Source organism: Terrisporobacter mayombei (assembly GCF_020748465.1).
GTDB lineage: Bacteria > Bacillota > Clostridia > Peptostreptococcales > Peptostreptococcaceae > Terrisporobacter > Terrisporobacter mayombei.
The window spans coordinates 115,344-173,014 of sequence record NZ_JAHZMP010000006.1 but is presented as its reverse complement, the minus strand read 5'-3'; the positions used below and the strand labels follow the sequence as shown (position 1 = coordinate 173,014).

The following is a 57,671-nucleotide window of genomic DNA, read 5'->3' as shown; positions in this document are numbered from 1 at the left end:
TATCAATAATAGTAATACTTTTGATAATTCCTTTTGTAGTTGATGATATTAATTATTTTGATGTAATGAGCTTAGGAAAAGATCAAGCCATAAACTTAGGGGTGGATTATGATAAGCTAATGAGAAAATCATTAATAATTATATCAGTATTAATAGCAGTATCAACAGCTTTAGTTGGACCAGTAACATTTTTGGGATTATTAGTAGCAAATGTTGCTCGTGAAATGATGCAAACATATAAACATATCTATTTAATAATTGTATCAGTGCTTGTTAGTATATTTGCTTTAGTATTTGGCCAATTAGTGATAGAAAGAGTATTACATTTAACTACACCAGTTAGTGTAATAATAGATATGATAGGTGGAATTTACTTTATGTATCTACTTTATAAGGAGAGCAAAATATGATCGAAGTAAGAAATTTAAGCAAACAATATAATGATAAAAATGTGATACATAATGTATCTCTTAAAATAGAAAAAGGAAAGATAACTTCTTTTATAGGTCCCAATGGAGCTGGTAAAAGTACTGCTCTTTCTATGATAACAAGACTTATGAAAAGAGATAGTGGACAAGTTTTTATAGAGGGAAAAGAGCTCGAAAGTTGGGATAAAAAAGAATTATCTAAAAAGATAGCTATATTAAAACAGTCTAACAATATAAATATTAGACTTACGATAAGAGAACTAGTAAGCTTTGGTAGATTTCCATACTGTGATGGAAAGCTTAAAGAAGAGGACTTAAAGTATGTTGAAGAAGCAATAGAATATATGAGGCTTGCTGATATACAAGATAAATATTTAGATGAGCTAAGTGGTGGACAAAGGCAAAGAGCTTATATAGCAATGGTTATAGCCCAAGGAACGGAATACATATTCTTAGATGAGCCACTTAACAATTTAGACATGAACAACTCTGTTCAAATGATGAAAGTTCTTAGAAAACTTTGTGATGATTTAGGTAAAACAATAGTACTTGTTATGCATGATATCAACTTTACATCTTGTTACTCAGACTATATTATCTGTTTAAAAAATGGAGTTATAGCTAAAGAGGGAACTGTAGGTGAAATAATTAATAAAGAAACTTTAGAGAATATTTATGAAATGGACTTTAAAGTAGAAGAAATAGATGGTAATAAAATAAGTATCTATTTTTAATAAGGTTTAAAATATACTGGTTTATGCCAGTAAAAAAATATAAAATAAATGATAATGATTATCTATATCGAAAAGGAGAGATGGCAAAATGAACAAAAAAATAGCAATAATAATCAGTATAGTTATAATAGCAACAATAGGTATATTCTCAATAGGAATGAAAAAAGAAAAAAATACTGAGTCAGATAGTAAAGCAACAACTACAGTATCAGTGACTGATGCTAATGGTGAAAAAGTTGAATTAAATAAAAATCCAGAAAGAATAGTAGTATTTGATTATGGTGTTGCAGATATATTAAAGAATTTAGGTGTTGATATAGTTGGATTACCTAAAAATGGAACTTTACCAGAGATATTATCAGTTTATGCAGATGATAAATACACAAATGTTGGTGATTTAAAAGAGCCTGATTTTGAAGCAATAGAAGCATTAAATCCAGATTTAATAATAATAGGAGGAAGACAGGCAGAGCAAATAGATTCATTTAAAGAAATAGCCCCAACAGTATATTTAGCAGTAAATGGTGAAAACTACATGGATTCATTCTCAACGGTAGCAACAGATATTGGGAACTTATTTGATAAACAAGATGAAGTAAAAAAAGCATTAAATGAAATAGAAAAGAAAGTAGCAGATTTAAAGAAAGTAGTAAGTAAAAAAGGAATATCAGCTTCAGTAGTTATGTCAAATGAAGGTAGTGTAAGTTTATTCTCACAAGCTTCAAGATATGGACTAATATATAGTGACTTAGGATTTAAACAATTAGATAAAAATATAGAAGAATCTACTCATGGACAACAAATAACATTTGAATATTTCTTAGAAAATAATTCAGATTATGTATTTGTTGTGGATAGAGGATCAGTAACAGGTAAAGGGGAGAGTGCACAAACTTTATTTGATAATGAAATAATGAACAAAACAGATGTTGCTAAAAATGATAAGATAGTATACTTAGATTCTGTAGTATGGTATACAATGACTGGTGGTATAGAATCAACAAATATAATGATAGATGAAATAGCAAAGGCAATAAAATAATATACTCATCTGATTAAAAATTAAGATTATAATGCAAATAAACTTTAAAAGCTATGAAATTTAATTAAATTTCATAGCTTTTTATTTATGAATACTAAAAAACTCAAGACTTATTATAGAAAAAAGAGGGTATCTTAACACAATTCTAAAACATCTATAATAAGGATTTTTTTGTTTGAAAAATATTACTTAAAAAAATAGGCAAAATAATAAGAGGATATATTTTAAATATAAAGCGAGGTGTATATTATGGAAAACATATTAAGATATTATTTAATGCCCCACCCACCTTTGATAATCCCATCTGTGGGTAAGGGACAAGAAAGAGAGATACAAAGCACTATTGATGCTTGTAATCAAGTAGGAGAAGAAATAGGTAACTTAGAGCCAGAAACTGTAGTAATTATAACTCCTCATGGAACTATGTTTTCAGATGTTTTTGCAATTTCCAATGAAGAACATATAAAGGGAGATTTTAGTCAGTTTAGAGAATTTGACACTTACATAGAAGGAAAAATTGATAAAGAATTTAATGAAGAGTTAATTAATACTTGTGATACAGAAGATATACCAGTAGCAGGAATAGATTCAAATATTTTGAAAAAATTTAATAGAAAATATGAGCTAGACCATGGAGCTATGATACCTATGTATTTTATAAACAAATATTATAAAGAATATAAAATAGTTCATGTTACATATGCAGCCCTTAGCGATATTGAACTATATAAGTTCGGGATGGCAATAAGGAGAAGTGCAAAGAATCTAAATAAAAAGATTGTGTTAGTTGCAAGTGGAGATTTGTCTCACCAATTAAGTGAGGATGGACCTTATGAATATTCGCCAGAAGGTTCAAGATTTGATGAGTTATTATTAGATAATCTACAAAAAGGTGATGTGTTAAGCATATTTAATATGGATAAATACATGGTAGAATGTGCAGGAGAATGTGGATTAAGATCTGTATTTACAATGCTTGGAGCTATGGAAGGAGAAGAAGTTAAGGGAAAATTATTATCATACGAAGGCCCTTTTGGAGTAGGATATGGAGTCATGGCTTTTAATAATGAGTTAAAAAACCATAGCAATTTTGAAGAATTAATTAATATGAAAAAGGAGCTTTATAACAAAAAAGTAAAGAGCAGTAACTTATATGTAAAATTAGCTAGGGAAAGTTTAAATCATTATTACACTTATGGTCATCTTATAACAAAACCAAGTGAACTACCAAAGGAACTTTGCAAAGAAAAAGGTGGAGTATTTGTATCTTTAAAAAAATTTGGAAATTTAAGAGGTTGTATTGGAACTTTCTTGCCAACAACAGATTCCATAGCAGAAGAGATAATAAAAAATTCGGTGGAAGCCGCCATTCATGATCCAAGATTTCCAATGGTTACAGAAAATGAATTATTAGATATTGACATATCAGTGGATGTACTTAGTAGACCACATAAATGTACAAAAGAAGAATTAGACCCTAAAAAATATGGAGTTATAGTTATACAGGGATATAAAAAAGGCTTACTACTTCCTGATTTAGAAGGGGTAGACACTGTGGATTATCAACTTCAAATAGCTTGTGAAAAAGCTGGTATAAACCCACATGAAGAATATGAAATAGAAAGATTCCAGGTGACAAGATACAAAGAAGGTGAATAGATGGAAGAAAAACTAAGATTTTATAATGATGAGGGATGTTATATAAAATGTTATCTTTGTCCTCATAACTGTTCTTTAAATGAAGGAAAATTTGGAGTATGCAAACTCAGAACTGTAAAAAATAATATACCTATTGTTATAAATTATGGAGAAGTAACTTCTGCAAATATGGATCCAATAGAAAAAAAGCCATTGTATCATTTTAAGCCAGGAAGGGATATTTTATCTGTGGGAACTTTCGGATGTAATATGAGTTGTAGTTTTTGTCAAAATCATGAGATATCACAGAATAAACCTTCATCAGAATTTATTGATATAGATAAACTTATAAATTTAATAATAAATATACCAAACAATGTGGGTATAGCATTTACTTATAATGAACCTTTTATGTGGTATGAATATGTTTATGATGTAGCTAAAAAAATAAAAGAATACGATAAAAGTATTAGTGTAGTTTTAGTGACTAATGGATTTGTAAATAAAGAGCCTTTAGAAGAGATTTTACCATATGTTGACGCAATGAATATAGATCTAAAAGGATTTACAAAGAAATATTACAATGAAATTTGTGGAGCTACAATGGAACCAGTTTTAGAAACTATAAAAATAGCTAGTAAATATACTCATGTAGAAATAACAACTTTAATGGTTAGTGATGCAAATGATTCAGTAGAAGAAATAGTTGGAATTGCAAAGCTTTTATCAGCTATAGATAAAAACATTCCTCTCCACCTAAGCAGATATTTCCCACAATATAAAATGAAAAATCAGCCTACATTAGTGGAAAATATTATGAAAGCAAAAGAAGAAGCTAAAAAATATTTAAATTATGTGTATGTGGGAAATGTAGCAGGCGTAGATAATAACACTTATTGTCAAAACTGTGGATATAATCTTGTAACTAGGGATATTTACACAACAAATGTTCATATTAAAGGTGATAAGTGTCCTAATTGTAAAGAATATATAAATATAATATCTTAAAACAAGGTCCTCTTTTTAAGTAATTAAGAAATAGAAAAGAGGGCTTTTTTAGTACAAAAATGGTAAAGATTTTTATATTAGAATGAAACTTCCTAAGGAGAAGTATTTGATTATAACTTAAAATATAATATAATTAAGAAGAATATAGTTACAATGAATTAAAAATGTTATAAATTGGGGAGACGAGGATGAAAGTTACAATCAAAGATGTAGCCAAAGAAGCTAATGTTGCTGCTTCCACAGTATCTAGAGTACTTTCGGATAGTAGCAAGATTAGTGAAAAGACAAAAAAAAGGTTTGGGATGCAGTAAAAAAACTAAATTATGTCCCAAATGAAATGGCGAGAGGTCTGGCAAACAAAAGAACGAAGATATTAGCAGTAATTATACCACAATGGATTTGTGATTCCTTTTACCATCCTTTCTTTCTTCAAGTTTTTAGAGGTATAAGCAATTGCGCAAAAGATAGAGATTATTTTATCATGTATGCTTTTAAAGAAGATGATGATACCTGGATTAATAGGTTTATACAAAGCAACTTTGTTGAAGGAATTTTATTATTTCACGAGGAAGAAGATAAAATCACTACTGAGTTTTTAAAGGATACAGAATTTCCTTTTGTTTCAGTAAGTATAAATCAAGATTTAGAAAATGCACTATTCTTTGAAGATGAAGATGAGAAGTCCATACATGAGGCAAATGGAAAATATTTAGGTCAATATGTAGCTAAAATAATGATGGATAAATTGGAAAGCAAAGATCCAGGTGAAAAGTATTATATAATAAACACTAAGTTAATTGAAAAAGAATCTTTAGTAGATAAAATGAAAAGTAAAGTTTTATATAATAGAAAAATTTAAAAGTAAATCAATAAATATATACAGCAAATTGGAGGATTATTATGAAGAAATATTCGCTAGGAATTGATATAGGTGGGACTACAGTAAAACTTGGTTTATTTAATATTGAAGGTGAATTATTGCATAAGTGGGAAATTGAAACTAGAAAAATTGACAATGGAAAATACATTTTTTCTGATATTACAGAGTCAATAAATAGCTTATTAGAAGAAAGAAATATATCTAAAGATGAAGTATTAGGAGCTGGAGTTGGAGTGCCAGGACCTGTAAGAGATGATGGAATTATATTAGGAAGTGTAAATTTAGGATGGCCAGTATTTAACGTGTCAACAACTTTAGAAGAATTGCTAAATATTCCTATAAAAGTGGCAAATGATGCAAATATTGCGGCACTCGGTGAAATGTATAAGGGTGGAGGAAAAGGTTACAAAAATATGATAATGGTTACTTTGGGAACTGGAGTAGGTGGCGGAGTTATTATAAATAATAACGTAATAGCTGGTGATACTGGTTCTGGTGGAGAAATTGGTCATATGAATGTAAATCCTCATGAAAAAATAAGCTGCAACTGTGGTAGAAAAGGTTGTTTAGAACAATATGCTTCAGCAACTGGAATAGCACGATTAGGAAGAGAAATTTTAGAAAAGGAAAGTTGCGGGTCTAAATTAAGAAATATTGAAAATATTACAGCTAAATATGTATTTGATTTTGCTAAAGAAAATGATGAATTGTCTGTAAAAGTTGTAGAAAAGTTTAGCTCTATCTTAGGTCGTGCTTTATCAAATATAGCTTGTATTTGTAATCCAGAAGTCTTTGTAATAGGTGGTGGAGTTTCAAAAGCAGGAGATATGTTATTGAATAACATAAAAAAATATTACTCACAAAATGCCTTTCATGCAACTGCTGATACAGAATTTAAATTAGCAACATTAGGAAATGATGCAGGTATATTTGGAGGAGCAAAACTAGCGAGTGAAATTTAATATTTAGAAATTTAATTAGTATGCGAAAAAATGCATACTAATTTTTTGTGAATATTTAGTATAAAGACAAAATGTTAAATATGTGTTAAATGAGCTATATACAGAATTGTAAATATAAGGAGGTGAATAATAATGAAAGTTAACTTTGATAAATTAACGGATAAATACAAAGAAGAAGTAATGTAAATTTATAATTATTATATTGAAAACACCTATGCAGCTTATCCAGGAAGTCGATTACCATCTAGATTTTTTGATAAATTAACAGAAGAAATAAATGGATATCCGGCCTATGTAGTAAAAGACAGTGATAAATTAGTAGGGTTTTGCTTCTTAAATTTTTATAAGAATTATAGTACATTTAAAGAAACAGCTGTAATTAATTGTTTTTTAACTTATGAAGTGAAGGGATTAGGCATAGGAGATTATTGTTTGAAAAAGCTAGAAGAAGATGCAAGACAGTTAGATATAAAAAATATTAATGTAATGAAAATTATAAAAGAAGGAAATGCTATATTTGAAGCCTAGTTTAATGACTTAACCACATTTTAGAAAGGAATATCACATGGAAATGTAATATTCCTTTTTTATTGTTATAAAAAAGTTAGAAAATTTATTGAAAATCATAGAAAATATTTATATAATATAAGTAATATAAAAATAATTTATACAATAAGTGAAAATAATTTTTATATCGTATTTTTCTAGTAAACAAATATGTTAATAAAAATGCATATTATGAAGGTTGATTACTGCGGGAGAGACTTATTAAATTAAGAGCCGAAGGAATAATTTAGTACTAAGCGAGTGCTAAAGATGATCTCAGGCAAAAGGACCGTAGTAGGACTTAACTCTGGAAAGCAAATAATACAACATGATAAAGCATATTGCACCGAAGGGGCAACTCTTTTAGAGGAAACTCTCAGGTTAAATACAGAGCAGAAAGCTATCTTACTTTCTGCTTTTTTTGTTGCAAAATTTTATTATTTTAGCACATCTATCACCATGTCGTATATAAGGTATTTCAAAAGATTTAAATAAAAAAGATTTATAAGTCTTAAATGGGCTTTTAAATAATTATGTTAAACCTAGTTAGAAATTAAAATATTTGGAGGTGATTTTTTTGAAATTAGAATTAGGATATGTAAAGATAAATGACATATGCTTTTCAGATGTTTCAAAAGTAGAAAATGGTGTTATCTATGTTAATAAGCAAGAATTAATAGACTTATTAATGGAAGATGAAAATATTAAATCTGTAGATTTAGATATTGCTAGACCGGGAGATAGTACGCGTATAATGCCAGTTAAAGATGTTATAGAACCAAGAGTTAAGGTTGAAGGACCGGGAGGAATATTCCCAGGCATGATTAGTAGAGTTATTACAGTAGGTAGTGGAAAAACTAATGTACTTAAAGGTTCAGCAGTAGTTACAACAGGGAAGATAGTTGGATTCCAAGAAGGTATTATTGATATGAGCGGTGAAGGTGCAAAATACACTCCATTTTCAAAACTTTGTAACTTAGTAGTAGTTTGTGAGCCTATTGATGGTTTAAAACAACACAACCATGAAGCAGCTTTAAGATTTGCTGGATACAAAGCAGCCACATATTTAGGTAATTTGGCAAAAGATATTACTCCAGATGAAACAGAGGTTTATGAAACAGATTCAATAATTGAAGGATATAAGAAATACCCAGAACTACCAAGAGTAGCTTATGTATATATGCTTCAAACTCAAGGATTATTACATGATACTTATGTATATGGTGTAGATGCTAAGAAAACTATATCTACTTTAATTTATCCAACAGAAGTAATGGACGGAGCAATAATAAGTGGTAACTGTGTTTCTGCGTGTGATAAAAATACAACTTATCACCATTTAAATAATCCAGTTATTCATGATTTATTTGAAAAGCATGGTAAAGAGTTAAACTTTGTTGGTGTAATAATAACAAACGAAAATGTTTACCTTGCTGATAAAGAAAGATCTTCAAACTGGAGTGCAAAATTAACTGAATTCTTAGGCGTAGATGGTGTAATAATTAACGAAGAAGGATTTGGTAACCCAGATACTGACTTAATTATGAACTGCAAGAAGATAGAAGAAAAAGGAATAAAAACAGTAATAATAACTGATGAATACGCAGGTAGAGATGGGAAATCCCAATCATTAGCTGATGCTGATTCTTTAGCAAATGCAGTTGTAACAGGGGGAAATGCAAATGAATTAATTACTCTTTCGCCAATGGATAAAGTAATAGGATATGCAGCAGTTGCTGATGTTATAGCTGGTGGATTTGATGGAAGCTTACAAAGCGATGGATCAATAGTTGCAGAACTTCAAGTTATTACAGGTTCTACAAATGAAATAGGTTTCAATAAATTAAGTGCAAGATAGGTAGAGAGGGGGTTTGAAGATGATAAAAGTTGTTCAATATATAAATCAATTTTTCGCACAAATAGGTGGGGAAGAAATGGCTCATGTTAAACCTGAAGTTAGAGAAGGTATAGTAGGGCCAGGTACTGCTTTTAATGCAGCATTTAAAGGAAAAGCTGAAATAGTAGCTACAGTAATATGTGGTGACTCTTATTTTAATGAAAATTTAGAAGAAGCTAAAAAAGTAGTTTTAGATATGGTTAAAGGCTATAACCCAGATGTATTTATAGCAGGACCAGCATTTAATGCAGGTAGATATGGTGTTGCTTGTGGAACTATAGCTACTGCTGTTAAAGAAGAATTAGGAATACCTTCATTAACTGGCATGTACGTAGAAAACCCAGGTGCCGACATGTTCAAAGACAAAGTTTACATGGTAGCAACTAAAAATTCTGCAGTAGGTATGAGAGATGCTGTAAAAGTTATGGCTCCTCTTGCTCTTAAACTTGCAAAAGGCGAAGAAATAGGTGCATCTATTGAAGAAGGATATATACCAAATGGTATAAGAAAGAACTTCTTTGACACTGAAAGAGGATCTAAGAGAGCTGTAGATATGTTAATCAAAAAATTAAAAGGCGAAGAATTTACAACTGAATATCCAATGCCTGATTTTGATAGAATAGCTCCAAATCCAGCAATTAAAGATTTATCAAAAGCTAAAATAGCCCTTGTTACTTCTGGTGGTATAGTTCCAAAAGGAAATCCAGACCATATAGAATCTTCAAGTGCATCTAAATATGGTAAATATGATTTGAACAGATTTAAATTATTATCTAGTGCAGATCATCAAACAGCTCATGGTGGATATGACCCAGTTTATGCAAATGATGATCCAAACAGAGTTTTACCAGTAGATATAATGAGAGAATTTGAAGAACAAGGTGTAATAAGAGAACTTCATAGATATTATTATTCAACAGTAGGAAACGGAACTTCAGTTGCAAATGCAAAAGGATTTGCTGCAAAATATGCAGAAGAATTGAAGGCTGATGGTGTGGACGCTGTAATCCTAACTTCTACGTGAGGTACTTGTACTCGTTGCGGTGCAACGATGGTAAAAGAAATAGAAAGAGCTGGAATACCTGTAGTACACATTTGTACAGTAGTTCCTATTTCATTAACAGTTGGTGCTAATAGAATAGTTCCAGCTATAGCTATACCTCATCCACTTGGAAATCCAGCACTACCATTGGAGGAAGAAAAGAAAATAAGAAGAAATCTTATAACAAAAGCTTTTAAAGCATTACAAACTGAAATAGAAGATCAAACTGTATTCGAATAAAATTTAAATCATGTTTACATTGAGCAACATCTTAACTACATATCTTGCTCAATGTAAACATATAAAAATAAAATTTAGATCAGGAGGTATTTCTAATGAGTATATTAGAAAAAAAGAAAGTTATCATAATTGGTGACAGAGATGGTATACCTGGTCCAGCAATAGAAGAATGCGTTAAAACTGCAGGTGGAGAAGTTGTATTTTCTTCAACTGAATGTTTTGTCTGAACTGCTGCTGGAGCAATGGACTTAGAAAACCAAAAAAGAGTAAAGGAATTTGCTGAAGAATTTGGTGCAGAAAATGTTGTGGTTTTATTAGGAGCAGCTGAAGGTGAAGCAGCAGGTCTTGCTGCAGAAACAGTTACGGCTGGTGACCCAACATACGCAGGTCCATTGACAGGAGTCCAGTTAGGACTTCAAGTATATCATACTTGTGAACCACAAGTAAAAGAAGAATTTGATTCTAGCATTTATGATGAACAAATAGGAATGATGGAAACGGTACTTGATGTTGACGATATAGTTAATGAAATGACAGCTATAAGAGACCAATTTTGTAAGTACTAAAAGTTGAAAATAAAAGGTTATAAATAGTCATCCTTAACATATAAATTAATAAATATAGAAAAAAATAAAAATATTGAAAAATATAAAAAAAATTGTTGCTTATTATAGATATAATTAATTATAATCTAATTAAAATAGAAAAAAATTATAAATGAATAGAAACTTTAAATGAATGAGTAATAAGACGATTATTATATTGCAGAATAATTAGAATAATACAATTATTATATTAAGGATGACTATTACGGGAGAGACTTGTAAAAAAGCGCCGAAGGAATAAGCCAATATTAAGCGAATGTTGGTGATGATCTCAGGCAAAAGGACCGTATTACGACTTAACTCTGGAAAGCAAGACATCATTAAGTTTAATCAATAAATATATGCACCGAAGGGGCAACTCTATGCGAATAGAGGAAAACTCTCAGGTTAAATACAGAGCAGAAAGCTAGGGGCTTTCTGCTATTTTATTGCAAAAAAATAGAACTGTTCTGGGGGATATAAAATGATAATAACTAACAACAATAAAGTATATGAAAAATACAAAAGTGATTATAAGATTTATTATAAGGAATGTTCTTTTAAAGAAATCTTACTTTATGTAAGAGATAGAGTTCATGAAGGACATATACTTTTAACTCACCCTTTGTCTAGTAGCATAAAACCAAATGAAACTCCATATAAATCAGTCCTAATATCTGATTATAAAGAATCCCTAGATTACAAATCTTTAACGATTATTGAAAATGCAATTTTAACATATGACAAATTTAAAAAAGATAAAGATTATACTGTTGAATTAACAGATCGAATAATGAATGATTTTAAAATTGTAGATTTATCAATAATTGAAAATGCTCTTAAGTAAATAGAGTATATTTAGCAGAATTTATTATTCCATAGAAATAGTAATATGTTTTAATAGCGCTTATTGTGCTTTTAAATAAATACCTAGTTCAAGTAAATAAAATTTTTGTAAAGTAAATAAAATTTTTGGAGGTGATTTTTTTGAAATTAGAATTAGGATATGTAAAAGTTAAAGACATATGTTTTTCTGATGTTTCAAAAGTGGAAGATGGAGTAATTTATGTTAATAAGCAAGAGTTAATTGACTTATTAATGGAAGATGAGAATATTAAGTCAGTGGATTTAGAAATAGCAAAACCAGGGGATAGTATTCGTATTATGCCAGTTAAAGACGTTATAGAGCCAAGAGTTAAAGTTGAAGGACCAGGAGGAATATTCCCAGGCATGATAAATAAGGTAACAACAGTGGGCTCGGGGAAAACGAATGTGCTTAAAGGTTCTGCTGTAGTAACAACAGGAAAAATAGTAGGTTTCCAAGAAGGAATAATAGATATGAGCGGTGAAGGTTCTAAATATACACCTTTCTCAGGGTTAAATAACTTAGTAGTAGTTTGTGAACCAGTAGATGGTTTAAAACAACATAATCACGAAGAAGCTGTAAGATATGCAGGATATAAAGCAGCTATATACTTAGGAGAGTTAGCTAAAGATATAACTCCAGACGAAGTAGAAGTTTATGAAACAGATTCAATAATAGAAGGATACAAAAAATACCCAGAACTACCAAGAGTAGCTTATGTGTATATGCTTCAAACTCAAGGATTATTACATGACACTTATGTTTATGGAGTAGATGGTAAGAAAACTATATCTACTTTAATAAATCCAACAGAAATAATGGATGGTGCAGTAGTAAGTGGTAACTGTGTTTCTGCATGTGACAAAAATACAACTTATCATCACTTAAATAACCCAGTTATACATGATTTATTTGAAAAGCATGGTAAAGAATTAAACTTTGTAGGGGTAATCCTTACTAATGAAAACGTTTATCTTGCTGATAAAGAGAGATCTTCTAACTGGAGTGCTAAATTAGCAGAGTTCTTAGGAGTTGATGGTGTAGTTATAACTCAAGAAGGATTTGGTAATCCAGATACAGACTTAATAATGAACTGTAAGAAGATAGAAGAAAAAGGAATAAAAACAGTTATAGTTACTGATGAATATGCTGGTAGAGACGGAAAATCTCAATCATTAGCTGATGCGGATCCTTTAGCAAATGCAGTTGTTACTGGAGGAAATGCAAATGAGGTTGTCACTCTTCCTCCAATGGATAAAGTAATAGGATATCCAGAAGTTGCAGATGTTATAGCTGGTGGATTTGATGGAAGTTTACAACCAGATGGATCAATAGTTGCAGAGCTTCAAGTAATAACTGGAGCTACTAATGAACTTGGATTTAATAAATTAAGTGCAAGATAGTGAGAGGGGGGTTTGAAGATGATAAAAGTTGTTCAATATATAAATCAATTTTTCGCACAAATAGGTGGAGAAGAAATGGCTCATGTTAAGCCTGAAGTAAGAGAAGGTATAGTAGGGCCAGGTGCTGCTTTCAATGCAGCATTTAAAGGAGAAGCTGAAATAGTAGCTACAGTAATATGTGGAGACTCTTATTTCAATGAAAACTTAGAAGAAGCTAAAAAAGAAGTTTTAGAAATGGTTAAACAATATAACCCAGATATATTTATAGCTGGACCAGCATTTAATGCAGGTAGATATGGTGTTGCTTGTGGTACTATAGCTACAGCTGTACAAGATGAGTTAGGAATACCATCCTTAACAGGTATGTATATAGAAAACCCAGGGGCTGACATGTTCAAACAAAAAGTTTACATGGTACCAACTAGAAACTCTGCAGTAGGTATGAGAGACGCTGTTAAAGTTATGGCACCTCTTGCACTTAAATTAGGTAAAAAAGAACCTATAGGAGCATCAAAAGAAGAAGGATATATGCCAAATGGTGTAAGAAAGAACTTCTTTGATAGTGAAAGAGGATCTAAGAGAGCTGTAGATATGTTAATCAAGAAATTAAAAGGCGAAGAATTTACTACTGAGTATCCAATGCCTAATTTCGATAGAGTAGCTCCAAATAAAGCTGTTGTTGATTTAAGTAGTGCTAAAATAGCTTTAGTTACTTCTGGAGGTATAGTTCCAAAAGGAAATCCAGATCATATAGAATCTTCAAGTGCTTCTAAATATGGTAAATATGATATAGGTTCATTCAAGCATTTAAGCAGCGCTGATCATGAAACTGCTCATGGTGGATATGACCCAGTTTATGCAAATGAAGAACCAGACAGAGTTTTACCAGTAGATGTACTTAGAGAATTTGAAGAGCAAGGTGTAATAGGAAGTTTACATCAATACTTCTACACAACTGTTGGTAATGGAACTGCAGTTGCAAATGCTAAGAAGTATGCTGCTGAAATAGCTAAAGAATTAGTTGCAGATGGTGTTAATGCTGTAATCTTGACTTCTACATGAGGTACTTGTACTCGTTGCGGTGCAACGATGGTAAAAGAAATAGAAAGAGCTGGAATACCAGTAGTACACATGTGTACAGTAGTTCCTATTTCTTTAACAGTTGGAGCTAATAGAATAGTACCAACTATAGCTATACCTCATCCTCTTGGAAATCCAGCATTATCATTAGAGGAAGAAAAGAAAATAAGAAGAGAATTAGTTACAAAAGCATTAAAAGCTTTACAAACTGAAGTTGAAGACCAAACTGTATTTGAATAAGAATTAAGATATATTTACTAGCCTTTTGGAGGGAATATAATGAGTAAAATATATGATGTTATAGTCATAGGAGGAGGTCCTGCAGGACTTTCAGCTGCATTATATGCAGGAAGAGCAAGACTAAGCACTCTAGTATTAGAAAAGAAAAAAGAAGGTGGCCAAATAGCCCTAACTTCTGAAGTAGAAAACTACCCAGGATGCTTAGAAGGCGAATCAGGACCATCATTAATAGAAAGAATGCATAAGCAAGTATTACAATTTGGCGCTGAATTCGCTATTGATGATATAGAATCAGTTAATTTAGAAGGTTCTGTAAAAGAGCTAAAAGGTAAAAAAGGTACTTACCAAGCCAAAGCTGTAATAATAGCTACAGGTGCTTCATCAAGACCAATAGGTTGTGCAAATGAAAGAGAATATATAGGTAAGGGTGTATCATACTGTGCTACATGTGACGGATCTTTCTTCGAAGATTTCGATATATATGTAGTTGGTGGTGGAGACACAGCAGTTGAGGAAGCAATGTTTTTAACTAAGTTCGGAAGAAGTGTAACATTAATACACAGAAGAGATGAACTTAGAGCTGCTAAATCTATACAAGATAAAGCATTTAAAAATCCTAAGATGAAGTTCATGTGGGATACAGTAGTTAAAGAGGTATCAGGAGATGGAATATTAAGTACTATGGTTGTTGAAAATGTAAAAACAGGTGAATTAACCACTATAGAAGCTGACGAAGAAGATATGACGTTTGGATTATTCGGATTCGTTGGATATGTTCCAAAAACAGATATGTTTAAAGATATACTAACTATGGAAAAAGGTTATATAGTAACTGATGAAGATATGAAGACTAATATAGATGGAGTATTTGCTGCAGGAGATGTTAGAGTTAAGTCTCTAAGACAAGTAGTAACTGCAGCATCAGATGGTGCTATAGCAGCTGTTCAAGTTGAAAAATATATAGAATCTTTAGACTAATGGGGAGGTAAAAAATGTTAGTAGTAGATAAGAATACTTTTAAAACAGAAGTTCTTGAAAGTGAAGGATATGTATTGGTAGATTTCTTTGGTGATGGATGCGAGCCATGCGCGGCATTAATGCCTACAGTTGAGTCTTTAAGTGAAAAATATGGAGAACAATTAAAGTTCACTAAATTGAATACAACTAAAGCAAGAAGACTTGCTATAAGTGAAAAAATATTAGGTTTACCTGTTATTGCTATATATAAAGATGGAGCTAAGGTTGAAGAAGTAGTTAAAGACGATGCAACTGAAGAAAACATCGAAGCAATGATCAAAAAATATTTATAATCAAAAATTGTTTTAAAGGGTTAAATATGAACCCCTTGAAAATAAAAAAATAAGGACAGGAGGTATTTCTAATGAGTATATTAGAAAAAAAGAAAGTCATCATAATCGGTGACAGAGATGGTATTCCTGGTCCAGCAATAGAAGAATGTGTTAAGACAGCTGGTGGAGAGGTTGTTTTCTCTTCAACTGAATGCTTTGTCTGAACTGCTGCTGGAGCAATGGACCTAGAAAACCAAAAAAGAGTAAAAGAATTTGCTGAAGAATTTGGTTGTGAGAATATTGTTGTTATGTTAGGTGCTGCAGAAGGTGAAGCTGCAGGACTTGCTGCAGAAACTGTAACTGCAGGAGACCCAACATATGCAGGTCCATTGACAGGAGTCCAGTTAGGACTTCAAGTATACCATGCTTGTGAGCCACAAGTAAAAGAAGAATTTGATGCTGGTATTTATGACGAGCAAATAGGTATGATGGAAATGGTATTAGATGTTGATGATATAGTAGGTGAAATGTCATCTATAAGAGAACAATTCTGTAAATATTAAGAAAATCTATAAGGATTAAAATAATTTAGCTAATCGATGAAGAGTATTTTAAACTTTTATCGATTAGCTAATTTCAAAATAGGGGGAACAATATGAATAGTGTATTAAAAGCAGCAGGATACATACTTGCTCATACTCCTGATATGGTAATTCATAACGGGACTACTCAAACTACTGAGAGAGTAGTTAATCCAGATTCTGAGTATTTAAAAGTATTAAAAGATCATATAAGAACTTATGATGAAGTGGTAAAATACCCACCAAATCAAGCCTATATAGGAAATATAACTCCAGATGAATTATCAAAATATGCAATGCCTTGGCATGATAAAGAAACTCCAGATGCTAGTAAATATGGTAAGTTTGGAGAAATAATGCCACAAGAAGAGTTTATAGGGTTAATGCAAATATGTGATGTATTTGATTTAGTTAAATTAGAAAAAAACTTTGCATCTTTAAGCAAGAATTTATTAAACGAGAACAAGTTAATTTCATCTGATTTAGTTGGTAAAATTAAAGAAGGTGAAGAATTAGATACTATAATGAAATTTATAGAAGAAGAACATGCAGAACCTTTATATAATAATGGAGAAGTAGTAGGTTGTGTAAAAAATGCTCATGATGTAGACACTAACTTATCTGCTCATGTTTTATTTGAAAATTTAGTATCAAAAGCTTCTTGTGCTTTCTCTATAATGAATATGCTTGATAAAAACAATGTAAATAAAGATGATATAGATTATGTTATAGATTGTTGTGAAGAAGCGTGTGGTGATATGAACCAAAGAGGTGGAGGAAACTTTGCCAAAGCTGCTGCTGAAATAGCAGGACTTAACAATGCTACAGGATCGGACGTTAGAGGATTCTGCGCAGGACCTGCTCATGCTATGGTTCACGCTGCTGCTCTTGTGAAAAGTGGTACATTCAAAAATGTAATAGTTTGTGCTGGTGGTTCTACTGCAAAACTTGGCATGAATGGAAAAGATCATGTTAAAAAAGGTATGCCAATACTTGAAGATATGGTTGCTGGATTTGCAGTATTAGTAAGTGAAAATGACGGCGAAAGCCCAGAGATAAGAAATGATATTGTAGGACGTCACACTGTAGGAACTGGTTCTTCTCCTCAAGCAGTAATTAGTTCCTTAGTTAGTGTGCCGCTTGAAAAAGCTGGATTAAAAATAACTGATGTACAAAAATATTCAGCAGAAATGCAAAACCCAGATATAACTAAGCCAGCAGGAGCTGGAGATGTACCTAATGCTAACTACAAAATGATAGGTGCGCTAGCTGTTAAGATGGGTAACTTAGATAGAAAAGAATTACCTTCATTTATAGAAAATCATGGTATGGTAGGTTGGGCTCCTACTCAAGGACATATACCATCAGGAGTACCTTATCTAGGATTTGCTAGAGAAGATATAATGGATGGTAAAGTTAAAAATGCCATGATAGTTGGTAAAGGAAGTTTATTCCTTGGAAGAATGACAAATTTATTTGATGGTATATCATTTGTAATAGAAGAAAATCAAGCTAAGAAATTCCAAGATTTAGAAGAAGATGAAGCGGCAGTAGATGTAAAAATACCTAAAATAGCAATAACTACTATAGGAAGCGAACATGGTGAAAAAAATGTAATTGAAGGAGCTTTAAAAGCTATTAAATCAAACATTTCTGTTACTACGATAGGTAGTGAAAGTGCTGAAGGTTTAAAACATGTTAAAACTGATTGTGAAAAAGAAGCACATGAATTAATGGAAAATCTTTTAGACAGCAAAAAAGTTGACGGGGCAGTAACTATGCACTATCCATTCCCAATAGGAGTATCTACAGTAGGTAGAGTAGTGACGCCTGAAAAAGGAAGAGAAATGTTCATAGCAACTACTACAGGAACTTCTTCTGCTGATAGAGTAGAAGGAATGGTTAAAAATGCTATCTACGGAATAATAACTGCTAAAGCTTGTGGAATCAAAAATCCAACAGTTGGAATAGCTAACGTAGATGGTGCTAGACAAGTAGAAATAGCTCTTAAAACATTAAAAGAAAAAGGTTATGACATAAATTTTGCACAGTCTGATAGAGCAGATGGTGGAGTCGTTATGAGAGGTAATGACTTAATGATAGCGTCAGCTGACGTAATGGTTACTGATTCATTAACAGGAAACTTATTAATAAAAATGTTCTCTGCTTATAATTCAGGTGGAAAATATGAATCTGTAGGATATGGATATGGACCAGGAATAGGCAAAGATTTCAATAAATTAATAATGATCATATCAAGAGCATCAGGTGCACCAGTTATAGAAGGAGCAATCAAGTTTGCAGCTGAACTTGTGAATAACGATGTTCACAATATATCAAAAGAAGAATTTGCAAAAGTTGAAAAAGCTGGGTTTAACGAGGTTCTACAAGGACTAAAAAAATCTAAACCTCAAGCATCTTCAGAAACTGAAGAAAAGATAGAAGCACCAGAAAAAGAAGTTGTAACAGAGCAAATATCTGGAGTAGATGTAATGGATTTAGAATATGCAGTAGAGGTTTTATGGAAAAATAAAATTTATGCTGAAAGCGGGATGGGTTGTACTGGACCAATAGTATTAGTTAGTCTTGCTAATGTGGAAAAATCTAGAGCATTATTAATAGAAGCAAAATTCATAAGTGAATAATACTAATTAAGGAGTTATATTTTAGATGTAGTAAAATCTCATCTTAAATGCAACTCCTTTTTTATTTCTGATCTAATTAAATTTAACAAATTGAGCTGTTTGAATAAAAAAAGGAAAACGATTCTTCTAATTCGGTTATATTAAATGCTATAAAAGTACTGACTAATTTAGTATAATTAAAAAATCAGTTAAAATTAGGAGGTATAATATGGGAGAATATTTAAAGAAAATAGTAGTAATTACATTTACTATATTAATAGGAATGAACTTATTTCCATATGAAATTTATGCAAGTGAAAAAAGAAACGTATTGTTTATAACTACTTATAGCTCCTGTACTTCAGATTTTGAAAAAAGAATATCAGGCATAAAAGAGGGTTTAGAACAAGGTATAGATTTACATACTAAATATTTTAGTGAAAGTATTATTGAGAATAAAGAAGAACAAAAATATTTTGTTGATGAGTTAAAGAATACATTACAAGAAGAACGTTATGATGCGATAATAGTAGGGGATTATTACACATTGAAATTTGCAATAAAAAATAGAGATGAAATTTTAAAAGATCTACCTATTATTTTTTTTGGTGTATCAAATAATGAGATAATTGAAGAAGCTATTAGTAAAGATAAAATTACAGGAGTAAAGCAAGCTCTCTCTATTGAATCTACAATAAATTTAATTAGAAAGTATCATCCTTTTACAAACAATATAGTGGTAATAAATAATTATGAAGATAGTAAAGAAATAGAAGCATTAAAAAATGAAATAATACCCAAATTTAAAGATATAAATTTTAAGTTTATATATACAAGTAAATTATCAGAAAATGAATTCAAAAAGAAAATAAAACATTTAGATGAAAATAATGCAATCTTAACCATATATCCAAATGATTTTAAAAACTCTAATTGGATAAGTGATAATGATATAAATGAACTAATTAATGAAACTACTAATAACATTCCTATATATAACTTAGTAGAAGAAGGAATCGGAAGTGGGAGTATAGGTGGGAAAGTAGTAAGTATATATAGCCAATGTAAAAAGGTAGGAGAGATAGCTAGAGATTTTATTGAAGGGAAAAAAGTAAAGCCGTTGTATATAAGTGACAATGATGCAAATAAATATATGTTTGATTATATTAATATGAGCAAGTCTCAGATTAAACCGAATATGCTTCCAGAAGATAGTAAGTTAATTAACTCACCAAAGGATTTTATAACTTTATATAAGGGAGTATTTATATTTATAATATTATTTGTTGTTGCATTAATAATAGTTATAATTACTCTTATACGATATTTAGCATATAAGAAAAAACATGAAGAAATTCTTAAAAAAGCGATGAAAGAAATTGAAGAAATAAATAAGCTTAAAAATCATTTTATAATTAATATGAATCATGAATTAAAAACACCTATAACTGTAATAAACTCTGTAATGCAATTAACTAAATATGTGAAAAAGCAAGATGAAAAATATTTTATAAGCGAGAAGAACATCGTTTTGGTTGAAGATAACTGTCAAAGGCTTTTGAAATTAGTTAATAATATAATAGACCTAGAAAAAATAGACTCACAAGAGATTAATTTAAATATGGAAAATGTAAATATAGTTGAAGTAATAGAAGACACAGTGCTGTCAGTTGTTCCATATGCACAAGCTAGAAATATAGATATAACTTTTGATACAAAAGAAGAAGAGATAATTATGTCTGTAGATAAAAATAAAATAGAAAGAGTAGTGCTAAATTTATTATCTAATGGTATTAAATATTCAAAAGAAGCAGGATTTGTAGATGTAAGGGTATATGTATGTGAAAATAATTTACATATTGTAATAGAAGATGATGGTATAGGAATTGATGATGAAAACTTAAATAAAATATTTGATAGATTTGTAAGAGTGGATAATTCTTTAGCTAGAACAAATGAAGGTAGTGGAATAGGGCTATCTATCGTTAAAGCCTTTGTAGATTGCCACAACGGAAATATAAGCGCTAAATCCATAAAAAATGTAGGCACAAGTTTTATAATAAATATTCCTATAGTGATAAAGAATTACAATGATGGAAATGATGTTAAACAAATAAGTACAGATAATTATATTAAACAAGAATTGGCTGACATATATTTATAAAATTTTATAGATAGTAAGGAAATAAATTATTATATTGAAAAATTTTCCAGTTTAAAACTTTATTTTTTGTTTTAAAAAAGTATATCTATGTGCTAAAATAAAAAAAGGTTGTATACAAGATACAAAATGTAATAAATGACGAATAGGAGACATAGGTAATGAATGAAGAAACAATTCAATTATTAGCTCATAAAGCTGAAGATAAAATTAATACGCTTAATGAGAGTAAATTAAAGTACTTAGTACTATCAATATTTGCAGGAATGTTTATAGGACTTGGATGCATATTAATATTTACTATAGGTGGACAATTACATGCAGGAGAATCACCAGCAACGAAAATAGTTTCAGGGATGTCATTCTCATTTGCACTAAGCGCAATTATAACACTAGGATATGAGCTATTTACAAGTAATACAATGATTATGACTATGGGAAGTTTAGCAAAAGTTACTAGTGTAAAAGATGGAATAAGAATAATGGGATATAGCTACTTTGGTAACTTCTTAGGAGCAATACTTGTATCACTTTTATTTGTAGGAACTGGTTTTGCATCTAGTGGACATACGATGGATTATTTTGCATACTGTGGCGCTTATAAAGTCGCAGCACCAGCTCTACAACTATTCTGCAGAGGGGTTTTAGCTAACATATTAGTTTGTGCAGCTGTACTTGCAGCTTACAAAACAAAAGATGAAATGGCTAAGATAGCTATAGTATTTTTATTGATATTTGCTTTCGTAACAAGTGGATTCGAACACTGTATTGCTAATATGACTACTTTATTAGTATGTTTATTCTCACCAGTGGCTAATGATGTTACAGTAGCAAATGCTTTATACAGTATGTTATTTGTTACATTAGGTAATATAGTTGGTGGAGCAGGGTTCTACGGATTCTTAACTTACTTTATGTCAAAGAAAAAAGAAAATAAAACTATTGAAACAGTTAGCAAAGCTTGCTAATTATATATAAAGACCTTCTTTGTTTAAACTGCAAAGAAGGTCTTTTTTATTGCAACAGATTCAAGTGTAGTAATCAATTATATATGTATTATGTATATTGCCAGATAGATAGTCTAATAACATTTTATTTAGAATAAATATATAGTGAGCATACTATATATTAATACAAGCTAGTTATAAATCTCAGTGAGTGGGATTTAACTATATAAATTTTAAGGAGGAAGTAACATGTTAAACTTTGTAAGGTTTGTTTGGGCAGTATTGATGGCATTTTATTACTATGTATTTATTAAAGACTATAAGCAGGTAAAGGCATCGGGTGGGCTTGATGAGGTTAGTATAGCAAAAGTGGGTGTTGTGGGATTTATAACTAATTTCTTTGATACTTTAGGAATAGGTTCCTTTGCACCAACAGTAGCATTTAATAAGTTCTTGAAAATGGGCGTAAGAGATAAGGATTTACCAGGGTTATTAAATGTTGGAGATACTTTACCAGTTATGTGTGAAGCGGTAATATTTACTACAGTTATAGATGTTGAGCCAGTAACATTAGTAACAATGTTAGCAGCATCTGCAGTAGGTTCTTGGCTAGGAGCTGGTATAATATCTAAACTAGATGAAATTAAAATACAAAAAATCATGGGAATTGCTTTATTAGTAACAGGTGTTTTAATGACTTTAAGTGCATTGAATTTAATGCCTGGTGGTGGCGAAGCTATAGGTCTTACGGGAATAAAATTAGTTATAGGTATTGTAGGTAACTTTATACTTGGAGCATTAATGACGGCAGGTATAGGGCTTTATGCACCTTGTATGGCTTTGGTTTACTTCCTAGGTATGTCTCCAGCAGTTGCTTTCCCAATAATGATGGGGTCATGTGCTACATTAATGCCAGTATGTTCAGTTAAGTTTATTAAAGAAGGAGCACATCCTAGAAAAGCAGCTTTATTACTTGGATTATTTGGAGCTATAGGAGTATTTATTGCTGCATATATAGTTAAATCATTGCCACTTAATATACTAAGATGGTTAGTAATTGCAGTTATATTCTATACTTCCATATCTATGTTAAATTCATCATATAAGAGAAAAAACTCTGAAGATAATAATAGTATAGAAAATAATAAAAATGATAAATAAAATAATAACGATTGTATAGAGAAAAATAAGAAAAATTGCAAAATGTATATAAGAATGAACAAAAAAATTGCAAAATGAGATAAAACTAATGTTAAATATATACCATACTTTCTACGTATGGTATATATTTTTTGTAATAAAAAAGCATTATAGAAAAATGTGAAAATTTTGTTGAATAGTTGAGATTAATTAACTATAATGAAAATAGGTAAGTAGATAAGTTGTAAAAAGTAGTCGATAAATGACTGAAAATTTACATTTTTACGGTGATGGTATTCACACTCTATATATACATTTTATTGTCAATTAATTAACGTTAAGAAGTAAATATAGATGCTGAAACCGTTTTTTTATCTGTTTATCATAGATTAATTCAATAAATATATTATAAATATTTATTTTAATAATGATTTTAGGGGGACAGGCAAATGAAATTTTCAAGAAGTATTCAAGCAATTGATTCTCATACTATGGGAGAACCAACAAGAATAGTTACAGGAGGAATTCCTAATATAAAAGGAAACACTATGGCTGAGAAAAAAGCGTACTTAGAAGAAAACTTAGATCATTTAAGAACAGCTATAATGTTAGAACCAAGAGGACATAATGATATGTTTGGATCAATAATAACTCAACCTTGTGATCCAACTGCTGATTTCGGTATCATATTCATGGACGGTGGAGGATACCTAAACATGTGTGGACATGGTTCAATAGGTGCTATAACTGTTGCTATAGAAACAGGAATGGTAGATATGGTAGAGCCAGTTACTCATGTTAAAATGGAAGCTCCAGCAGGAATGATAGAAGCAGAAGCTAAAATAGTTGATGGAAAAGTTAGAGAAGTATCTTTTGTAAATGTACCTGCATTTTTATATAAAAGAGACTGTGAAATAGAAATGGCTCCATATGGAAAGATAAAATTTGATATATCATTTGGAGGAAGTTTCTTTGCAATAGTTCATGCAAAACAATTTGGTGTTAAAGTTGAGGCTAAAAATACTCAATTATTAAATAACATAGGTATGGAAATGATGGAAATAGTTAACAGAGAAATACAAGTACAACATCCAACTCTAGACCACATAAAAACAGTTGATTTAGTTGAAATATATGATGATCCTACTCATCCAGAAGCAACTTACAAAAACGTTGTTATATTTGGTCAAGGTCAAGTAGATAGATCTCCATGTGGAACTGGTACAAGTGCTAAACTTGCTACTTTATATGCAAAAGGAGAAATAAAAGAAGGAGAAAACTTTGTATACGAAAGTATATTAGGAACTCTATTCAAAGGTAAGATAGTAGGTCTTGATAAAGTTGGTGAATTTGATGCAGTAAGACCTGAAATAACTGCGGCAGCTTATATAACAGGGTTCAATCATTTTGTTATAGATGATGAAGATCCAGTTAAATATGGTTTTATATTAAAATAGCATCTAATCCAATAACTTAATATTAAGATTTCAACTATAAATATAATAATCACAAAAGAGAAATAGGGGGAATCATATTATGGTTAATATTATTAGGGTGGTTTGGGCAGTTTTAATGTCTGTATATGGATACTTCTTCATAAAAGATTACAGACAAGTATCTGCAGCAGGTGAATTAGATGATGTAAGTATAGGAAAAGCAGGTTTTATAGGTTTTCTTACAAATTTCCTTGATACATTAGGTATAGGTTCATTTGCACCAACAGTTGCATTAAACAAGTTTATGAAAATGGGAGTTAGAGATAAAGAACTTCCAGGATTATTAAATGTTGCTGATACTCTTCCAGTTATGGTTGAAGCAGTAATAATGACTACAGTTATAGAAGTTGAACCAGTAACATTAATATCTATGCTTGCAGCAGCAGCTTTAGGTTCATATCTTGGAGCTGGTGTAATAGCTAAAATGGATGAATTAAAAGTCCAAAAGGTTATGGGTCTTGCATTATTAATAACTGCTGTAGTTATGGTATTTAAACAATTAGGCTTAATTCAAGGTGGTGGAGACGCTATAGGATTAACAGGAATAAGATTAGTTATAGGTGTAGTAGGTAACTTTATACTTGGGGCTTTAATGTCTGCTGGTATAGGTTTATATGCACCATGTATGGCGTTAGTTTATTTCCTAGGAATGTCTCCACAAGTTGCATTCCCAATAATGATGGGATCTTGTGCAACATTAATGCCAGTAGGATCAGTTAAATTCATAAAAGAAGGTGCTTATCCAAGAAAAGCAGCCTTAATAATAGGTTTAACTGGAGCAGTAGGTGTATATATCGCTGCAACATTTGTTAGTAATTTACCAATGAATATATTAACTTGGTTGGTTATAGGTGTTATATTCTATACTTCTGCATCTATGTTAATTGCTGCTAACAAAGCTAGTAAAAAAATGGAAGCATAATAATAATTAAGTAATTACAATGTATTTAAATAAGGATATGCCACGATTTATCGTGGCATATTTTTTTTATTTTTTAAAAAAAATATACTAATATAAACTTTATGGAATTAAGCTGTATCAATGTATACAAAGTTGTTTAAAAAATTTTTATATTTTAAAATATATTTATGTAAATATTAATAAATTGATTGAATATTTTTTAACAAATTAATATAATAAAAAGGTAAACGTTTGACAGTTGAAAAAGCATTGTTGAACTGTATATTTTACTAAAAATAAAATATAAATTTTAGGGGGAATTAACCAATGTTATTAGCATTAAGAGGAATTCTATTATCTTTAATGGGTGTTTATTATTACACATTTTTTAAAGATTATAGACAAGTAAAGGAAGCAGGAGAATTAGATAATCCTTCTGTGGTAAAAATTGGAGCCTTAGGATTGATAACTAACTTCTTTGATGCATTAGGTATCGGCTCATTTGCAATTATAGTAGCAGCAAACAAATTCTTTAAAATAGGCATAAGAGATAAAGAACTTCCAGGGTTCTTAAATGTTGGATGTTGTTTACCAGTTATGTGTGAAGCATTTATATTTACTACAGTTATTCAGGTAGATCCTGTAACATTGTTCTCTATGTTGATAGCTGCAGCTGTAGGTTCATATATAGGAGCAGGTGTAATAGCTAAGATGGATGAAGCAAAAATCCAATTAGTAATGGGATTAGCTCTTTTAGCTACTGCAGTATTAATGTTTTGTAGTAAAATGGGATACATGCCAGGAGGTGGAGATGCAATAGGACTTTCTGGAGCAAAACTTGTTATAGGTGTTGTGGGTAACGCAGTTCTTGGAGCATTAATGACAGCTGGTGTTGGACTGTTTGCACCATGTATGGCATTAACTTATTTCCTAGGATTATCTCCACAAGTTACATTTCCAATAATGATGGGATCTTGTGCAATGTTACAACCAGTATCTTCTGTTAAGTTTATAAAAGAAGGAGCTTATCCAAGAAAAGCTTCATTAATAGTAGGCTTATGTGGGGCAGTTGGTGTATTTGTAGCAGCATTTATAGTTAAATCATTACCAATAGAAACTTTAAAATGGATTGTAATGGCAGTTTTAGTTTATACTGGAGCTAGTATGATAGCTGGTGCAATGAAAAATCTAAAGAAAGAATCTAAAGTTGTTACAGAATAATTTATAAATAAATTTATTATTTATTATATTAAGAGGTTGAATCAATGATTCAACCTCATTTTAATTTTCAAGGTATTAACTGAACAAAAGTAGTGTTTAAAGTAAATTATTTGTTAAGATAAACTATCGTTTTGAATAGTATATAAGCTATAGAAATAGCCTTTTTGATTTAATAAATCATTGAAATTACCCTTCTCGAGAATCTTTCCATTTTTCATAACAATAATTTCATCGTAATTAATTAAAATACTTTTGATTAACTTATGAGTGACTGTTATTAAAGTTAAATCATTTAAGTCTAAAAGAGATTTCTCCAAGTTATAAGCTGTTTCATTATCTAGGGCAGAAGTAGATTCATCTAAAATCAGTATTTGTGTATTATTTATTAAAGCTCTTGCAATAGCAATTCTTTGCTTCTCGCCACCTGATAATTTATTACCATTTTCACCAACTAAAGAATTAATTCCTTTAGGTAATCTATCAATCAATTTACTTAATCCAGATCTTTCGCATGAACTTAAAATTTCATCATCAGTATGATTAGAATAAAGTCTTATATTTTCTTTTATACTATCATCAAACATGAATACATTTTGTTGAATCATAGATATATTTTTATACAAGTCAGAGCTATAAATATTTTTTAAATCATTATCATCAATAATGATTTTTCCTTCATAATCACTATAATATCTCATAAGAAGTTTTATTAAAGTACTTTTGCCAGAGCCACTTTCACCTACAATAGCATATTTCTTATTCTTATTTATATTTAAACTAATATTATCTAAGGCTTTTATATCTTTACTATAAGAAAAATCAAGATTTCTAATTTCTATTGAGTTTGTAAAATTATCTAACTTAGTATTTTCAAAGCTATCTTTAGTATCTTCTAAAATATTTTCTATTTTATCTGCTATAAGTGATACAGATCTAATTTGATTTATTAATGAAATACTTAATTTTACAGGTCCAACAATATGAGTGCTTAACTGAATAATTATTATAGCAGTACCAACAGTGATACTTTTTTTATACATAAGATACCCTCCAATAAGAAGAACACCTAGATAAATTGTAACACTAAAGGATAAAGAAAATCCCCTAATTATTGCTTCTAAAACAGAGTACTTTCTTTTAGAAGTTTCCACATTATTTGATGCAGTACTAAAAATCTCATTTATCTTATTACTTATATTAAACCCCTTAATTACTTCAAATCCAGAAAATAAATCTTTTGTAATAGAAGTGATCTGTTCTAAATTTTCGGAGTAATCATTTTTTTGAACAACTAATTTTCTTGATAAAGCATTTGGTATAATAAATCCTAAAACTCCAAAGATAGAAATAAAAATTACTATACTTGGGCTAATTGAAAATAAGACAACTAAAGAAATTGCGAAAGATATGATGCATGATATAACTTGAAATAAATTATTAAAGAAGCTGTCTTCAATAATTTTTATATCATTATATAAGATTGAAATATATTTTCCACTGTTATCTAAAGAGAAGTCCTTTATATCTTTATTTATTACTTTAGAAAAAATGTCTGTTCTTAAATAATTTACAGTATTTTTAATATAAGATGACATAACAAGACCGTCTATATATTCTGTTAAAAACATAATTATTATTAGAAATATACTGGCTATAGTAATAGTTGCAAACTTACTACTGTCACCACTTGCAAATATATCTACTATAAATCCCATTAGAAAATCAAAGCAAATACTTGCTAGAGCAACTAAAGAGATGGTTATTATTCTATATAAAAATTGATATTTATATTTTAATGTATATTGCCATAGAGTTTTCATATTACCTCCTTGAAATGTTAATATGATTAATTTAAATGCTTCAAGATTTATTATACATGTATTTTGTTGAATTAAGTGAGAAAGATTTATTGAAGTGTTTAAATATATTAACTATAATGGATTTAGATATTTAAATTTACAAATAATAGAATTGTAATAATTACTGTAAATATTGAAAAGGGGATAAAAAGTATGAACTTAAATAATAGATTAGATATAATTCAATCACAAAAGCTTGTTATGACAACTCAATTAAAACAATCCCTAGATATTTTAAACATGAGTAATTTAGAATTAGAAGATGAAATAAAAAGAGAATCAGAAGAAAATCCAGTCTTAGAAATTGAAAATAAGGGAGATGTAGATTGGGAGGAGTTTGCTAAAAATATTGATAACAAAAGTTACAATATAAAAAGCTATGACCTAGATAATGATTTTACTTTAGAAAATCTAGCAAGATATGAAAGTAATTTATATGATTATGTTAAAGAACAGTTATCATTTTTAAAACTAAGTAATAAAGAAAAGGAAGTTTGTGAGTACATTGTTGATTGCTTAGATAAAGATGGATACTTGGGAGCAGATGAAGAATTCATACTTGAAGAGTTACATATAGATAATAATTATTTTGAGGCGTGTTTAAAAAATATCCAGCAACTAGAACCTAGTGGAATAGGAGCTAGAAGTCTTAGTGAGTGCTTGTTAATTCAAATGAAAAACAAAAATATAAACGATGATATTTTAAAGTCTATTATAATTGAAGATTTAAATTTAATAGGAAAAAATAAAATAAAATTTATTAGCAAAAAATATGATATATGCATTGAAGAGTGTGTAGAGTATATTGAACAAATTAAAGAATTTGATCCTAAGCCAGGAAGATTATGTAGCAGTGAAAAAACAGTTTATATTCAACCAGATGTCACTGTAAGAAAAATTGATGGAGAATTTATTGTTTATATGAATGATAATGCTAATTTTCATTTATGCATAAATAATTATTATAAAAGTGTACTAAGTAGTCCTGCATCTGATGAAAATGCTAAAGAGTTTATAAAAAATAAACTTAACCATGCTCTTAATCTTTTGAAAAATATTGAAACCAGAAAAAGCACCATTTTAAAAATAGCAGAAGTAATAGTAAGAGAGCAAAAAGAGTTTTTTATTAAGGGAGCTAAGAACATTAAGCCAATGAGATTGAAAGATATAGCCTTAGATCTCGGATATCATGAGTCTACTATTAGTAGAGGCATTAATGGTAAATACATGTTAACTCCTTTTGGTTTATTTGAGTTTAAATACTTCTTTAGTACAGCAATTCAAAGTGAAGAAGAAGAAGGCACATCAAGTACTAAAATTAAAAATATGATAAAAGAATTTATAAATAAAGAAAACAAATTAAAGCCTTTAAGTGATGATAAAATATGTAAATTATTGAAAGGTGAAGGAATAACAGTAGCCAGAAGAACAGTGGCAAAATATAGAGAAGAAATGAATATCTTATCTTCATCTAAAAGAAAACAATTTGTTAAATAGACGAATAGGAGGCAATATATGAAGGAATTAATGGACTTATTTATTGCATTTGCAAGGGTTGGTGTACTAACATTTGGAGGTGGATATGCCATGCTTCCAATTTTACAAAGAGAAATTGTAGAAAAAAATGATTGGGCAACTGATGAAGAGCTTATGGATTACTATGCCATAGGACAGTGTACTCCAGGCGTAATAGCTGTAAATACAGCAACATTTATAGGACAGAAGAAAAAAGGTATAGTAGGAGGTATTGTGGCAACGTTAGGTGTTGTAATGCCATCTTTTATCATAATAACAGCGATTGCAGCCTTTATAAGTAATTTTTCTGACTTAGCAATAGTAAAAAATGCATTTGCGGGAGTTAGAGTATGCGTTTGTGTACTTATATTTAATGCTGTAGTTAAACTGTGGAAAAGTTCCGTAGTTGATAAGGCTACTCTGATTATTTTTACTGGTGTATTTTTAGGTTCTGTATTTACAGACTTATCACCAATATTATTTGTGGTTATTACTGCTATAGCAGGTATAATAGTGAAAAATATGGAGGTGAAGCATCAATGATTTATCTTCAGTTATTTTTTGAATTTTTTAAAACTGGGCTATTTGCAGTAGGTGGAGGAATGGCGACTCTTCCTTTTCTTTATGATATGGCAGACAAAACAGGTTGGTTTACATCAGGACAACTTGCAGATATGATAGCAGTTTCTGAATCAACACCAGGACCAATAGGTGTAAATATGGCTACATATGTAGGATTTACAACAGCGGGAGTATGGGGAGCTATAATAGCAACTTTAGGACTTGTAACACCATCGATTATAATTATTATAATAATATCTTATTTCTTAAAGTCCTTTAGAGAAAACAAATATGTTGATGCAGCGTTTTATGGTCTTCGCCCAGCATCTACAGGGCTTATTGCAGCTGCAGGTATGACTGTAGTTACAATAACATTATTTCAAATGGACTTATTTAAAAGTAGTGGAAAAATATTAGATTTATTTAATTGGAAATCTTTAATTTTAGCAGTAATAATTTATGTGTTATCAAATAATGTAAAACAAACTAAAAAACTTCACCCAGTATTCTTTATAGCAGGATCTGCTATAGTAGGGATAATATTTGGATTTGCAGGTGTATAAAATTATTATAAAGGAGCAATAAAAAATTATTGCTCCTTTATAATACCTTAAATATTCAAAAATAATTTTAATCTCTAAGGAATGGGTATAATATTTTTAAGCATAAGAGAATGAGTAAATAGGAGAATAAAATGAAATATAATAAAATGATAAAAGCTAAATTTATAGAGAGACCTAATAGATTTGTAGCTTATTGCGATATAAATGGGGAAGTTGAAAAAATTCATGTGAAAAATACAGGTAAATGTAAAGAGTTGTTAGTTCCTGGATATGAAGTGTATTTAGAAGAAAGTAATAATCCTGATAGAGCAACAAAATATTCCTTAATAGCTGTTAAAAAAGGTGATAGACTAATTAATATGGACTCGCAAGTAACAAATAAAATGGTTTATGAAGCTTTAAAAGACAAATCATTAATATTACCAGGATTTGATGAAGAAATAACTTTAATAAAACCAGAAAAAACATACGGCAATTCTAGATTTGATGTTTATGTAGAAGGAAAAACTAAAAAAGCATTTATAGAAGTTAAGGGGTGTACACTAGAAATAGATGGAGTAGTAAAGTTTCCAGATGCAAAAACAGAAAGAGGAGTAAAGCATGTTAAAGAGCTAATAAGAGCTAAGGAGGAAGGGTATTTAGCGTACATAATTCTTGTTATTCAAATGGAAGATGTACTTTATTTCACTCCTAATGTGGATATGCACAAAGAATTTGGAGATGCATTGAAAGAAGCAGACGAAAAAGGAGTTAAAGTTTTAGCTTATGATTCAAAAGTAGAAATCGATAATATAATACTTAATAACCCTGTAAAAGTAATATTATAAAAAAGAAGGTAATTCTACTGAAATAGATGGATATTACAACAATATAATTGATAAATTTACTAAATAAAGTTAAGATGCTATTGTAGAGCAAAATATTTTGAAAATAATTAAAAAATACTGATAAAATATTGTATAAATCTGTAAGTATTTGAAATTTTAATGGTATAATATAAAAAAGTAAGATTATTAGGTGAAAGGATGTAGAACAATGACTAAAGAATTATCTATGCAAGAGCTGCTAGACCAACAAGACCAACTACTTAGTTCAATAAAAGTTGGAGAGACTATAGCAGGAACTATTACTAAAATAAATAATGATGAAGTAACTGTAGGACTTAATATAGGTTTTGACGGAGTAATTCCAGTAAGTGAATTAAACTTACAAAAAAATCAAGAAGTTTCTGATGTATATAAAGTTGGAGATGAAATATCTGCTGTTATAACTAAAGTATCAGAAAAAGACTGTACATTAAAATTATCTAAATTAAGATTAGATATGGTAACTGATAAAAAAGAATTAGAGCAAGCACATTCTGAACATAAAATATTAACTGTAAATGTAGTAAAAACTATACAAAGAGGGGTATTTGCTGCATACAAATCAGTTGAAATATTTATACCAATATCTCAATTAAATACTAAATTTGTAAATGATACAAAAGAATACCAAGATGCTAATTTAGAAGTTTATCTAATAGAATTCAACGAAAAAGCTAATAAGATAGTAGGTTCACATAGAGAAGTATTACAAGAGCGTTTAGATCAAGAAAGAAAAGCTAGAAAAGAAAGAATTCAAGCTGAAAGAGAAGAACAAAGACAAAAAGCAAGAGAAGAAAGAGCAGCCGAAAAAGCTAGAGTTAAAGCAGAGAAAGAAGCTTTAGTGGATTCTTTAGAAGTTGGACAAAAAAGACACGGTAAAGTAACTAATATAGTAAGTTACGGAGCTTTCATCGATTTAGGTGGAGTTGAAGGTTTAGCTCACATAAACAACTTATCTTGGAAGAGAGTAGAATCTGTAGAAGATATGTTACAATCTGGACAAGAAGTTGATGTTTATGTATTAGATGTAAACAAAGAAACGGGGAGAATAGGATTAGCATTAAAAGACATAAATAACGATCCATGGGATTTAATAGCTAAAGAAGTAAATGTTGACGATATAATAACTGGTAAAGTTGTTAGAATAATAGACAAGGGCGCTTTTGTTGAAATAAAAGAAGGTGTTGAAGCATACTTACCAATATCTCACTTAAAAGAGGAAAGAGTTGCAAATGTAAGTAGTGTTGTAAATCCTGGAGATGAAATAACAGTTAGAGTATTAACTTTTGATCCATATCACAAGAGAATGTCTGTATCTATAAAAGACGTTAATAAAGAGCCAGAAGAAGATTACAGTGAATTCTTAAATAAAGAAGAAGATTTAGGATCAACTATAGGTGATTTATTAAAAGGAAAGTTAGATAATCAATAATGATAAACACACTTAAGCCATATTGCAAAAGCTATATGGCTTTTAACATATGATAAATTTTGCAATAAAGGAGAAGACGTAAATGAAGGGTATAATTGATTTACACACCCATGCTCTATCTAGTGGGCATGCATATAGTACAGTAAAAGAAAACATAGAATATGCTAAGATTAATGGATTAAAATACTATGGTTTATCTGATCATGGTATAAATATGCCAGGTGGGCCGCATTTATTTTATTTTCAAAATTTAAAAGTATTACCTAAGGAAATAGACGGTATTAGAATTCTTAAAGGAATGGAAGCTAATGTTATAGATTATGATGGAAATATTGATGTGGAAATTGATAAATATATAAAAGGACTAGATTATATAATAGCAAGTCTTCATACAGTATGTCTGGAGCCTGGGACAAAAGAAGAAAATACTAGAGCAACATTAAATGCAATGGATCATGAATTAGTAAAGATTATAGGGCATCCAGATGATGGAAGATATTCATTGAACTATGAAGCTATTGTTAAAAAAGCAAAGGAAAAGAATATATTATTAGAAGTGAATAATTCATCCTTAAATCCAGGTTCATTTAGACCGAATGCTCGTGAAAATTATATAGAGCTACTTAATTTGTGCAAAGAACATCAGGTAAGAATTATTTTAGGAAGCGATGCTCATATTTGTTATCAAGTTGGTATTTTTGATAATGCAAAAAAACTACTTGAAGATGTTGATTTCCCAAAAGAATTAGTTATTAATTATCATGAAGAAGAGATATTAGAATTTTTTCAATTATAAAATTAAAATTTAGATTTTAACGAAAACCATGCTATAAATTAGTATGGTTTTTATTTTGAAACTTTACATGTAAATAAAAGTAAAAAGATACAAAACAATACAAAAAATAGTCGAAAAATGTTATAATATAAAGTGATTTTGATAATTAATATTATGAGGGAGTTATGGGAATGAATCAAAAGAAAGTATATAGTACGATTGGGATTATACTTTAATACACAATGGAAAAGAATATACACAACAGTATTTATCAAAAGCTAATCATAGTGAGCATCAAACTGGTTTAGCAGTAGATATTTCTTCAAAATCAATAGCATATCAATTAATACCGGAATTTGAAACAACGAAGGAAGGTAAATGGTTAGAAGAAAATTCACATAACTATGGATTTATATTAAGGTATAAAAAAGATAGAGTAGAAGATATGGGCTATGGTTTTGAACCATGGCACTTTAGATATGTAGGATATGATGTAGCAAAATATATTTATGAGAATGATTTAATACTTGAAGATTTATATAAATAATTTTAGACATTTAATTAAAAAGCATCTAAATAAAAAGATGCTTTTTAATTTAAATTGAATTTTTATATTTTAATTTTTACTTTCTACTATAAATCTTGTACTGGATCTAGGAGCAAATCCTCCATGTAGGTATTTTTTATTTTTAAGTATAAACTTAATAAAAAAGAACATTCCTATTATAAATAATACTGAGCCAAATGATAAAGAAACAAAGGCATCTGTATTAGTGATTGGAGCAGTATTAGTAGGTGCATGAATATCTAGTTGAGGTAAAAATGCAACTAAATTGTTAAAAAAATGAACAGTCATTGGAATTAGTATATTTTTATATTTTATGTATAAAATACAGCAAGCAATGCCAAAAATAAAAGCACCAATGACAGCTAATTCAATATGTAAAAGTCCAAATACCAAAGAAGAAATGACCATTCCTATGTATATATTAAACTTTCTGCTAACCCTTTTGAATATAATGGCTCTAAAAAATAATTCTTCCATAATAGGAGCACCAACAACAGTAATTAGCATGGATATAAATAAACCGCTATAAGTAGAAACTTCTGATACAGAAGACTCAGATAGAAGTTCATTTAACATATTTGGAAAAGCAAAATAAACAATGCCAATTGATAATAAACTAATACCCATGGAAAGACATAGTTGAGTAGCAACAACGCTACATAGTTCTTTTATATTTACTTTTTTAAAATAATCTTTAATCATTAATAGTAACTTATTCTTATTAACCCTAAATTTGTATAAAAGTACAAGGATAAATAAAGTTGTAGATATTAAAGACAATAAATTATCATTGTCGATTAAATTAATATCATTAGTAAAGTAAATAATAAAAGCTCCTAAAATTACAATGATCATAGTGAAAATATACCAAAATACGGCTGGTATAATCTTAACTTCGTTAAATTCTTTTGTAAAATCTAACATATTATTCCTCCTAATATTTATATAATAATAATTCATAATAAATTCATACTAACACTATATAATTATTTATTATAAAAAATGTGAAAAATACACAAAATCAATATAAACATAAAAATATAGTATCAGAAACATTGACAAAATACCTTATTAATTTTACTATTCTATATAAGTCATTTTATAGCTTTATAACATTATATTTAATGTTTAAGACATATATGATGGGTATATATAGTAATAAATACAGAATAATTATTTAGGAGATATCTTATGAAAGAGAAAAAACCTCAAAAAAAATCATGGTTATATTATTATGGGATAATACTTCTTTTACTAGTAGCGCTTAATTCTTTTATATTTCCATCGCTATATAATATGAGCGGTCAAGTAGAAGAAGTGGACTATGGAACATTCCTTACAATGGTGGATGAAGGAAAAGTAAACCAAGTAGATATTGAAGGTTCAAAGCAAATAACTTTTAAAACAAAAGCAGATAAGGATAAGATTTATATAACTGGGCAAGTAAATGACTCTGATTTAGTGGAGCGTTTATATAAAGCAAATGTTAAATTTGGTAAAAGTATACCAAAAGAAGACTCACCAATTGTAGAGTTTATTCTTTACTGGGTGTTACCAACGATCTTAATGATTGCCTTATTAAACTTCATGATGAGAAAAATGACTAATAGGATGGGTGGAAGAGGCGGCCCTATGCAGTTTGGTAAAAGTAATGCCAAAATATACGTAGAAGCACAAACAGGCAAAACTTTTGCAGATGTGGCAGGGCAAGATGAAGCAAAAGAGTCATTAACTGAGATAGTTGACTTCCTTCACAACCCTAAAAAGTACGAAGAAATAGGTGCATCAATGCCAAAAGGAGCACTACTTGTAGGACCTCCAGGTACAGGTAAAACTTTACTTGCAAAAGCAGTTGCAGGAGAAGCAAAAGTACCATTCTTCTCAATCTCAGGATCTGAGTTTGTTGAGATGTTTGTTGGTATGGGTGCTGCAAAAGTTAGAGATTTATTTAAGCAAGCTCAAGAAAAAGCTCCATGTATAGTGTTTATAGATGAGATAGACACTATAGGTAAAAAACGTGATGGTGGAGGAATGGGTGGTAATGATGAGAGAGAACAAACTCTTAACCAATTACTTGCTGAGATGGATGGATTTGATGGTAAAAAAGGTGTTGTAATACTTGCAGCAACTAATAGACCAGAATCTCTAGATAAAGCTCTACTTAGACCAGGTCGTTTTGACAGAAGAGTACCAGTGGAACTTCCAGACTTAAAAGGTCGTGAAGATATACTAAAAGTTCATGCTAAAAGCGTTAAGATGGACGAAGATGTTGACTTTAATGGAATAGCAAGAGCAACTGCTGGAGCTAGTGGTGCAGAACTTGCAAACATAGTAAATGAAGCAGCGCTTAGAGCTGTTAGACTTGGAAGACACAAAGCTACTCAAGCGGATTTAGAAGAATCTGTAGAAGTAATAATAGCAGGATACCAAAGAAAAGCAGCTGTAATTTCTCCAAGAGAAAAGAAAATAGTAGCTTATCACGAAATAGGTCATGCATTAGTTGCAGCTAAGCAAACAGAATCTGCACCAGTGCATAAGATTACGATTATCCCTCGTACATCTGGGGCTCTAGGATACACTATGCAAGTTGAAGAAGGCGAAAGAGTACTTATGTCTAAGGAAGAAGCTTTCAACAAAGTAGCAACATTTACAGGCGGTCGTGCTGCGGAAGAAATAATATTCAATTCTTTCACAACAGGTGCGTCTAATGATATAGAACAAGCAACAAAAATAGCAAGAGCTATGGTTACTCGTTACGGTATGAGTGAAGAGTTTGATATGATGGCTCTTGAAACAATAAACAATCAATATTTAGGTGGAGATGCATCACTTATGTGTTCACCAGAAGCATCTGCTAAGATTGATAAAGAAGTATTAAGTATAATAAAATCTGCTCATGAAAAAGCTAGAAAAATACTAGAAGAGAACATGGATAAATTACACGAGCTTTCAGACTTCTTATTAGAAAAAGAAACTATTACAGGTGCAGAATTTATGGAAATATTAAATGGAAAATCTGCAGACGAAGTTAAAGAAGAACATGATGCTAAGGAAGTAGCTAAGAAAGAAGCAGAAAGACTTGAACTTGAAGCAATAAAAGAACAAGAAAAAAGAGTACAGGATCAACAAAAACGTATAGAAGAAGAACTTGAAAGAGTAGATGGAAATATTGAAGTAGATGATATTAAGACTACTGAAGATGAAGATAAGTAGATTTAATATTAGGAAAGATTTTTAGCACCAATGTAAAAGTTGGTGCTTTTTTATGTTTAAATACCTTCCATGAAAGGGGGGAACAAAAATGTTACTACCTTTATACAATGTTCTCTAAATGTGTTCCAAGTCAAAAAAATTCCTTACATGCGTGTATACACGTGCATATATCGTATTTTATTCATATAAAAATAGATAAAATTATACAAAATATGGTTATTTTTCTTCAATAGAGGTACAATCTATTTATAGGAAATAATAGATAATTAAATTAAAATTTGAAAAAATATAAATTAGAAATATAATATAGATTTTTATGGAGGACATAATGAATAAATTAAAAGATTTAAAATTGAAAAATCAACTTATAATATCAACATACATAATGATTTTTCTTTTATTTATACTAAAACCAACACTAATACCTAACTTATTTAGCAAGTTTATAATAGCATTTAAGCCATTTATAATGGGTGGAGTAATTGCCTTTTTAATAAATTTACCAATGAAGCTTATAGAAGAAAAAATTGTTAAGCATTTATGCAAAAAAAATAAAAAGTTATCAAAGATGTCAAGGGTTATATCGCTAGCATGTACACTTGTAATAGTAGTAATTTTAATGTGGGTATTTATTAGCTATATAGTTCCTCACCTAGCAGATAGCTTAAGATCTTTAACTAATGATATACCTAACTATATAAGCAGCTTGCAAAATGAGATAATGAGTAAAGTAAATGATTTAGATATGTTAAAAAATACATCTTTTGATATACAATCTATGATACAAAAATTCTTAGCTTTTGTTCAGAATATTATTAATATGTTTATTTCTAATGTATTTAATTTCACTATAGGAATAACAAACTTCTTTATGAATTTATTCTTGGGAATCATAATATCTATGTATATTTTACTTAGTAAAGAAAAATTAATTTTACAATTTAAAAAGTTTATATATGCCTTTTTGAATGGGAAAAAATGTGAAAGAATAATGTACATTTTAAAACTAACAAATAATAAGTTCTCTAAATTCATATTAGGCCAATCAATGGATGGATTAATACTTGGAACAGCATTCTTTATAGTCTTTTCCTTAGTTAAAATACCTTTTGCACTATTAATAAGCATAATGATACCTATTTTAAACTTCATTCCTATATTTGGTACTTATGTAGGGATTGCTATCTCAGCGTTTATAATTTTGATGGTAAAACCAACATCAGTGTTATTGTTTTTAGTCTTAGTATTTACAATTCAACAATTAGATGGAAAATTTGTTTATCCTTTTGTAGTAGGAAATTCTTTAGGTCTTTCTCCTTTATGGGTATTACTAGCTATTGTTGTAGGAGGAAATTTATTTGGAGTAATTGGTATGGTACTTGGGATGCCCATTACTAGCGTAGTTTATGAGTTATCATCAAAAGCAATAAATGAAAGAATTAAGAATAAAGATATTACATTTAAAAAGATTGAATAAATATAAATTTATATACAAAATGAATTTTTTTGTTGACAAATATTATCAAAATGCATAGTATAAATATTAATTAAAATAATCATAAAATTAAAAAAAGGAAATATAATAATTTATAATATTATTTTTTAAAATATGGTTATAATAATAATTAATTTATTTTAATAATTAAGAAAGGAGGCAAAATTATGAGCAAAAAACTATTCATACCAGGACCAATAGATGTAAATGAAGATGTTTTAGCACAAATGGCAAAACAAGTTATAAGCCATAGAGGAAGTGAAGCATCAGCTTTACAAGAAGCTATAACTGAAAAACTTCAAGATTTATTCTATACAAAAAATAATATCTTATTATCAACATCCTCCGGTAGCGGCCTAATGGAAGGCTCCATTCGCTCCTGTACTTTAAAGAGAGCAGCAGTACTATCTTGTGGTTCCTTTGGTGACAGATGGTATAAAATGGGCGTATTAAATGGTGTTCCAGCGGATTTATTTAAAGTCGAATTAGGAAAAGCTATTGAGCCAGAAATGGTTGATAAGGTATTATCTACGAATAAATATGATACGGTCATGGTAACTCATAATGAGACCTCAACCGGAATAGCTAATCCAATAAAAGAAATTGGAGAGGTAATTAAAAAATACGATAATATTATTTATTGTGTAGATGCTGTTAGTTCAGCAGGTGGTATGAAAATTGAAGTAGATGAATCAAACATAGATATTTGTTTAACTTCAGTGCAAAAAGCTTTGGGCTTACCACCAGGAATGTCTCTTTGCACCTTCTCAGAAAAGGCAAAGAAGAGAGCAGAAAAAGTACCTAATCGGGGTTATTATTTTGATTTACTCGCCATCTATGAGTACATCCAGAATAAAAATTATCAATACCCTTCAACACCTTCCCTTTCACATATGTTCGCTTTAAATTTCCAACTGAAAAAAATCTTAAATGAAGGCCTAGATAATAGATTTAATCGTCATGAAGAAATGGCAAATCTAGTTAGAGACTGGGCACAGGAACACTTCCAAATTTTTACCGATGTAAATTATTTGTCTAATACCCTTACCGTTATCAAGAATACACAAGGAATCAGTGTATCAAATCTCAATAAAAAATTACAGGAAAGAGGCTTTTTAATAGCCAATGGATATGGAGACCTTAAAGAGAAAACATTTAGAATTTCTCACATGGGCGATTATACAGTAAAAGATGTAAATGAATTATTAATTAATATTAATGAAATTTTAGGATTTTAATATTAGAAAATTTAATTTGCGTCATTTGTTGTACAAAGTTTTAATTTAAAAATTTTAGTTTGAATATTAAGAAAGTTCTTGATATTTATATGAGATAGAAATTATAAGGGTAAAAACTGGAGGTAAATACTATGTGTAAGATATTAGTAACAGATGGAATGAACAGAAATGCTGTTAATAACTTGAGAAAGTTTAATATAGATGTTGAACATAAATTTTACGATGAGATGGAACTTGGGGAAAAATTAAAAGATAAAGATGTGCTAGTTATTCGTTCAAAAAATGTAATAACAAAAGAAATTATAGATAAAGCATGTGAAGGAAACACTCTAAAATTAATAATTAGAAGTGGTGTTGGCCTTGATAACATAAATGTTGAATATGCAAATAAAAAGGGAATCAAAGTTTTCAATACGCCTAATGCTAGCACAAGATCTGTTGCAGAACTTACAATAGGTCAAATAATAACTTTATCAAGATTTATAAATATTTCAAATATAACTATGAGAGATGGGCAGTGGAACAAAACAAAATATGTTGGTACAGAGATATTTGGTAAAACTCTTGGAATTATAGGTCTTGGAAGAATAGGAAAAACTGTTGCTAAAATGGCTCATGATTTAGGAATGAATATAATTTATTACGATATACTTGGGGAGATGAACTCTTGTAAAGATTATACTTTCTGCAATTTTGAAGAAGTATTAAAAAATGCAGACTTTTTAACTATTCATATTCCTTTAGAAAGAAATCAGGGATATTTAATAGGGAGAAAAGAGTTCAATATGATGAAAGATAGAGTTTACTTTATAAATCATGCTAGAGGTGGACTAGTTTGTGAAAAAGCTTTAATAGAAGCATTAGAAAATGGAAAAGTTGAAGCTACTGCTCTGGATGTTTATGAAGAAGAACCAAAAGTTAACTTAGAACTAGTTAATCATCCAATGGTTTCTCCAACGCCACACCTTGGGGCTTCAACAGTGGAAGCACAAGAAAGAATAGGCAAGGAAATAGTAAAAATAATATATAACTTTTTAGTAGAAGAAGAAATAATTGATGATATGAAAATAGCACTATAAGAATAAATATAAATTAACAAATAAATTTTAGCGAAGCAAATTTTGAACAACGGAATTATCTGAAGTGGTAGCGAAGATAATTCGTTGGCGATATGAGCGAAGCGAATTTGGGGGAGGAAGAACAATGGCAAATATAAAGCCTTTTAAAGCAGTAAGACCTGCAAATGAATATGTAAATATGGTGGCAGAACTACCTTATGACGTGATGAATAGGGAAGAAGCAAAGAAAATAGCAAAGGATAATAAGTATTCTTATTTACACATAGATAGAGCAGAAATAGACTTAGATGATAATGTAAATGAGAACGATGAACAAGTATATATAAAAGCTAAAGAAAATTTAGATACGTTTATGAAGAAAAATGTATTTGTAAGAGATAATAAAGATGCAATTTACATTTATAGAGAAATAGTAAATGATAGAGCACAAACTGGTATAGTAGCTTGCGTGGCAATTGATGACAATATAAATGGAATAGTAAAAAAACATGAATATACCAAGCCGGACAAAGAGTTAGATAGAACTAATCATATAAAATACTGTAATGCAAATACAGGAACTGTACTTTTAACTTATAAAAACCAGGAAGAAATAGAAAAAATAATAGATTATTATGTTTATTTTATGACACCAATATATGATTTTAAAACAGATGATGATGTTATTCATACTATTTGGAAAGTGGAAAAGGAAAGAGATATTAATGATCTAGTAAATGAATTTGCAAAGGTAGAAAATCTTTATATAGCTGACGGTCATCATAGGTGTGCAGCAGCAGAAAATATAGCATTAGAAGAAAGAATAAAAAATCCAAATTATACTGGAGAAGAAGAATTTAACTACTATACAGCAATGATAGCTCCACATACTGATTTAAAACTAATGGATTATAATAGAGTTGTAAAAGACTTAAATGGCTTTACTGAAGATGAATTTTTAAATAAAATAAAAGAAAAATTTATTGTTAAGGAAGCAAAAAAAAACTATAAGCCAACGCGTAAGGGACAAGTTGGAATGTATTTAAATAATAAATGGTATGAAATAGAATTTGGCAAAGAATATTTACAAGATAGAGACATAGTTGAAACTTTAGATATTTCTATTTTACAAAATCATATATTAGATGAAATTTTAGGTATTAAAAATCCTAGAGCTGATGAAAGAATAGATTTTATTGGTGGAATAAGAGGACCAAAAGAAATAGAAAGAAGAGTAGACGATGATATGAAAGTTGGTTTTTTAATGTATCCAACTAATATAGATGAATTAATTTCAGTGGCAGATGAGAATAAAATTATGCCAGCTAAATCTACTTGGTTTGAACCAAAGGTAAGATGTGGACTTTTCTTACATGAATTAAATTAATATAAAATTTAATAAAAAAAGCCAGAAGTATAGTTACTTCTGGTTTTTTTGTTATAGAAAGGTCTATTATATACCTTTTAAAATGGTTTAGAAGATAAAAAATATTTAATAATAAAATAAAATTTTTATTGCTAAAGTCAAAAAGCTAAGCTACTATTAAATTATAAAGTACTTTATATAATGAGGTAGTACATAAAGGGAGGTTAATAAGTTTGTGAATTTAAATAAAGAATTATTAAAAGGTCATATTGACACTTTGATTTTATCAATACTAAACCAAGAAGATTCTTATGGATATGAAATTGCTAAAATAGTCAAGGATGAGACCACATTTGAATTGAAAGAAAGTACCATGTATGTTTCATTAAAAAGGTTAGAATCGAAAGGATTAATAAAGTCTTATTGGGGTGATAATCAAGATTCAGGAGGAAGAAGAAAGTATTACAATATAACAGAAGATGGAAAAGAAGACTTGGATATAAAAGTTGAAGAATGGAATTTTATACAAGAAGTTATGAATAAATTTTTAAATAAGGGGAAATAAATTATGAAAATCATAGAGGGATATTTAGATAGATTGTATAAAAATGATGATAGTAAAGATGCAAAAGAGATAAAGGAAGAGATAAAAGAACATTTGATAACTTCTGCCAAAGAATATATTAATCAAGGGTATTCAGAAAATGAAGCACAAAATAAAGCAATTGAACAATTTGATGGGGGTAATGATGAAGAAGCATCTGTTGAATTACGCTCCATATATACGAAGAAAATAGATGTAAAAAAAGAAAGATTAAAGAAATTAGCAAGTTTAAGATTAAAGATACTTAATGCTTTTGGTTGGTTTTTTGGTGCAGCATGTTTGGTTGCTTATAACAGTTTTTATAACAAAGTACCTACTTGGTTAATGGCAGTATTAACAATATTAATAAGTATAGTAATTATTTTAAGTATTATAATTGTAACTTTAAAGAGAACGATGGAAGACTAATTAATAGTTGGGTGTTAGATAAAATTTCATGGGGGGATATATATGAACGACAAATCATCATTAAAAGAAAGTATAAATAGTACAGAAGAATTAAATTTAAATAAAAAAATGAAGTTATTTAAAGATACTAAATGGATATCATTTGGAACTTATATAATGACTGTTGAGTGTTATGTTTCTCATAAAGGTGTGGTAAGCTATGTGCCTATGATAAATATAATGAGTTATGAAGAGACTAGTACAGTCAAAGCATCATATAATGGGGAAAGTTACTATATAGAAAATAAAGAATTATGTAAGAACGTATCTATAGGTGATAAGATAATAGTTACTATTAAATACTCTTATGATAAAGATGACAATCTAATATATATGAATGTTCACCATAGTCATCCTTATCCACTAACTGATATTTAAATATATAGAAAATTTAACAGATTATGAATATAAATAAGCACTTAATTTTAAAAATATTGTATAAAAAGGCCTCCTATAAAATAAGTTAATATTTTCATAGAAGGCTTTTATAATTTTTATTTTATTAAATCATTTTTATCAGTGGAAGTAGCACATTCCACTGAAGACAGTTTTTTATTTCTAAATGGTTCTAAAAAGCTTTCTTTATTAAACATAAATAATCCAGCTAAAATAATCATACCACCTAAAAGAGTAGCCTTATCAGGAACTTCTCCCATCATTACAAATCCTAAGATTGTAGTCAAAAATGGTGTAACAAACATATAATTGCTTACATAAGTAGTTTTTTCTGCTATGGAAATGGCCTTTGCCCAGGCAATATAAGCAAGAGCAGAAGAAAATATTCCAAGAATTAAAACATATATTATATGTTCAATTGGAGCATGTAAAGTAGGTCCTACAGATGAAGGTAAGAACACACATAAAAATAAAGTTCCAATAAAAATGCTATAAGTACTAGCCTCTAAAGCTGTATATTTCTTTGTTAATTTTCTTTGTAGTAAATTATAAGTAGCAAGACAAAGTGCAGCTAGTAATAGCCACAAGATACCTTCATTAATAGATAAGGTACCGTTCATTAAGGTTAATACTAAGATTCCTATAAACTCAATTCCGATGGCAAACCATTGATACATTTTTAGTTTTTCCTTATAAAAGAATGATGCCAAAAAGGCTGTAAAGACAGGAACCATGGCGATTACAATACTAGCAGTAGCTGAAGTTACAAGTCCTGTACCTTTTGTAAATAGAATTACATAGATAAAAAATCCAATACATCCAGAAAGTATATAGGTAAGAAAGTCTTCTTTCTTAGGCTTATTAATTTTCATAAAATAAATAATTACAATTAAAGTTAATGATGCTGATAAATATCTTAGAAAACTTAAAGTATACACATCAAAGTATTGAAGAGCTAGCCTAGTAAAAACAAAAGCCATTGCCCAAAATATTATTGTTATAAGTGCATAAAAATGATAGTTTTTCTTCATAATATTTTCCCTCCTATAGTTTTATTTTCAATTAGTAAAATATATCAATAAGTGAATTATAACAGTTGTAAGTCTCTTATAGCAACGTAAAATAAATGATAATTAAGAAGAATTAGTGTATAATTTAATTAGAAGATAAAACTGTAAAAGAGAAATATAATTGGGGGGATAATATGGTTCAAACTATAATAAGAGTGGGAAGTCTTATATTATTATTTATAATAGTAACTAATATTTGGGCACAAAAAAGAGCAAGAGATGAAGAACAAAATAAAAATAGCAAAAAGAAATAGTAATCAGACATTATAGCATCTTTGAAAAAAGGTGCTTTTTTAGATGTACAGTTAATTAGGTGTAAGAAATCTTAATAGGAAAAGGTGAATTCTATGAAAAATTTAATTAAGAAATATATAGTAGATTATGTGAGAGAATATGAAAAAAGATATGATATAAGCACAACGTGGAGAGAACCTTTAGTTGGCTTTGCTGATGCTAATCATAAAGATATCTCTCGCATAAGAGAGTATACTTTTGAAGAACATTTAATGCCTAGTGATATATTAGATGATCCAACTATTATTATTGCTTATTTTGTTCCTTTTACTAAAGATATAGCTCATTCTAATATTGATGGAGAGTTAGCATCAGAAAAATGGACTTTAACTTATCAAGAAACTAATGAAATGTTTATTAAATTAAATGATTACCTTATTAAAAAAATAGAAGAAATGGGATGCTGTGCAGCCGTATGTAATGTAGCTAGTGATTTTAAAACAGATATATTAAAAAGTAAATGGTCTCATAGACATATGGCAAAGATAGCTGGCCTTGGAACTTTTGGAATTAATAATATGTTAATTACTAAAGAAGGATGTTGTGGAAGATATTTTACCATAGTTACAAACTTACAGGTAAGTCCAGATAAACCATTAGAAGAAGAAAATTGTTTGTACAAAAGAAATAAAAGTTGTTTAGTATGTGTAAAGCGTTGCTTCAGTGGAGCATTAAATGCGAATAATTATGATAGATTTAAATGTTATGAAACTTGTATGAAAAGTTTTGATAAGTATGAAAAATTATATGGAAATAGAGAAGTGGAAAAAGGTAAGCCAAGAGGAGGAAGCCAGGTTTGTGGTAAATGTGTAGTAAATTTACCATGTTCATTTAAACAACCTTAAATATATTTTTTTACACGAAAAAGAGCTAAGCCGCCTTAGCTCTTTTTCTGGTACATTTTTTAGGGTTTTATTTTATCATCAAATTGTGAGTTGATTACAAATTAAGATTGAGGGTTATTTTCACCACTCGCAACTCTTTCTTCCCAGAAAGTAGCTCCTTTTATTCCAAGAGGTGTAGGGTCAAAGTTTATATCATCTCTAGGAATTCCAAGTTTCATTTGTCTTTCATAATCTTTAAAGCATTTAATAACTGTATTAGATAGAAGAACTATAGCGACTAAGTTTAACCATGCCATAAGTCCTACGCCAATATCACCCATTGCCCATGCAAGACCTGCACTCTTCATACATCCAAATGCAGTCATAGCTAATAATACAAATCTCAATACATTAATTGCAACTTTACTACCTTCACCTTTTTTAACTTTTTTAACCAAATAAGTTAAGTTAACTTCTGCTATATAATAATAAGCCATTAAAGTAGTAAATGCAAAGAAGAATAATGCTATGGCAACGAAAGCAGAACCAAATCCAGGAACTAAGGTATCTACAGCATTTTGAGTATAAGCTGGGCCTATTTCTGGAATACCCAATTGAGGCATATTTTTAACAATTGCTTTGCCTGTAGCTTCATAATAAGTGTTGTAGCAACCAGTCATCATAATCATAAATCCTGTTGCTGAACAAACAAATAATGTGTCAACGTAAACAGAGAAAGCTTGAACGAAACCTTGTTTTGCAGGATGCGATACTTCAGCGGCTGAAGATGCTTGTGGTCCAGTACCTTGACCAGCTTCGTTTGAGTAAACGCTACGTTTTACACCCCAAGCTATTGTAGAACCGATTATACCACCAAACGTTGCCTCTGCACCAAATGCAGACTTGAATATTAAAACTAATATACCTGGTAAATCAGCTATATTAACTGCAATAATAATAAGTGCCATTAAGATATATGCTCCACCCATAAAAGGAACGATAAATTCTGCAGCAGAACCTATTCTTTTTATTCCACCAAAGATTATAAGAGCAAGAAATACAACTAATATAACAGCTGTAATATTAACATTAAGACCAAAAGCATTGTTTACAGATATTGCAATTGAGTTAGCTTGAACACCAGGAAGTAATATTCCTATAGCGATAAGTGTAACAACTGCAAACGTTATCCCGTAGATTTTAGAAAATGTAGTGCTTCCAAATCCCTTTTCGATATAGTAAGCAGGTCCTCCACGATATTCACCCTCGTGCTCCTCTTTATATAACTGACCTAAAGTTGATTCGGCAAAAGCTGATCCTGCACCAAGGAATGCTGCAAGCCACATCCAAAATAGTGCTCCAGGACCTCCCCAAGCTATAGCTGTAGCGACGCCGGCAATATTACCAGTTCCTATACGACCAGCAAGAGCTGTACAAAATCCTTGGAATGAGGATATACCTTGTTCTGATTTTTTACCTCCAAATAATAAAGCAACCATTTCTTTAATATTTCTAATCTGCGAGAATCTAGTTCTAATGCTAAAATAAATACCAACACCAAGACAAGTCCATACAAGTGCTACACTCCAAACTACAGAGTTAATACTATTGACTATGTTTTCCATAAAATTCCCTCCTTATAAAATAATAAATTATATAAAAAGAATAATATATAAATATTTCTTTAGTAAATTATAGTCTGTAAATACTATTTAATAGTGTTAAGAATGCGTTACTTTATGTTAAAGTAAATTAACATAAATATGCAAAATTAACATAAATAATTGTAACTAATTATGCTATAAAACTTAATTACTTTAAAAATATTACTATGTTTGTGATATAATAGTTAATCAGAGTTAATAATTAAAGATAAGTAAATAAAAATTTTGAGCGAAGTAAATTTTAAGCAACAGATATGTCTGAAGTGAAGCGAAGGCACATTGTTGGCGATATGAACGAAGTGAATTTTAAATATAGATTGAGCAGGTGATAAAATGGAAAATAAATTTTTACCAATATGTAAAGAAGATATGATTGAAAGAGGATGGGATGAGTGTGACTTCGTACTTGTTACAGGAGACGCTTATGTTGACCATCACAGTTTTGGGACAGCCATTATATCAAGGGTGCTAGAGCATGCTGGATATAAAGTAGGAATAATTGCTCAACCTAACTGGAAAACAACAGAAGACTTTATGAAACTTGGAAGACCAAGATTGGGTTTTCTTGTTAATGGAGGAAACATGGATCCTATGGTAAACCATTATTCTGTTAGTAAAAGACAAAGAGATAAAGATCTTTATTCACCAGGTGGGGAAATGGGTCATAGACCAGATAAAGCTACAATAGTTTATTGTAATAGAATAAGGGAAGCATACGGAGATATTCCACTTGTAATAGGAGGAATAGAAGCATCACTAAGAAGATTTGCTCATTATGACTACTGGAGTGATCAAGTAAGAAAATCCATATTAGTAGATAGTGGGGCCGACTTATTAGTATACGGAATGAGCGAAAGACAGATAGTTAAAGTTGCAGATGCTATAAATGATGGATTTGATCCTAAATATATAAGCTTTATAGACGGAACTTGCTATATGGCAGATAGTTTAGATGAAGTATATGTTGACTATGTATTAACACCTTCGTTTGAAGAAATAAAAAAAGACAAAGTTAAATTTGCACAGGCTTTTAAAATACAAGAAGCAGAGCAAGATCCATTTAGAGGAAAAGCAGTAGTTCAACCTCATGGAAATAAATTTATGGTTCAAAATAAACCTGAACCACCACTAAGTAGAGAAGAATTAGACCAAGTATATGCACTACCATATATTAAAAACTATCATCCATCATATGAAGCTAAGGGTGGAATACCAGCTTTAAATGAAGTTAAATTCTCAATAGTAAGTTCTAGAGGATGTTTTGGAAGTTGTTCATTCTGTGCAATAACTTTCCACCAAGGTAGAGCTGTACAAAGTAGAAGTCATGAATCTATACTAGAAGAAGCAAAGGAAATTACACATTTACCAGACTTCAAAGGATATATACATGACGTAGGTGGACCTACTGCAAACTTCAGACAAGAAGCTTGTAAAAAACAAATAACAGAAGGAAAAGGTGGATGTAAACATAGACAATGTCTAGATCCATCACCATGTAAAAACTTAAATGTAGATCACAATGACTATATAAGTCTTCTTAGAAAAGTTAGACAAGTACCAGGTGTTAAAAAGGCATTCGTACGTTCAGGTATTAGATATGATTATGTAATGGCTGACAAAGATAATACATTTATGAGAGAATTAATAAAACATCATGTAAGTGGGCAATTAAAAGTTGCGCCAGAGCATGTTGCAGAAGAAGTACTTTATTATATGCAAAAACCAGCAGGAGAAACTTACGATAGATTTAGACAAAAATTCTTTGCAATGAATGAACAAATTGGATTAAAACAATACTTAATACCATATTTAATGTCTTCACATCCAGGTTCTACATTAAGTAGTGCAATAGAGTTAGCTGAATATTTAAGAGATATTAAATATCAACCAGAACAAGTTCAAGATTTCTATCCAACACCAGGAACATTATCAACAACAATGTTCTACACAGGATTAGATCCAAGAACTATGAAAGAAGTTTATGTACCAAGATCTAAAACTGAAAAAGCAATGCAAAGAGCCTTACTTCAATATTCTGCACCTAGAAACTATGAGTTAGTTCATAGAGCTTTAGTTGAAGCAGGTAGAGAAGACTTAATAGGATTTGGGCCAAGATGTTTAATTAAACCTAAAGAGGCTAGAGGCGCATTAAATAGACAATTTGATAAAAATAAAAAAACTAATAAATCTAATGATAGAAATTCTAAAGGTGGAAGAAATAACAATAACACTGATAGAAGAAGTAGCAAAAGTAATTCAAGAGATAATAAATCAAAAGGTAAAAAGAGAACTAAGAGATAATGTTTATATAAGGTTAAAAGGTATATTTATCAATATACCTTTTATAAATTACATAATTATTTAGTAAGTATTGTCGCAATAGATATTCAAAAAACTATGCAGAAAAATTTAATAGTTAAGTTATAAAAAACCTTGATATATTCATATAGACATATATCAAGGTTTAATTTTTAACATATAAAGTTTATAAATAGTGTTATTATGGCTGAATTGACAAAGTCAATAAATAAACAACCAATAATAGGAACTACAAAATATGGTGTATGAACAAATCCATATCTGTTAGTTAGCTCGTCCATATTTGCAATAGCATTTGGAGTTGCACCCATTCCAAATCCACAAGTTGCAGATGCAAAGACCACAGCCTCATAGCTTTTACCCATAATTCTATAAGTAATAAAATAAGCAAAGCATCCTACTAGTATAACTTGAGCAAATAACATAATCATAAGAGGTAAAGCTAAATCAAATAATTGCCAAAGTTTTAGCCCCATTAAAGCCATTGTTAAAAAGAATGATAAACTAAGTGATCCTAAAGTCTCAATTTCTTTTTCCACCATTTCTTTTCCAAGAAAATCATATAGATTTCTTATTATGGCAGCTGCAAGCATTGCTCCTATATATGATGGAAATGTTAATCCTGAGTTTTGAATTAAATCAGATATTATTGATCCAAGCCCCATAGCAATGAATAAGAAAGATGCACCAGTCATTAATTTTTTTAAACATAAAATATTTTGGTTTTCTTCATTAAAATCGCCAACTTCATCTGGTGGAACTTTAGAGTTTTCATCATGAACTGTTTTTATTTTATGATTGTGTATCAGATTTCTAGCAACTAATCCACCGATAATACTTCCCATTATTAAGCCAAATGTAGCTGAGGCAATAGATACTGTTGTAGCACCAGAGACACCCATACTTTCTAATAAAGGCCCAAAAGATCCTGCAGTACCGTGACCTCCTATCATAGGTATAGATGCTGTACAAAGTCCAAGTAGTGGTTGTAAATTAAATAGTGATGCTAATGTTACACCAACTGTATTTTGTAATACAACAAGTAAAATTGCAAGGCCGAGGAAAGTAACAACCTTCATACCACCTTGTTTTAATATTTTAAAACTAGCAGTAAATCCTATACTAGTGAAAAATGCCGTCATAAAAATTTCTTGTAAAGTTGTATCTAAGTTTATAGTTGCTATGCTTGTAGTTCTTAATATAAGAACAAATATTGCGAATATAAACCCACCTACTACTGATGGAGGAATGCAATATTTTGATAGTATAGAAAATTTATTTCTTAAATATTTACCAATATAAAATACAATGGAAACTAAAGCCATGGTCTCATAAATGTTTAAATTAAATTCCATTTCTTGATTAGTCCTTTCTATATAATGATTTTAAAAAATGTATAATATATATATGATATATTATAAAAATTTTAATGTAAAGACAAAATATAGTATAAATATATTAATAAATTTATTTATATGTCTAAGTATGTAGACAAAGTATTAAAATAAATGTATAATAATTGATTACTAACTACGAAGGTTGAAAGGAGAATATTATGTTAAAAAGTATCTATAATCCAATGTCACAAGTTTTTAAATACTTATCGATATCGATAGTATTTATGTTTATAGGATATTTATTTGGACTAATGTTTTTACCAGACAGTTTTATTTATATGGCAAATACAATAATAGCAGTATTAATGGTAGCATTAATACTTATGGCTTTATTCTCTAGAAAAAGCATAATTCCAAGAAGATTTTCCATGAATTTTGTTTACCTATTTACATTTATCGATGGAATATTAATGTCACCAATTATAAGCTATTATGTGGGAAGTATGGGAACAGGAATGGTAATAAACGTATTATTAGCTACAGCTGTTATATTTGGAGGACTTGCATTTGTAGCTAATAGAAGTGAAAGTGGAAGATTCCTTAGATTTGGGCCTACATTATTTATTTCATTAATAGCACTATTAGTAATGTCTATAGTAAATATATTTATTGGCGGGAGTGTATTTAATATAATAATAAGTATAGTCGGAATTGTAATTTTTTCTGGATATATATTATATGATGTAAGTTTATTAAAATCAGAAATAGAATATGGTGGAATAAATGATAGAGATGACTTATCAATCCATGTTTTAAATTTATATCTTGATTTTATTAATATATTCCTAGATTTACTTAGACTTGTAAGTGAATTGACTGATTAATAAATTAAAAAATCCTATGATACAAACCTTGTATTATAGGATTTTTATTATATAATAGATTGTAGCCTTTATAGTTTTTATAAAAATAAGTATAATATAGATAAGCTAAAATTAGCTATATAGTATAAATCATAAATAAACAATGATAAAAAGGGGACAAAAATGGAGGATGTTATTTTATCTAAATTAATAGATGAGCAATCGAATGGGATAATAGTATTAAACAAGGATTTAGTAGTATTATACGCTAATAAAAAGGTAAGAGAATTTTTTTCATCAAACATAAATCAACTATTAGGAAATTTCGTAAAATGTAATAATACTATTGTTGAAAGTTGTTATTGTCAACAAACATCTAAGTGTAGTGAATGTATTTTAAACAATGCAATAAGACAATTAAAAGAAACAAACATTAAACAAATTATAGATAATCTTAAGTTTAATTCTGATGGTGAATACATTAATATATCTTTAAAAATTTCACATGAAGGTGATTATATAATTTTAGAGTTTACTGATTTATGTAACTTATACGAAGAAATAAACTTTTTATCTAGAATGATGGATAAATCAAAGGATATAATGTTTTTTAAAGATAGTAATTTGAAATATAAATATGCCAATCAAAGTTGTGCAGATTTATTCAATTGTGACAAAGATGAAATGTTAGATAAAGATGATAATGAGCTATTAAGACTAAATTGTATTGATGAATTATTATATAGAAAACTAAAAATAGGTGATATAAATACACTTAAAAAAGGAAACTATAATCATACTATATACTATAAAGAAAGACATTTAAATATATCAAAGGAATGTATTGATGGTGGAATTTTATGTATAGCTGCAGATATAACAGAAGAGAAAAAGGCAAATAAAAGAGCTGAAACTGATGTTTTAACTGGTTTAAATAATAGAAGAAAATTTATAAATGATATGGATGAAATATTGAAATATGATGGAAATAATTTTTATTTGGCCCTTATAGATATAGATAATTTAAAATACCTAAATAATAATTATGGACATTTAAAAGGAGATGAGTATTTATCAAAATTAGGTAAAATACTTGAAGATACTAGTAAAGGTAGGTTTTATAGAATAGGTGGAGATGAGTTTGCTGGCCTTATTAGATTAAAAAAGAATGCATTAGAGTCCATGTTTGATGATATTTTTGACACATTAAAAAGTTTAAATTGCAACCCACCATTAACAATAAGTGTAGGTATTGTGCTCGTTGATATTAATAAAACATATATAGAAAATTATAAGGAAGCGGATAATTTATTGTATGAAGCAAAGAAAAAAGGAAAAAATAGATTTATATTAAGCTAAAAAAGCATGTTGAAAAATCAACATGCTTTTTTAATTATACGGATCTACAGCAATGTTATTTAAAGCAATTCTATCTAGAATTAATAAAGCTCTTTTTTCTTTTTTTATAATATTTTTTGAACAAAGTTTATCTACTACTCTCAAAAAATGCCTAGAATCTGATTCAAGAAGCTTTGCTAATTGAGTGAAGTTATCTGTGACGATCTTATCTTCAGGTTTCCTTTTAGAAAAAAGTAAAAATAATCTAAGGTATCACACTTAAGGCAAATGTGAGGACCTTTTTTGAAATAATGAAGTTCAATATACTTTTCTATTCATTCAGTAAAAATTTCATTAATTTGAAATTTATTAATATAATAATTTAATTTACTTTTATAATTTAATATTATCATGTTTATATCCTGAAAAAAATCAAAAAGTATGTCATATACCATAATATCTAGTAATAATTTTTTGATATTATAGTTAAGCTAATAAAAAAGGATTATATCACATAGGAGGATAGAATGACATTGAAAAAAATTGTATGTTTAATGACCTTACTTATAGTGACTATATCTTTATTAGTAGGATGTGGAGGCAATAAAGATAATGGAGCTAAGAAAGAAGAATTAAAAGTAGCAATGGTTACTAGTGTTGGTGGAGTAACTGACGGAAGTTTCAACCAAAGTGCTTGGGAAGGTCTTCAAAAAGCAGAAAAAGATTTGGGAATAAAAGCAAGTTATATAGAATCAAAGCAAGAGGCAGATTATGTAACAAATTTAGAGCAAGCAGTAGATAATCATAATGATTTGATTCTTGCAACAGGATTTCCAATGCAAAAAGCATTATTAGAAGCAGCTAAAAATTATCCAAATCAAAAATTTGCTATAGTTGACGTAGATTATGGAGATGAAACACCTGATAATGTTACTTGTATATCATTTAATGAAGAGCAATCAGGATATGTAGTAGGTTTAGTTGCAGGAAAAATGACAAAGACTAATAAAGTCGGATTTGTTGGTGGGATGAATAATGTAGTTATCAAAAAATTCCAAGCTGGATATGAAGCAGGTGTAAAAGAAGCTAATCCAAATACAAAAGTTTTAGTACAATATGTTAACTCATTTGCAGACCAAGCAAAAGGTAAATCTATAGCAAATCAAATGTACAATAATAAAGCAGATATATTATTTGCATGTGCAGGCGATAGTGGTTTAGGAGTACTTGAATGTGCGAAAGAAACAGGAGAATATGCTATAGGTGTTGATAGAGATCAAAATAATATAGCACCAGACAATATACTTACATCAGCAATGAAAAAAGTAAATGAGGGTGTTTATACAGTAGTTAAAAACTTAAAAGATGGAAAATTTGATGGTGGGAAAACTTTAGTATTTGGTTTAAAAGAAGAAGGTATAGGCCTTGCACCATCAACAGATAAAAATGTTCCAAAAGATGTAATAGATTACGTTAATGGAAAAATAGAAAAAATAATAAACGGAGAAATAGTAGTTCCGAATAAATAAATAGAAAAAGTGGCTAAATTTAAGCCACTTTTTTATATATTAACTGATATAAATTTATATTAGTATTATATTAATAAAAATAGACAGTAATAACGTAGTGAATATTAAATTTAATTAATGAAACTTTTTATACTATTTATACGTCTAATATATAGGAGATAGTCTTTCTCATATGACGAATTTGTAAGTTGAAATGTAAAGGTTTTAGTGTGATAATAAAATAAGGAAGTTATGTTTTTAACGAGCATAAATATGAAGGGAGCTAATAACAATCGAAAAATTTTTAAAGAAACTTTTAATATTGATATTAGTTGTATTTGTAGGAATATGGGTGTATAACTTTTTAAAAGAAAAATACATACAGCAAATAAATGAGAAATATGAACAAGAAACTAAAAATATGAGTGAAGATGATTTGAAAATAATAAATGAAGTTATTTATTTAGCAAAAGAAAGAGAAGGTCAGGAATACACTTGGGGTGGTAAGGGAGAAATAATAACCAAAGAAAGATTAGAAGAACTTGTAAGTTACTATGGTGAAAGTTACTATCCTTTAGATAAAAAAGATTATATAGGAAAACAAGGATTTGATTGTTCAGGTCTTACTTATTGGACGTATAAAACTATAATTAATGTAAATATTGGTTATTCTACAACTGAACAAAAAGCCGTTTTAAAGGATTATAAAGTTCAAATGAAAAATATTCAGCCAGGGGATCTTATTTTTACACCAGGTCATGTAGTTATGTATATTGGAAAAGGAAAAATAATTAACTCAGCCAATAGAAACCCTTATCCTGTAGGAGGAATAAAGATAGAGTCTGCTTTACCTTACAAAAATGGACAGGCATATCGTCCTATAGATTATATTAATGCATATTTAAAATAATAAAATTAAGACGTTAGATTATATTAGGTGAAGTATTTTAGGGGGAGTTTTATAAATGATAGATATTATAAATTTAAGCAAAAAATTCGGAAAAGTGCACGCATTAGATGATGTGTCATTTCAGATAAAAGAAGGGAAGATAATAGGTATATTTGGGATAAATGGAGTAGGAAAATCAACTATATTAAAATCTATAGCTGGTGTAATTAGACCAGACAGAGGAAAAATTCTTATAGATGGTGAAGAAATGAATCCTAAATTATATAATAAAATAGCCTTTGTACCAGATATGGATACTTATTTTCCACACCTTACAATAAAAGATACCTTTGCATTTATGAAAGAGTTCTATGAAAATTGGGATGAAGGAAAGGCAATAAATATGTTGAAAATGTTTAATCTTACTGATGATAAAATGATAAGTACTTTATCCAAGGGAAATAGAGCTAGAATTAAAATTATTCTTGGTTTTGCACAAAATGCCAAATATATTTTACTAGATGAACCTTTTTCTGGGATAGATATTTTTAAAAGAGAAGAATTTATCAAGGCCATGGTAGAATACATTTCTCCAGAGCAAAGTATCATAATAACAACTCATGAAATTGCCGAAATTGAAGAAATAGTTGAAGAAGTAAT

At 29.4% G+C, this 57,671-nt stretch carries 52 protein-coding genes and 2 riboswitches (2 of these 54 cut by a window edge); of the genes, 47 read left to right on the top strand and 5 right to left on the bottom strand.

The window, feature by feature from the left end; genetic code table 11:
- From K0039_RS16670 to K0039_RS16550, 25 genes are all read left to right on the top strand, one after another.
- A protein-coding gene (locus K0039_RS16670) for an iron chelate uptake ABC transporter family permease subunit (RefSeq protein ID WP_331476771.1) crosses the window boundary here: on the top strand, positions 1–410 show its 3' end. The gene continues 598 nt to the left of window position 1, outside the view; the window shows 410 of its 1,008 coding nt (coding positions 599–1,008); its start codon lies beyond the left edge, outside the window; it ends in the stop codon at positions 408–410.
- A complete protein-coding gene (locus K0039_RS16665; RefSeq protein ID WP_228106201.1) occupies positions 407–1,162 on the top strand; it encodes an iron ABC transporter ATP-binding protein in 756 nt (251 codons plus the stop codon). Before K0039_RS16670 ends, K0039_RS16665 begins: the two co-directional genes overlap by 4 nt.
- A gap of 88 nt (positions 1,163–1,250) precedes the next feature.
- Positions 1,251–2,204 (top strand): siderophore ABC transporter substrate-binding protein, encoded by a 954-nt coding sequence (locus tag K0039_RS16660; RefSeq protein ID WP_228106200.1) that lies wholly within the window; start codon positions 1,251–1,253, stop codon positions 2,202–2,204.
- A 249-nt stretch (positions 2,205–2,453) separates the two neighbouring features.
- Positions 2,454–3,863, top strand: a complete 1,410-nt coding sequence (gene amrA / locus K0039_RS16655) for an AmmeMemoRadiSam system protein A (RefSeq protein WP_228106199.1) — start codon at positions 2,454–2,456, stop codon at positions 3,861–3,863.
- Positions 3,864–4,850, top strand: a complete 987-nt coding sequence (gene amrS, locus K0039_RS16650) for an AmmeMemoRadiSam system radical SAM enzyme (RefSeq protein WP_228106198.1) — start codon at positions 3,864–3,866, stop codon at positions 4,848–4,850. It abuts the gene before it with no gap.
- Positions 4,851–5,038: 188 nt separating this feature from the next.
- Positions 5,039–5,161, top strand: coding sequence for a LacI family DNA-binding transcriptional regulator (locus K0039_RS16645; RefSeq protein WP_228106197.1), 123 nt, complete (start codon positions 5,039–5,041; stop codon positions 5,159–5,161).
- A gap of 26 nt (positions 5,162–5,187) precedes the next feature.
- Entirely contained in the window at positions 5,188–5,709 is a 522-nt protein-coding gene (locus K0039_RS16640; RefSeq protein WP_228106196.1) for a type 1 periplasmic-binding domain-containing protein, read from the top strand.
- Positions 5,710–5,750: 41 nt separating this feature from the next.
- The gene (locus K0039_RS16635; protein WP_228106195.1) at positions 5,751–6,692 is read left to right on the top strand and encodes an ROK family glucokinase; all 942 of its coding nucleotides are present in this window, start codon (positions 5,751–5,753) and stop codon (positions 6,690–6,692) included.
- 186 nt (positions 6,693–6,878) lie between these two features.
- Entirely contained in the window at positions 6,879–7,220 is a 342-nt protein-coding gene (locus tag K0039_RS16630) for a GNAT family N-acetyltransferase (protein WP_322789395.1), read from the top strand.
- 217 nt (positions 7,221–7,437) lie between these two features.
- Positions 7,438–7,540: riboswitch (glycine riboswitch) on the top strand.
- A gap of 275 nt (positions 7,541–7,815) precedes the next feature.
- Positions 7,816–9,096 (top strand): glycine/sarcosine/betaine reductase component B subunit, encoded by a 1,281-nt coding sequence (locus K0039_RS16625; protein ID WP_228106194.1) that lies wholly within the window; start codon positions 7,816–7,818, stop codon positions 9,094–9,096.
- 13 nt (positions 9,097–9,109) lie between these two features.
- Positions 9,110–10,417 carry a glycine reductase complex selenoprotein B gene (grdB, locus tag K0039_RS16620; protein WP_228106193.1) on the top strand — a complete coding sequence of 436 codons (1,308 nt, stop codon included), beginning with the start codon at positions 9,110–9,112 and terminating at the stop codon, positions 10,415–10,417.
- A 95-nt stretch (positions 10,418–10,512) separates the two neighbouring features.
- Positions 10,513–10,983, top strand: a complete 471-nt coding sequence (gene grdA, locus K0039_RS16615; RefSeq protein ID WP_228106192.1) for a glycine/sarcosine/betaine reductase complex selenoprotein A — start codon at positions 10,513–10,515, stop codon at positions 10,981–10,983.
- A 235-nt stretch (positions 10,984–11,218) separates the two neighbouring features.
- Positions 11,219–11,319, top strand: a riboswitch (glycine riboswitch).
- A 166-nt stretch (positions 11,320–11,485) separates the two neighbouring features.
- The gene (locus K0039_RS16610) at positions 11,486–11,848 is read left to right on the top strand and encodes a GrdX family protein (RefSeq protein WP_228106191.1); all 363 of its coding nucleotides are present in this window, start codon (positions 11,486–11,488) and stop codon (positions 11,846–11,848) included.
- A gap of 140 nt (positions 11,849–11,988) precedes the next feature.
- On the top strand, positions 11,989–13,269 hold the full coding sequence (locus K0039_RS16605; protein WP_228106190.1) for a glycine/sarcosine/betaine reductase component B subunit: 1,281 nt from the start codon (positions 11,989–11,991) through the stop codon (positions 13,267–13,269).
- A gap of 18 nt (positions 13,270–13,287) precedes the next feature.
- The gene (gene grdB / locus K0039_RS16600; RefSeq protein WP_465245001.1) at positions 13,288–14,589 is read left to right on the top strand and encodes a glycine reductase complex selenoprotein B; all 1,302 of its coding nucleotides are present in this window, start codon (positions 13,288–13,290) and stop codon (positions 14,587–14,589) included.
- Between the two features lie 39 nt (positions 14,590–14,628).
- Positions 14,629–15,567, top strand: a complete 939-nt coding sequence (gene trxB, locus K0039_RS16595) for a thioredoxin-disulfide reductase (RefSeq protein ID WP_228106188.1) — start codon at positions 14,629–14,631, stop codon at positions 15,565–15,567.
- Positions 15,568–15,581: 14 nt separating this feature from the next.
- On the top strand, positions 15,582–15,899 hold the full coding sequence (trxA, locus tag K0039_RS16590) for a thioredoxin TrxA (RefSeq protein ID WP_018592758.1): 318 nt from the start codon (positions 15,582–15,584) through the stop codon (positions 15,897–15,899).
- A 71-nt stretch (positions 15,900–15,970) separates the two neighbouring features.
- Positions 15,971–16,441 carry a glycine/sarcosine/betaine reductase complex selenoprotein A gene (gene grdA, locus K0039_RS16585; protein WP_228106187.1) on the top strand — a complete coding sequence of 157 codons (471 nt, stop codon included), beginning with the start codon at positions 15,971–15,973 and terminating at the stop codon, positions 16,439–16,441.
- 92 nt (positions 16,442–16,533) lie between these two features.
- Complete coding sequence (gene grdC, locus K0039_RS16580; RefSeq protein WP_228106186.1) at positions 16,534–19,104, top strand: glycine/sarcosine/betaine reductase complex component C subunit beta; 2,571 nt, start codon at positions 16,534–16,536, stop codon at positions 19,102–19,104.
- A gap of 208 nt (positions 19,105–19,312) precedes the next feature.
- On the top strand, positions 19,313–21,247 hold the full coding sequence (locus K0039_RS16575) for a sensor histidine kinase (protein WP_228106185.1): 1,935 nt from the start codon (positions 19,313–19,315) through the stop codon (positions 21,245–21,247).
- Between the two features lie 158 nt (positions 21,248–21,405).
- A complete protein-coding gene (locus K0039_RS16570) occupies positions 21,406–22,212 on the top strand; it encodes a formate/nitrite transporter family protein (RefSeq protein WP_228106184.1) in 807 nt (268 codons plus the stop codon).
- Positions 22,213–22,440: 228 nt separating this feature from the next.
- Positions 22,441–23,352, top strand: a complete 912-nt coding sequence (locus K0039_RS16565; RefSeq protein ID WP_228106183.1) for a sulfite exporter TauE/SafE family protein — start codon at positions 22,441–22,443, stop codon at positions 23,350–23,352.
- 428 nt (positions 23,353–23,780) lie between these two features.
- The gene (locus tag K0039_RS16560) at positions 23,781–24,788 is read left to right on the top strand and encodes a proline racemase (RefSeq protein WP_228106182.1); all 1,008 of its coding nucleotides are present in this window, start codon (positions 23,781–23,783) and stop codon (positions 24,786–24,788) included.
- Between the two features lie 79 nt (positions 24,789–24,867).
- A complete protein-coding gene (locus K0039_RS16555; protein ID WP_228106181.1) occupies positions 24,868–25,749 on the top strand; it encodes a sulfite exporter TauE/SafE family protein in 882 nt (293 codons plus the stop codon).
- 306 nt (positions 25,750–26,055) lie between these two features.
- The gene (locus K0039_RS16550; protein ID WP_228106180.1) at positions 26,056–26,949 is read left to right on the top strand and encodes a sulfite exporter TauE/SafE family protein; all 894 of its coding nucleotides are present in this window, start codon (positions 26,056–26,058) and stop codon (positions 26,947–26,949) included.
- Positions 26,950–27,062: 113 nt separating this feature from the next.
- On the opposite strand, the gene K0039_RS16545 is transcribed toward K0039_RS16550, so the two are convergent.
- Positions 27,063–28,769 carry an ABC transporter ATP-binding protein gene (locus tag K0039_RS16545; protein ID WP_228106179.1) on the bottom strand — a complete coding sequence of 569 codons (1,707 nt, stop codon included), beginning with the start codon at positions 28,767–28,769 and terminating at the stop codon, positions 27,063–27,065.
- 192 nt (positions 28,770–28,961) lie between these two features.
- Between K0039_RS16545 and rpoN the strand changes: the two genes are divergently transcribed.
- From rpoN to K0039_RS16510, 7 genes are all read left to right on the top strand, one after another.
- Complete coding sequence (gene rpoN / locus K0039_RS16540) at positions 28,962–30,305, top strand: RNA polymerase factor sigma-54 (RefSeq protein WP_228106178.1); 1,344 nt, start codon at positions 28,962–28,964, stop codon at positions 30,303–30,305.
- An 18-nt stretch (positions 30,306–30,323) separates the two neighbouring features.
- On the top strand, positions 30,324–30,866 hold the full coding sequence (locus tag K0039_RS16535; protein WP_228106177.1) for a chromate transporter: 543 nt from the start codon (positions 30,324–30,326) through the stop codon (positions 30,864–30,866).
- Positions 30,863–31,447 carry a chromate transporter gene (locus tag K0039_RS16530; protein WP_228106176.1) on the top strand — a complete coding sequence of 195 codons (585 nt, stop codon included), beginning with the start codon at positions 30,863–30,865 and terminating at the stop codon, positions 31,445–31,447. Before K0039_RS16535 ends, K0039_RS16530 begins: the two co-directional genes overlap by 4 nt.
- A gap of 131 nt (positions 31,448–31,578) precedes the next feature.
- Positions 31,579–32,274 carry a DNA/RNA nuclease SfsA gene (gene sfsA / locus K0039_RS16525; protein WP_228106175.1) on the top strand — a complete coding sequence of 232 codons (696 nt, stop codon included), beginning with the start codon at positions 31,579–31,581 and terminating at the stop codon, positions 32,272–32,274.
- A gap of 208 nt (positions 32,275–32,482) precedes the next feature.
- A complete protein-coding gene (locus K0039_RS16520; RefSeq protein WP_228106174.1) occupies positions 32,483–33,745 on the top strand; it encodes a 30S ribosomal protein S1 in 1,263 nt (420 codons plus the stop codon).
- Between the two features lie 82 nt (positions 33,746–33,827).
- Positions 33,828–34,541, top strand: a complete 714-nt coding sequence (locus K0039_RS16515) for a phosphatase (RefSeq protein ID WP_228106173.1) — start codon at positions 33,828–33,830, stop codon at positions 34,539–34,541.
- A 214-nt stretch (positions 34,542–34,755) separates the two neighbouring features.
- Positions 34,756–35,067: a M15 family metallopeptidase gene (locus K0039_RS16510; protein WP_228106223.1), complete on the top strand. Its 312-nt coding sequence runs from the start codon at positions 34,756–34,758 to the stop codon at positions 35,065–35,067.
- A 69-nt stretch (positions 35,068–35,136) separates the two neighbouring features.
- Here the strand turns inward: K0039_RS16510 and K0039_RS16505 are convergent, their stop codons facing one another.
- Positions 35,137–36,012 (bottom strand): CPBP family intramembrane glutamic endopeptidase, encoded by an 876-nt coding sequence (locus K0039_RS16505; RefSeq protein ID WP_228106172.1) that lies wholly within the window; start codon positions 36,010–36,012, stop codon positions 35,137–35,139.
- A gap of 267 nt (positions 36,013–36,279) precedes the next feature.
- On the opposite strand from K0039_RS16505, the gene ftsH reads away from it, so the two are divergent.
- The 8 genes from ftsH to K0039_RS16465 all read left to right on the top strand — a co-directional run bounded on the left by ftsH (position 36,280) and on the right by K0039_RS16465 (position 44,887).
- Entirely contained in the window at positions 36,280–38,301 is a 2,022-nt protein-coding gene (gene ftsH, locus K0039_RS16500; protein WP_228106171.1) for an ATP-dependent zinc metalloprotease FtsH, read from the top strand.
- Positions 38,302–38,629: 328 nt separating this feature from the next.
- Positions 38,630–39,778, top strand: a complete 1,149-nt coding sequence (locus tag K0039_RS16495; protein ID WP_228106170.1) for an AI-2E family transporter — start codon at positions 38,630–38,632, stop codon at positions 39,776–39,778.
- Positions 39,779–39,963: 185 nt separating this feature from the next.
- Positions 39,964–41,034, top strand: a complete 1,071-nt coding sequence (locus tag K0039_RS16490) for a pyridoxal-phosphate-dependent aminotransferase family protein (protein ID WP_228106169.1) — start codon at positions 39,964–39,966, stop codon at positions 41,032–41,034.
- A gap of 131 nt (positions 41,035–41,165) precedes the next feature.
- The gene (locus K0039_RS16485; protein ID WP_228106168.1) at positions 41,166–42,113 is read left to right on the top strand and encodes a D-2-hydroxyacid dehydrogenase; all 948 of its coding nucleotides are present in this window, start codon (positions 41,166–41,168) and stop codon (positions 42,111–42,113) included.
- A 124-nt stretch (positions 42,114–42,237) separates the two neighbouring features.
- Positions 42,238–43,479: a DUF1015 domain-containing protein gene (locus tag K0039_RS16480; RefSeq protein WP_228106167.1), complete on the top strand. Its 1,242-nt coding sequence runs from the start codon at positions 42,238–42,240 to the stop codon at positions 43,477–43,479.
- Positions 43,480–43,693: 214 nt separating this feature from the next.
- Positions 43,694–44,023, top strand: coding sequence for a PadR family transcriptional regulator (locus K0039_RS16475; protein WP_228106166.1), 330 nt, complete (start codon positions 43,694–43,696; stop codon positions 44,021–44,023).
- A gap of 3 nt (positions 44,024–44,026) precedes the next feature.
- Positions 44,027–44,470: a permease prefix domain 1-containing protein gene (locus K0039_RS16470; RefSeq protein ID WP_228106165.1), complete on the top strand. Its 444-nt coding sequence runs from the start codon at positions 44,027–44,029 to the stop codon at positions 44,468–44,470.
- A 42-nt stretch (positions 44,471–44,512) separates the two neighbouring features.
- Positions 44,513–44,887, top strand: a complete 375-nt coding sequence (locus K0039_RS16465; RefSeq protein WP_228106164.1) for a DNA polymerase III subunit delta — start codon at positions 44,513–44,515, stop codon at positions 44,885–44,887.
- 116 nt (positions 44,888–45,003) lie between these two features.
- On the opposite strand, the gene K0039_RS16460 is transcribed toward K0039_RS16465, so the two are convergent.
- Positions 45,004–45,936 (bottom strand): DMT family transporter, encoded by a 933-nt coding sequence (locus tag K0039_RS16460; protein WP_228106163.1) that lies wholly within the window; start codon positions 45,934–45,936, stop codon positions 45,004–45,006.
- 386 nt (positions 45,937–46,322) lie between these two features.
- Between K0039_RS16460 and K0039_RS16455 the strand changes: the two genes are divergently transcribed.
- Positions 46,323–47,114: an epoxyqueuosine reductase gene (locus tag K0039_RS16455; RefSeq protein ID WP_228106162.1), complete on the top strand. Its 792-nt coding sequence runs from the start codon at positions 46,323–46,325 to the stop codon at positions 47,112–47,114.
- A gap of 101 nt (positions 47,115–47,215) precedes the next feature.
- On the opposite strand, the gene K0039_RS16450 is transcribed toward K0039_RS16455, so the two are convergent.
- The gene (locus K0039_RS16450; protein ID WP_228106161.1) at positions 47,216–48,718 is read right to left on the bottom strand and encodes an alanine/glycine:cation symporter family protein; all 1,503 of its coding nucleotides are present in this window, start codon (positions 48,716–48,718) and stop codon (positions 47,216–47,218) included.
- 372 nt (positions 48,719–49,090) lie between these two features.
- Between K0039_RS16450 and K0039_RS16445 the strand changes: the two genes are divergently transcribed.
- Positions 49,091–51,058, top strand: a complete 1,968-nt coding sequence (locus K0039_RS16445; RefSeq protein WP_228106160.1) for a YgiQ family radical SAM protein — start codon at positions 49,091–49,093, stop codon at positions 51,056–51,058.
- Between the two features lie 170 nt (positions 51,059–51,228).
- Here K0039_RS16445 and gltS read toward each other — a convergent pair whose 3' ends face one another.
- Complete coding sequence (gene gltS, locus K0039_RS16440) at positions 51,229–52,431, bottom strand: sodium/glutamate symporter (RefSeq protein WP_228106159.1); 1,203 nt, start codon at positions 52,429–52,431, stop codon at positions 51,229–51,231.
- Positions 52,432–52,631: 200 nt separating this feature from the next.
- Here gltS and K0039_RS16435 point away from each other — a divergent pair, with 200 nt between their 5' ends.
- The 5 genes from K0039_RS16435 to K0039_RS16415 all read left to right on the top strand — a co-directional run.
- Complete coding sequence (locus tag K0039_RS16435; protein ID WP_228106158.1) at positions 52,632–53,297, top strand: Bax inhibitor-1/YccA family protein; 666 nt, start codon at positions 52,632–52,634, stop codon at positions 53,295–53,297.
- A 162-nt stretch (positions 53,298–53,459) separates the two neighbouring features.
- Complete coding sequence (locus K0039_RS16430; protein WP_228106157.1) at positions 53,460–54,635, top strand: sensor domain-containing diguanylate cyclase; 1,176 nt, start codon at positions 53,460–53,462, stop codon at positions 54,633–54,635.
- Between the two features lie 506 nt (positions 54,636–55,141).
- On the top strand, positions 55,142–56,143 hold the full coding sequence (locus tag K0039_RS16425) for a BMP family lipoprotein (protein WP_228106156.1): 1,002 nt from the start codon (positions 55,142–55,144) through the stop codon (positions 56,141–56,143).
- Positions 56,144–56,444: 301 nt separating this feature from the next.
- Positions 56,445–57,032: a C40 family peptidase gene (locus tag K0039_RS16420; protein ID WP_228106155.1), complete on the top strand. Its 588-nt coding sequence runs from the start codon at positions 56,445–56,447 to the stop codon at positions 57,030–57,032.
- A 55-nt stretch (positions 57,033–57,087) separates the two neighbouring features.
- Positions 57,088–57,671 carry the 5' portion of an ATP-binding cassette domain-containing protein gene (locus K0039_RS16415; RefSeq protein ID WP_228106154.1) on the top strand. It continues 109 nt past the right edge of the window, so the window shows 584 of its 693 coding nt (coding positions 1–584); it begins with the start codon at positions 57,088–57,090; its stop codon lies beyond the right edge, outside the window.

Excerpts from the sequence above, each read along its gene's own strand:
- K0039_RS16665 (WP_228106201.1), top strand. The coding sequence starts at position 407 with ATGATCGAAGTAAGAAATTTAAGCAAACAATATAATGATAAAAATGTG.
- K0039_RS16660 (WP_228106200.1), top strand. The coding sequence starts at position 1,251 with ATGAACAAAAAAATAGCAATAATAATCAGTATAGTTATAATAGCAACA.
- amrA (WP_228106199.1), top strand. The coding sequence starts at position 2,454 with ATGGAAAACATATTAAGATATTATTTAATGCCCCACCCACCTTTGATA.
- amrS (WP_228106198.1), top strand. The coding sequence starts at position 3,864 with ATGGAAGAAAAACTAAGATTTTATAATGATGAGGGATGTTATATAAAA.
- K0039_RS16645 (WP_228106197.1), top strand. The coding sequence starts at position 5,039 with ATGAAAGTTACAATCAAAGATGTAGCCAAAGAAGCTAATGTTGCTGCT.
- K0039_RS16640 (WP_228106196.1), top strand. The coding sequence starts at position 5,188 with ATGGCGAGAGGTCTGGCAAACAAAAGAACGAAGATATTAGCAGTAATT.
- K0039_RS16635 (WP_228106195.1), top strand. The coding sequence starts at position 5,751 with ATGAAGAAATATTCGCTAGGAATTGATATAGGTGGGACTACAGTAAAA.
- K0039_RS16610 (WP_228106191.1), top strand. The coding sequence starts at position 11,486 with ATGATAATAACTAACAACAATAAAGTATATGAAAAATACAAAAGTGAT.
- trxB (WP_228106188.1), top strand. The coding sequence starts at position 14,629 with ATGAGTAAAATATATGATGTTATAGTCATAGGAGGAGGTCCTGCAGGA.
- trxA (WP_018592758.1), top strand. The coding sequence starts at position 15,582 with ATGTTAGTAGTAGATAAGAATACTTTTAAAACAGAAGTTCTTGAAAGT.
- grdC (WP_228106186.1), top strand. The coding sequence starts at position 16,534 with ATGAATAGTGTATTAAAAGCAGCAGGATACATACTTGCTCATACTCCT.
- K0039_RS16575 (WP_228106185.1), top strand. The coding sequence starts at position 19,313 with ATGGGAGAATATTTAAAGAAAATAGTAGTAATTACATTTACTATATTA.
- K0039_RS16570 (WP_228106184.1), top strand. The coding sequence starts at position 21,406 with ATGAATGAAGAAACAATTCAATTATTAGCTCATAAAGCTGAAGATAAA.
- K0039_RS16565 (WP_228106183.1), top strand. The coding sequence starts at position 22,441 with ATGTTAAACTTTGTAAGGTTTGTTTGGGCAGTATTGATGGCATTTTAT.
- K0039_RS16560 (WP_228106182.1), top strand. The coding sequence starts at position 23,781 with ATGAAATTTTCAAGAAGTATTCAAGCAATTGATTCTCATACTATGGGA.
- K0039_RS16555 (WP_228106181.1), top strand. The coding sequence starts at position 24,868 with ATGGTTAATATTATTAGGGTGGTTTGGGCAGTTTTAATGTCTGTATAT.
- K0039_RS16550 (WP_228106180.1), top strand. The coding sequence starts at position 26,056 with ATGTTATTAGCATTAAGAGGAATTCTATTATCTTTAATGGGTGTTTAT.
- K0039_RS16545 (WP_228106179.1), bottom strand. The coding sequence starts at position 28,769 with ATGAAAACTCTATGGCAATATACATTAAAATATAAATATCAATTTTTA.
- rpoN (WP_228106178.1), top strand. The coding sequence starts at position 28,962 with ATGAACTTAAATAATAGATTAGATATAATTCAATCACAAAAGCTTGTT.
- K0039_RS16535 (WP_228106177.1), top strand. The coding sequence starts at position 30,324 with ATGAAGGAATTAATGGACTTATTTATTGCATTTGCAAGGGTTGGTGTA.
- K0039_RS16530 (WP_228106176.1), top strand. The coding sequence starts at position 30,863 with ATGATTTATCTTCAGTTATTTTTTGAATTTTTTAAAACTGGGCTATTT.
- sfsA (WP_228106175.1), top strand. The coding sequence starts at position 31,579 with ATGAAATATAATAAAATGATAAAAGCTAAATTTATAGAGAGACCTAAT.
- K0039_RS16520 (WP_228106174.1), top strand. The coding sequence starts at position 32,483 with ATGACTAAAGAATTATCTATGCAAGAGCTGCTAGACCAACAAGACCAA.
- K0039_RS16515 (WP_228106173.1), top strand. The coding sequence starts at position 33,828 with ATGAAGGGTATAATTGATTTACACACCCATGCTCTATCTAGTGGGCAT.
- K0039_RS16505 (WP_228106172.1), bottom strand. The coding sequence starts at position 36,012 with ATGTTAGATTTTACAAAAGAATTTAACGAAGTTAAGATTATACCAGCC.
- ftsH (WP_228106171.1), top strand. The coding sequence starts at position 36,280 with ATGAAAGAGAAAAAACCTCAAAAAAAATCATGGTTATATTATTATGGG.
- K0039_RS16495 (WP_228106170.1), top strand. The coding sequence starts at position 38,630 with ATGAATAAATTAAAAGATTTAAAATTGAAAAATCAACTTATAATATCA.
- K0039_RS16490 (WP_228106169.1), top strand. The coding sequence starts at position 39,964 with ATGAGCAAAAAACTATTCATACCAGGACCAATAGATGTAAATGAAGAT.
- K0039_RS16485 (WP_228106168.1), top strand. The coding sequence starts at position 41,166 with ATGTGTAAGATATTAGTAACAGATGGAATGAACAGAAATGCTGTTAAT.
- K0039_RS16480 (WP_228106167.1), top strand. The coding sequence starts at position 42,238 with ATGGCAAATATAAAGCCTTTTAAAGCAGTAAGACCTGCAAATGAATAT.
- K0039_RS16470 (WP_228106165.1), top strand. The coding sequence starts at position 44,027 with ATGAAAATCATAGAGGGATATTTAGATAGATTGTATAAAAATGATGAT.
- K0039_RS16465 (WP_228106164.1), top strand. The coding sequence starts at position 44,513 with ATGAACGACAAATCATCATTAAAAGAAAGTATAAATAGTACAGAAGAA.
- K0039_RS16460 (WP_228106163.1), bottom strand. The coding sequence starts at position 45,936 with ATGAAGAAAAACTATCATTTTTATGCACTTATAACAATAATATTTTGG.
- K0039_RS16455 (WP_228106162.1), top strand. The coding sequence starts at position 46,323 with ATGAAAAATTTAATTAAGAAATATATAGTAGATTATGTGAGAGAATAT.
- K0039_RS16450 (WP_228106161.1), bottom strand. The coding sequence starts at position 48,718 with ATGGAAAACATAGTCAATAGTATTAACTCTGTAGTTTGGAGTGTAGCA.
- K0039_RS16445 (WP_228106160.1), top strand. The coding sequence starts at position 49,091 with ATGGAAAATAAATTTTTACCAATATGTAAAGAAGATATGATTGAAAGA.
- gltS (WP_228106159.1), bottom strand. The coding sequence starts at position 52,431 with ATGGAATTTAATTTAAACATTTATGAGACCATGGCTTTAGTTTCCATT.
- K0039_RS16435 (WP_228106158.1), top strand. The coding sequence starts at position 52,632 with ATGTTAAAAAGTATCTATAATCCAATGTCACAAGTTTTTAAATACTTA.
- K0039_RS16430 (WP_228106157.1), top strand. The coding sequence starts at position 53,460 with ATGGAGGATGTTATTTTATCTAAATTAATAGATGAGCAATCGAATGGG.
- K0039_RS16425 (WP_228106156.1), top strand. The coding sequence starts at position 55,142 with ATGACATTGAAAAAAATTGTATGTTTAATGACCTTACTTATAGTGACT.